This window comes from Leptospira johnsonii (genome assembly GCF_003112675.1).
In the GTDB taxonomy this organism is placed as follows: Bacteria; Spirochaetota; Leptospiria; order Leptospirales; family Leptospiraceae; genus Leptospira_B; species Leptospira_B johnsonii.
Map to the genome: position 1 here is coordinate 1 of NZ_BFAY01000008.1, position 57,671 is coordinate 57,671.

55 protein-coding genes (1 of these 55 running past the window's edge) are annotated in these 57,671 nt (G+C 41.2%); 17 read left to right on the forward strand and 38 right to left on the reverse strand.

Going from position 1 to position 57,671, the window contains the following annotated elements; translation table 11 throughout:
* The 7 genes from LPTSP_RS07520 to LPTSP_RS07550 all read right to left on the reverse strand — a co-directional run.
* The coding region (locus LPTSP_RS07520; RefSeq protein ID WP_108928209.1) for a HAMP domain-containing protein at positions 1 to 758 on the reverse strand (758 nt) is incomplete at its 3' end.
* 195 nt (positions 759 to 953) lie between these two features.
* The gene (locus LPTSP_RS07525) at positions 954 to 1,586 is read right to left on the reverse strand and encodes a response regulator (protein WP_108928210.1); all 633 of its coding nucleotides are present in this window, start codon (positions 1,584 to 1,586) and stop codon (positions 954 to 956) included.
* Positions 1,583 to 2,938, reverse strand: a complete 1,356-nt coding sequence (locus LPTSP_RS07530; protein ID WP_108928211.1) for a GAF domain-containing sensor histidine kinase — start codon at positions 2,936 to 2,938, stop codon at positions 1,583 to 1,585. The genes LPTSP_RS07525 and LPTSP_RS07530 overlap by 4 nt, the downstream gene beginning before the upstream one ends.
* A 122-nt stretch (positions 2,939 to 3,060) precedes the next feature.
* Complete coding sequence (locus LPTSP_RS07535; RefSeq protein WP_108928212.1) at positions 3,061 to 4,209, reverse strand: hypothetical protein; 1,149 nt, start codon at positions 4,207 to 4,209, stop codon at positions 3,061 to 3,063.
* A 90-nt stretch (positions 4,210 to 4,299) separates the two neighbouring features.
* The gene (locus tag LPTSP_RS07540; protein WP_108928213.1) at positions 4,300 to 4,692 is read right to left on the reverse strand and encodes an OsmC family protein; all 393 of its coding nucleotides are present in this window, start codon (positions 4,690 to 4,692) and stop codon (positions 4,300 to 4,302) included.
* A gap of 100 nt (positions 4,693 to 4,792) precedes the next feature.
* On the reverse strand, positions 4,793 to 6,052 hold the full coding sequence (locus LPTSP_RS07545) for an MFS transporter (protein WP_108928214.1): 1,260 nt from the start codon (positions 6,050 to 6,052) through the stop codon (positions 4,793 to 4,795).
* A gap of 15 nt (positions 6,053 to 6,067) precedes the next feature.
* Entirely contained in the window at positions 6,068 to 6,664 is a 597-nt protein-coding gene (locus LPTSP_RS07550) for an NADPH-dependent FMN reductase (RefSeq protein ID WP_108928215.1), read from the reverse strand.
* A gap of 183 nt (positions 6,665 to 6,847) precedes the next feature.
* On the opposite strand from LPTSP_RS07550, the gene soxR reads away from it, so the two are divergent.
* Positions 6,848 to 7,309, forward strand: a complete 462-nt coding sequence (gene soxR / locus LPTSP_RS07555) for a redox-sensitive transcriptional activator SoxR (protein WP_245915503.1) — start codon at positions 6,848 to 6,850, stop codon at positions 7,307 to 7,309.
* A 36-nt stretch (positions 7,310 to 7,345) separates the two neighbouring features.
* Here soxR and LPTSP_RS07560 read toward each other — a convergent pair whose 3' ends face one another.
* Both LPTSP_RS07560 and LPTSP_RS07565 read right to left on the reverse strand, forming a co-directional pair.
* Positions 7,346 to 8,533, reverse strand: coding sequence for a hypothetical protein (locus LPTSP_RS07560; protein WP_108928216.1), 1,188 nt, complete (start codon positions 8,531 to 8,533; stop codon positions 7,346 to 7,348).
* A 9-nt stretch (positions 8,534 to 8,542) separates the two neighbouring features.
* Positions 8,543 to 9,250 carry an OmpA family protein gene (locus LPTSP_RS07565; RefSeq protein ID WP_245915504.1) on the reverse strand — a complete coding sequence of 236 codons (708 nt, stop codon included), beginning with the start codon at positions 9,248 to 9,250 and terminating at the stop codon, positions 8,543 to 8,545.
* A 245-nt stretch (positions 9,251 to 9,495) separates the two neighbouring features.
* On the opposite strand from LPTSP_RS07565, the gene LPTSP_RS07570 reads away from it, so the two are divergent.
* The 4 genes from LPTSP_RS07570 to LPTSP_RS07585 all read left to right on the forward strand — a co-directional run bounded on the left by LPTSP_RS07570 (position 9,496) and on the right by LPTSP_RS07585 (position 14,784).
* Complete coding sequence (locus LPTSP_RS07570; protein WP_167396420.1) at positions 9,496 to 12,627, forward strand: DUF1554 domain-containing protein; 3,132 nt, start codon at positions 9,496 to 9,498, stop codon at positions 12,625 to 12,627.
* A 94-nt stretch (positions 12,628 to 12,721) separates the two neighbouring features.
* A complete protein-coding gene (locus tag LPTSP_RS07575) occupies positions 12,722 to 13,024 on the forward strand; it encodes an ArsR/SmtB family transcription factor (protein WP_108928218.1) in 303 nt (100 codons plus the stop codon).
* 135 nt (positions 13,025 to 13,159) lie between these two features.
* Entirely contained in the window at positions 13,160 to 13,909 is a 750-nt protein-coding gene (locus LPTSP_RS07580; protein WP_108928219.1) for an SDR family NAD(P)-dependent oxidoreductase, read from the forward strand.
* A 92-nt stretch (positions 13,910 to 14,001) separates the two neighbouring features.
* Positions 14,002 to 14,784 carry an enoyl-CoA hydratase/isomerase family protein gene (locus LPTSP_RS07585; protein ID WP_108928220.1) on the forward strand — a complete coding sequence of 261 codons (783 nt, stop codon included), beginning with the start codon at positions 14,002 to 14,004 and terminating at the stop codon, positions 14,782 to 14,784.
* Between the two features lie 13 nt (positions 14,785 to 14,797).
* Here the strand turns inward: LPTSP_RS07585 and LPTSP_RS07590 are convergent, their stop codons facing one another.
* Entirely contained in the window at positions 14,798 to 16,552 is a 1,755-nt protein-coding gene (locus tag LPTSP_RS07590) for an FG-GAP-like repeat-containing protein (protein WP_245915505.1), read from the reverse strand.
* Between the two features lie 487 nt (positions 16,553 to 17,039).
* On the opposite strand from LPTSP_RS07590, the gene LPTSP_RS07595 reads away from it, so the two are divergent.
* The 5 genes from LPTSP_RS07595 (at position 17,040) to LPTSP_RS07615 (ending at position 22,657) form a co-directional block, all read left to right on the forward strand.
* Entirely contained in the window at positions 17,040 to 18,707 is a 1,668-nt protein-coding gene (locus tag LPTSP_RS07595) for a hypothetical protein (protein WP_108928222.1), read from the forward strand.
* Between the two features lie 28 nt (positions 18,708 to 18,735).
* On the forward strand, positions 18,736 to 21,153 hold the full coding sequence (locus tag LPTSP_RS07600) for a hypothetical protein (protein ID WP_108928223.1): 2,418 nt from the start codon (positions 18,736 to 18,738) through the stop codon (positions 21,151 to 21,153).
* A gap of 81 nt (positions 21,154 to 21,234) precedes the next feature.
* The gene (locus tag LPTSP_RS07605; RefSeq protein ID WP_108928224.1) at positions 21,235 to 21,753 is read left to right on the forward strand and encodes a DUF1993 domain-containing protein; all 519 of its coding nucleotides are present in this window, start codon (positions 21,235 to 21,237) and stop codon (positions 21,751 to 21,753) included.
* Positions 21,754 to 21,918: 165 nt separating this feature from the next.
* Positions 21,919 to 22,182 (forward strand): ArsR/SmtB family transcription factor, encoded by a 264-nt coding sequence (locus LPTSP_RS07610; protein WP_245915506.1) that lies wholly within the window; start codon positions 21,919 to 21,921, stop codon positions 22,180 to 22,182.
* Positions 22,169 to 22,657, forward strand: coding sequence for an SRPBCC family protein (locus LPTSP_RS07615; protein WP_108928226.1), 489 nt, complete (start codon positions 22,169 to 22,171; stop codon positions 22,655 to 22,657). Before LPTSP_RS07610 ends, LPTSP_RS07615 begins: the two co-directional genes overlap by 14 nt.
* A 74-nt stretch (positions 22,658 to 22,731) precedes the next feature.
* Here the strand turns inward: LPTSP_RS07615 and LPTSP_RS07620 are convergent, their stop codons facing one another.
* From LPTSP_RS07620 to LPTSP_RS07640, 5 genes are read right to left on the reverse strand one after another with little or no spacing between them, the layout of a single operon-like run.
* The gene (locus LPTSP_RS07620; protein ID WP_108928227.1) at positions 22,732 to 23,199 is read right to left on the reverse strand and encodes a hypothetical protein; all 468 of its coding nucleotides are present in this window, start codon (positions 23,197 to 23,199) and stop codon (positions 22,732 to 22,734) included.
* 59 nt (positions 23,200 to 23,258) lie between these two features.
* Positions 23,259 to 25,037: a nitric oxide reductase activation protein NorD gene (locus LPTSP_RS07625; protein WP_108928228.1), complete on the reverse strand. Its 1,779-nt coding sequence runs from the start codon at positions 25,035 to 25,037 to the stop codon at positions 23,259 to 23,261.
* 1 nt (position 25,038) lies between these two features.
* The gene (locus LPTSP_RS07630; protein WP_108928229.1) at positions 25,039 to 25,863 is read right to left on the reverse strand and encodes a CbbQ/NirQ/NorQ/GpvN family protein; all 825 of its coding nucleotides are present in this window, start codon (positions 25,861 to 25,863) and stop codon (positions 25,039 to 25,041) included.
* The gene (locus LPTSP_RS07635; RefSeq protein WP_108928230.1) at positions 25,847 to 27,217 is read right to left on the reverse strand and encodes a cbb3-type cytochrome c oxidase subunit I; all 1,371 of its coding nucleotides are present in this window, start codon (positions 27,215 to 27,217) and stop codon (positions 25,847 to 25,849) included. The genes LPTSP_RS07630 and LPTSP_RS07635 overlap by 17 nt, the downstream gene beginning before the upstream one ends.
* 31 nt (positions 27,218 to 27,248) lie before the next feature.
* On the reverse strand, positions 27,249 to 27,935 hold the full coding sequence (locus tag LPTSP_RS07640) for a c-type cytochrome (RefSeq protein ID WP_108928231.1): 687 nt from the start codon (positions 27,933 to 27,935) through the stop codon (positions 27,249 to 27,251).
* A gap of 176 nt (positions 27,936 to 28,111) precedes the next feature.
* On the opposite strand from LPTSP_RS07640, the gene LPTSP_RS07645 reads away from it, so the two are divergent.
* The 3 genes from LPTSP_RS07645 (at position 28,112) to LPTSP_RS07655 (ending at position 30,583) form a co-directional block, all read left to right on the forward strand.
* Positions 28,112 to 28,798: a Crp/Fnr family transcriptional regulator gene (locus tag LPTSP_RS07645; protein WP_108928232.1), complete on the forward strand. Its 687-nt coding sequence runs from the start codon at positions 28,112 to 28,114 to the stop codon at positions 28,796 to 28,798.
* A 68-nt stretch (positions 28,799 to 28,866) separates the two neighbouring features.
* Entirely contained in the window at positions 28,867 to 29,331 is a 465-nt protein-coding gene (locus LPTSP_RS07650; protein ID WP_108928233.1) for a MarR family winged helix-turn-helix transcriptional regulator, read from the forward strand.
* A 70-nt stretch (positions 29,332 to 29,401) separates the two neighbouring features.
* Positions 29,402 to 30,583 carry a thiolase family protein gene (locus LPTSP_RS07655; protein WP_108928234.1) on the forward strand — a complete coding sequence of 394 codons (1,182 nt, stop codon included), beginning with the start codon at positions 29,402 to 29,404 and terminating at the stop codon, positions 30,581 to 30,583.
* A 111-nt stretch (positions 30,584 to 30,694) separates the two neighbouring features.
* Here LPTSP_RS07655 and LPTSP_RS07660 read toward each other — a convergent pair whose 3' ends face one another.
* Positions 30,695 to 31,600 (reverse strand): NHL repeat-containing protein, encoded by a 906-nt coding sequence (locus LPTSP_RS07660; protein ID WP_245915507.1) that lies wholly within the window; start codon positions 31,598 to 31,600, stop codon positions 30,695 to 30,697.
* Between the two features lie 28 nt (positions 31,601 to 31,628).
* Here LPTSP_RS07660 and LPTSP_RS19250 point away from each other — a divergent pair, with 28 nt between their 5' ends.
* Positions 31,629 to 31,892 (forward strand): hypothetical protein, encoded by a 264-nt coding sequence (locus tag LPTSP_RS19250; RefSeq protein ID WP_245915508.1) that lies wholly within the window; start codon positions 31,629 to 31,631, stop codon positions 31,890 to 31,892.
* A 97-nt stretch (positions 31,893 to 31,989) separates the two neighbouring features.
* Here LPTSP_RS19250 and LPTSP_RS07665 read toward each other — a convergent pair whose 3' ends face one another.
* The 5 genes from LPTSP_RS07665 to LPTSP_RS07685 all read right to left on the reverse strand — a co-directional run bounded on the left by LPTSP_RS07665 (position 31,990) and on the right by LPTSP_RS07685 (position 39,265).
* The gene (locus LPTSP_RS07665; protein WP_108928236.1) at positions 31,990 to 33,603 is read right to left on the reverse strand and encodes a glycerol-3-phosphate dehydrogenase/oxidase; all 1,614 of its coding nucleotides are present in this window, start codon (positions 33,601 to 33,603) and stop codon (positions 31,990 to 31,992) included.
* Positions 33,600 to 34,448, reverse strand: a complete 849-nt coding sequence (locus LPTSP_RS07670) for a phosphotransferase family protein (protein ID WP_108928237.1) — start codon at positions 34,446 to 34,448, stop codon at positions 33,600 to 33,602. The genes LPTSP_RS07665 and LPTSP_RS07670 overlap by 4 nt, the downstream gene beginning before the upstream one ends.
* A gap of 105 nt (positions 34,449 to 34,553) precedes the next feature.
* The gene (locus LPTSP_RS07675) at positions 34,554 to 34,904 is read right to left on the reverse strand and encodes a DUF3147 family protein (protein ID WP_108928238.1); all 351 of its coding nucleotides are present in this window, start codon (positions 34,902 to 34,904) and stop codon (positions 34,554 to 34,556) included.
* 69 nt (positions 34,905 to 34,973) lie between these two features.
* Positions 34,974 to 37,109, reverse strand: coding sequence for an ammonium transporter (gene amt / locus LPTSP_RS07680; RefSeq protein ID WP_108928239.1), 2,136 nt, complete (start codon positions 37,107 to 37,109; stop codon positions 34,974 to 34,976).
* Positions 37,110 to 37,264: 155 nt separating this feature from the next.
* Positions 37,265 to 39,265: a hypothetical protein gene (locus LPTSP_RS07685; protein WP_108928240.1), complete on the reverse strand. Its 2,001-nt coding sequence runs from the start codon at positions 39,263 to 39,265 to the stop codon at positions 37,265 to 37,267.
* A gap of 581 nt (positions 39,266 to 39,846) precedes the next feature.
* Between LPTSP_RS07685 and LPTSP_RS07690 the strand changes: the two genes are divergently transcribed.
* The 3 genes from LPTSP_RS07690 (at position 39,847) to LPTSP_RS07700 (ending at position 44,774) form a co-directional block, all read left to right on the forward strand.
* Positions 39,847 to 41,265, forward strand: a complete 1,419-nt coding sequence (locus LPTSP_RS07690; RefSeq protein WP_167396421.1) for a PAS domain S-box protein — start codon at positions 39,847 to 39,849, stop codon at positions 41,263 to 41,265.
* Positions 41,266 to 41,553: 288 nt separating this feature from the next.
* Positions 41,554 to 43,830: a glycosyltransferase family 4 protein gene (locus LPTSP_RS07695; protein ID WP_108928242.1), complete on the forward strand. Its 2,277-nt coding sequence runs from the start codon at positions 41,554 to 41,556 to the stop codon at positions 43,828 to 43,830.
* A gap of 5 nt (positions 43,831 to 43,835) precedes the next feature.
* Positions 43,836 to 44,774 (forward strand): glycoside hydrolase family 130 protein, encoded by a 939-nt coding sequence (locus tag LPTSP_RS07700; RefSeq protein ID WP_108928243.1) that lies wholly within the window; start codon positions 43,836 to 43,838, stop codon positions 44,772 to 44,774.
* 91 nt (positions 44,775 to 44,865) lie between these two features.
* Here LPTSP_RS07700 and LPTSP_RS07705 read toward each other — a convergent pair whose 3' ends face one another.
* The 17 genes from LPTSP_RS07705 to LPTSP_RS07790 form a co-directional block, all read right to left on the reverse strand.
* Entirely contained in the window at positions 44,866 to 45,264 is a 399-nt protein-coding gene (locus LPTSP_RS07705; protein WP_108928244.1) for a GFA family protein, read from the reverse strand.
* 8 nt (positions 45,265 to 45,272) lie between these two features.
* Positions 45,273 to 45,701 carry an SRPBCC family protein gene (locus tag LPTSP_RS07710; protein WP_108928245.1) on the reverse strand — a complete coding sequence of 143 codons (429 nt, stop codon included), beginning with the start codon at positions 45,699 to 45,701 and terminating at the stop codon, positions 45,273 to 45,275.
* The gene (locus LPTSP_RS07715; protein ID WP_108928246.1) at positions 45,701 to 46,030 is read right to left on the reverse strand and encodes an ArsR/SmtB family transcription factor; all 330 of its coding nucleotides are present in this window, start codon (positions 46,028 to 46,030) and stop codon (positions 45,701 to 45,703) included. The genes LPTSP_RS07710 and LPTSP_RS07715 overlap by 1 nt, the downstream gene beginning before the upstream one ends.
* A gap of 153 nt (positions 46,031 to 46,183) precedes the next feature.
* A complete protein-coding gene (locus LPTSP_RS07720; RefSeq protein ID WP_108928247.1) occupies positions 46,184 to 47,062 on the reverse strand; it encodes a phage tail protein in 879 nt (292 codons plus the stop codon).
* Between the two features lie 193 nt (positions 47,063 to 47,255).
* Positions 47,256 to 48,272 carry a hypothetical protein gene (locus LPTSP_RS07725; RefSeq protein ID WP_108928248.1) on the reverse strand — a complete coding sequence of 339 codons (1,017 nt, stop codon included), beginning with the start codon at positions 48,270 to 48,272 and terminating at the stop codon, positions 47,256 to 47,258.
* A complete protein-coding gene (locus tag LPTSP_RS07730; RefSeq protein ID WP_108928249.1) occupies positions 48,259 to 48,711 on the reverse strand; it encodes a hypothetical protein in 453 nt (150 codons plus the stop codon). The genes LPTSP_RS07725 and LPTSP_RS07730 overlap by 14 nt, the downstream gene beginning before the upstream one ends.
* Positions 48,712 to 48,755: 44 nt before the next feature.
* Positions 48,756 to 49,985: a beta propeller repeat protein gene (locus tag LPTSP_RS19040; RefSeq protein ID WP_135354749.1), complete on the reverse strand. Its 1,230-nt coding sequence runs from the start codon at positions 49,983 to 49,985 to the stop codon at positions 48,756 to 48,758.
* A gap of 41 nt (positions 49,986 to 50,026) precedes the next feature.
* Positions 50,027 to 51,232, reverse strand: a complete 1,206-nt coding sequence (locus tag LPTSP_RS07745) for a beta propeller repeat protein (protein ID WP_108928252.1) — start codon at positions 51,230 to 51,232, stop codon at positions 50,027 to 50,029.
* Positions 51,229 to 52,416 carry a hypothetical protein gene (locus LPTSP_RS07750; RefSeq protein ID WP_108928253.1) on the reverse strand — a complete coding sequence of 396 codons (1,188 nt, stop codon included), beginning with the start codon at positions 52,414 to 52,416 and terminating at the stop codon, positions 51,229 to 51,231. The genes LPTSP_RS07745 and LPTSP_RS07750 overlap by 4 nt, the downstream gene beginning before the upstream one ends.
* On the reverse strand, positions 52,416 to 53,363 hold the full coding sequence (locus LPTSP_RS07755) for a hypothetical protein (RefSeq protein WP_108928254.1): 948 nt from the start codon (positions 53,361 to 53,363) through the stop codon (positions 52,416 to 52,418). The genes LPTSP_RS07750 and LPTSP_RS07755 overlap by 1 nt, the downstream gene beginning before the upstream one ends.
* Entirely contained in the window at positions 53,360 to 54,625 is a 1,266-nt protein-coding gene (locus tag LPTSP_RS07760; RefSeq protein ID WP_108928255.1) for a baseplate J/gp47 family protein, read from the reverse strand. Before LPTSP_RS07760 ends, LPTSP_RS07755 begins: the two co-directional genes overlap by 4 nt.
* Positions 54,625 to 55,014 (reverse strand): contractile injection system sheath initiator, encoded by a 390-nt coding sequence (locus LPTSP_RS07765; RefSeq protein ID WP_108928256.1) that lies wholly within the window; start codon positions 55,012 to 55,014, stop codon positions 54,625 to 54,627. Before LPTSP_RS07765 ends, LPTSP_RS07760 begins: the two co-directional genes overlap by 1 nt.
* A gap of 18 nt (positions 55,015 to 55,032) precedes the next feature.
* Positions 55,033 to 55,701: a Gp138 family membrane-puncturing spike protein gene (locus tag LPTSP_RS07770; protein ID WP_167396422.1), complete on the reverse strand. Its 669-nt coding sequence runs from the start codon at positions 55,699 to 55,701 to the stop codon at positions 55,033 to 55,035.
* Positions 55,698 to 56,492 (reverse strand): phage protein, encoded by a 795-nt coding sequence (locus LPTSP_RS07775; protein WP_108928257.1) that lies wholly within the window; start codon positions 56,490 to 56,492, stop codon positions 55,698 to 55,700. Before LPTSP_RS07775 ends, LPTSP_RS07770 begins: the two co-directional genes overlap by 4 nt.
* On the reverse strand, positions 56,489 to 56,833 hold the full coding sequence (locus LPTSP_RS07780) for a phage baseplate plug family protein (protein WP_245915510.1): 345 nt from the start codon (positions 56,831 to 56,833) through the stop codon (positions 56,489 to 56,491). The genes LPTSP_RS07775 and LPTSP_RS07780 overlap by 4 nt, the downstream gene beginning before the upstream one ends.
* A 2-nt stretch (positions 56,834 to 56,835) precedes the next feature.
* Positions 56,836 to 57,402: a phage baseplate protein gene (locus LPTSP_RS07785; protein WP_108928258.1), complete on the reverse strand. Its 567-nt coding sequence runs from the start codon at positions 57,400 to 57,402 to the stop codon at positions 56,836 to 56,838.
* Position 57,403: 1 nt separating this feature from the next.
* Positions 57,404 to 57,671: the 3' portion of a phage tail tape measure protein gene (locus LPTSP_RS07790; protein ID WP_108928259.1), read on the reverse strand. 1,463 nt of this gene lie beyond the right edge of the window; the window shows 268 of its 1,731 coding nt (coding positions 1,464-1,731); its start codon lies beyond the right edge, outside the window; it ends in the stop codon at positions 57,404 to 57,406.

A 57,671-nucleotide genomic window follows, 5' to 3' on the forward strand; every position in this document is an offset into this window, starting at 1 on the left:
GAAGCGAATGAGTTCAACTGGTCCACCATTGTGTTGATGGTGTTTTTGAGTTCTAGGATCTCTCCCTTAACATCCACAGTGATTTTCTTGGATAAGTCCCCTGTTGCAACCGCCTTGGTGACTTCCGCGATATCTCTCACCTGACCGGTCAAGTTAGACGCCATCGAGTTCACACTATCCGTTAAGTCCTTCCAAGTTCCTGCAACTCCTCGAACATCCGCTTGTCCACCCAGTTTACCTTCCGTTCCTACCTCTTTTGCTACCCGAGTCACCTCGGAAGCGAATGAGTTCAACTGGTCCACCATGATGTTTACAATCTTGGCAGTTCTAAAAAATTCTCCTTTGAGCGGTCTTCCGTCTATTTCCAAAGACATGTTCTGAGAAAGGTCACCGCCCGCTACGGCACCGATCACTCTCATCACTTCCGTATTCGGTTGCACCAAATTTCCGATGAGTGAGTTAATGGAATTCATACAAGCGCCCCAAGAACCTGTAGAAGAAATACCGCTCACCCTTTGGGAAATTTTACCCTCTTGTCCAACTTCGTTACTGATCCTTTCGAACTCTTTGACCATCCTATCGTTCTGGTCCATGATATCGTTTAATAAGTCTGAAATTTTTCCCGCGATCCCCACTTGGTCCAGAGGCATTCGTTTAGAAAAGTCTCCTCGTTTGAATGCGGTGAGAACTTCCAATAAGTGTTTTGGATTTAAGGAATCTTTTCCTTGTTTGGGATCTAGTGTGGAGGCATTCTTCATGGTAGGACCTAAACCTATAATAAAAGGTTAATGAGCACAAAGGAGAATGATGACGCAAAAAGCATGGAATAACAACAAAAATTATTTCATAAATACATCGTAAGGATTAAGTTAAACGAAGAATTTTTCTGTCACAAGAAATGTGACAGAGGTCTGTAAATATTACAAAAACGAGTTATTCCCGATCTTGGAAATTTATTCCAGAAGCTTATGATCGTAAGCGTAACGAACAAGTTCTTGTGTGGATTTCAAACTCATCTTTTCAAAGATCCTAGCTCTATATGTATTTACTGTATTTACACTTAGCCCAAGGTCTTCCGAAATAGATCGAACGTTTTTGCCTTTTACTAGGAGCATCAGTATCTGAAACTCTCTTTCTGAAAGGGTTTCATGAGGAAGTCTATCAAAAGGTTTAGAAAGTTCTCTTACTAACATCTCGGTTGCTTCCGGACTGATATATCTTGCTCCATCTATCACCTTGCGTACAGCGGATATAAGTTCGTCTCCCGCACTTGCCTTCGTAATATAACCGGATGCACCTGCCTTTAGTGCTCGGACCGCAAATCTATCCTCCGGATACATACTCAGGATCAGGACCCTAGTATCAGGAGAAAGTTTATGAACATATTTTAATATATCCAAACCGCTCATCAAAGGCATATTGATGTCCAAGATCAGCACTTGCACGGATTGAGCTGCAAGGTAATCCAAGACCTGTTGTCCGTTTTCCGCCTCGTACACGATCTCTATATCTTCCTCTTCCGATAGGATCTTTCTTAAACCCTCTCGGATCAGTAAATGATCATCTGCAATCAATGTGGATATCATAGGAAATCCTCCTTATTTCGATTTGAGATTGGTATTTTCACGATCACACTTGTACCTTTCCCCGTTTCACCGGAGATGGAAACTTCTCCGCCTAAAACGACTGCTCTTTCTCTCATTCCGATCAGTCCGAGAGACTTGGATTGGTTCATCTTCTTAGGATCTATTCCGATCCCATCGTCTTGGATCTTTAAAATGAGAAATGGACCTTCTTCCAAACAGGAAACCTGGATGGAACTCGCCTTGGAATGCCTTGTTGCGTTAGTCAATGCTTCTTGGAAAATTCGGAATAATGCAATGGAGGCGTCTTTTTCTAAAGATAGAATTCCAGCAGGGATCCTGATCACGCAGAGAATTCCGGTCCTTTTTTCGAAATCTTTCGCATACCATTCTATCCCTTCCAATAGCCCCAAATCCTCTAAAATTAAGGGCCTGAGTTCTGTGGCAATCCTCTGTACAGATTCGATTCCAGAGTCGGCAACTTTGATCATGGATAGAAGTTCGGACACAACGGAATCGGAACCTTTAGATTTTTGAAAATTATTTTTTAATAATGTAAGATCTATTTTAAGAACGGTCAATAATTGTCCTAACTCGTCATGGATCTCTCTTGCGACCAAAAGCCTTTCCTCTTCTCGTACTTCTTGGAGTCTGGCGGACAATGCTCTTAATTGTTCTCCCGAGGTTTTAAGATGGTTTTCCGAGTCCCTTCTTTCGAACACCCTTCCTATCTGAGAACTGATATGAGAAACCGCTTCGAAAAAGGAAGGATCCGTGGATTTATTTCCGGAATAAAATTCCAAAACACCTACCAGATTTTCTTTTACTAAGATAGGAATACCGATCGCGGCTTCGATCCCGGCTTTGAAAGAAAGTTCTTTAATATCTCCTTTTAGAGAAGAAGGAAAATTCTCGAGTAAGATTGGCTTTCTGCCGTTTCTTACTCTTTCGGAAAGAATTGATTCTTCTTTTTTGGATCTGGTCCTTAATAAATTCCTGAATTCTTTTAAGAATTTTTCTTCGCGAGAGAAGGAGATGGAAGAATACTCAAGCTTTTCCGATTCTTCAGATACTAAACATACCAGACCTAATTTCCAATCGGTAATAGCACAGATACGGTCCAGAGAAAACTGAAGAACAGATTCCACATCGTTCGCCTCGTTTGCTGCAGTTGCGACCTGTTGTAGTAGATTTAGAACGGAGATCTTTTTTAGGAGTTCGTCTTTTGTATTTTTGTCTTCAGGATCGGATTTTTCTAGAGGGTATTGCTTGGAAAATCCTTCGGATTCCCGAGGAAAATTTTCAGAGACCGAACCGTAACTCGGCTCTTGGTCGATATTCGAAAAGCCTTGCACCCCGCGATTATCATATTAAAATTTTTATCTTTCAATCCGTTTTTTCACCTAACAGTAAAGAAAAAGAAAATAGTAATGTAATAGATCGAATAGTGCAGTGATATAAATAAGAGAGAATATTCCTATTTTTTAAAGAATAAATGGATATAAGAGGGCTTTACCTCTTTCCCCGAAAACTCTAAGCCGAAATCCTCTTTTCTTTCCCTAAGTTTTTGATACAAGGCTCCTCCGTTATATAATGCTTCTATTTCCAAAACAATTCCTTTATTCGGATCGCCACCTGAGGCTTCGCTTACCCGATTGACTCCTTGGATAGTACGTATAACCCCTTGCACATCTTTATCCAAGTAATCTTCATAACTCAGTCCTTCTATTTTGATCCGGATCAGATTTCCGGGTTTCCATTTATTAGAGATCTGATCCCTAATCTTAGGATAAGCTTTTTCCACAGACCTCTTGATGGAATTTTGGATGCCGGTGTTCGGATTGATATGCGGAGAAACTCCTGAAGAATTATCCGCAGCGATGATGCGGGCAGTATTTACATCAAAAATTTTGAATCTAAGAACCGATTGATAGGAATGTAATCCAGTATCTTCTATCCTTCCCAGGTCTGTGACCTCTGTTTGCCCCACAAGTAAGATCTGAGCCTCTGACTCGGAAGCTAAAGATAATATTTTGTCTTCGAAAGACTGTTCCGAAAAAGCCCCAGGGTCCTTCTTCCCTTCCTTAAAAAGAACACGATAGAATTGTTTTTTTTCTAAAAAGTCGAAATCAGAGAAGATCCTTACGATCTCATTCTCGGTGATCCCGACCTTCTCCTTTATATTTTGTTTTCCTAATATTCTTTCTTCTATGAATACTAAAAATTTTGGTTTTCCCAGATCCTTGTATCTTTCTCTTAAAGCGTCTTGGACCGCTTTTTGGTTCACTTTACCTTTGGCGTCTATTTCCAAAAGACCTGTCGCTAATTTGCGAGTGATACCAATTTTAGAATATTCTAATACAAACCCCTCTACGGAGGAATTTACTATACTGTCCTTTAATTTGCCACTAATGACTTGGCTCGATCCTTGTATTAATTCTCCCAGGCCATTCTCCAGAATTTTTCGTTTTGCGTTCAATTCCAACTCCTCTTCACTTTGCCCTCGAATGTTTTGCACATATACGAATTCGTCTTTTGGATCTTTTATAGAAGAAAGACAGGAAATCAAAAATGCAAAGGATAGAAATAAGAAGAACGGAATATTAATGGTGATATTGAATTTCATAAGATCGAAAGAGATATTCGAGGAGTTGGACCTATTTTTCCAGCCATCCGTTTCCTAAAGAACTCACGGAAGGCTTGGAAAAATCTTATTTTAGCCCAGTTTGGTTTCGATCTGGATAGGATTGGAAAGAGTTTTGTGAACAGGACAAGCGTTTGCGACTTGTAAAAGTCTCTCTCTTTCCTGCTCGCTCAAATTACCTTCCAGTTTTACGATCCTTTGGATCTCGGTATGATCCGTCCAGCGAGTCAGTTTTAGCTCTACCTTCACTTCTTTCAGGTCCATTTTTTTTCTTTGGGCATACATTCTAACTGTGATGTCAGTGCAGGCTCCCAAGGAAAGAAGAAGGTATTCATGAGGAGAAGGTCCCAGATCCCCTCCACCATCTTCTTTGGATTCGTCCGCGATCAACTCGTGGTTTTTACTACGAAGGATTGTTTTGTAATTTTCAGGAGTGCTGAGTACAGTAACTTCTATGTCGCTCATAAGGTTAGAAGGATAGGAGATCCGCTTTTAAATGCAATCTTAAATCGGACTTTGGGATTTTCAGAGAAGAAGAGTCAACCTTCTTCCCCGAAAATAGACCTTAGGCTTCTGAAGCGATCGCAGCTTCCGGTTCAGTTTTAACTGGAGCGGGCTGTTTAGATAAAACGTACTCATTCACCTTATACATGATCGCCACAGTGATCAAAATGGCCACAATCACAACATAACCCAAATTTGGATAACCTTGGATATATCCGCTTGGCGTTTGGACCACGATCACTCCTGCCGCATAAGAAGCAATCCCACCCGATAATTGTTGTAAAGAAGAACTGATCGCCATATAAGCGCCTCTATCTCTGAGTTCAGGCATAGCGGAATTTAGAGCGTTAGCCGAAATTACTCTACCCGTGATCACTACGAATAACGCAGAGTTAATCAGTATTACAAACCAAAGAGGAGTGATCCCCATTGCGGTATAGTAGAACAGAATCGCGCAGGCGATTAAGGAGGAAACAAGAAAGATTGCATACTTTCCGAATTTATCGGCAGCTCTACCGATCAAAGGCCCCACAGCCATACTTACTATCCCTGTTACGAAATATACTAAAGGAAGATCTTCTAAAGTAATTCCTAAATTATGAACACTGAATGCAGAACCGAAAGGCATAAGCATATATCCTCCCGTAGCCAAAAGCATTGTTGCAAAAAATCCGGGAAGGTAGTTCGGATTTCCAGCGGTTACTACCAAATGTTTGATCGCCTTATTCTCCGTTTTTTCGCTCAGGTGAGATACGATCGGCTCTAGTTTAAAAGCAGACGCAATTCCTACAAGACCACTAATGATAGCGATCATCCAGAAAGGTGATTTCCAACCCCAAATATTAGAGAAAAACACTCCGATAGGGAGACCGAATACTTGGCTCGCAGCAAATGCAGTCATCACAAGTCCCATCACTCTTCCTCTCACTTCCAAAGGAAATAGATCCGCAATGATAGCAAAGCTGATAGAAGCAATTACCCCTCCGAAAATTCCGGTTACTATTCTTGCAAATAGTAGAAATTCGTAATTGGGTGCGATCCCGCAAAGAGCAGTACCTAAAACGAAGCCGCTATAAAAGAATAGCAGCATCTTTTTCCGATCGAATTTGTCGGCAAAACCGGCAGCTAAGATCCCCGAGATCCCGGCGCTGAAAGCGTAAGCGGAAACCACCAGGCCGAATTGAGTTGTGGATATTTTCAGTTGATCCATAACCTGAACTCCTAAGGGAGATAAGATCATAAAATCGAGCACCACTGTGAATTGGATAAATGCCAATAAGGCTACTACAAAGATTTGGTATTTACTAAATGTAAATTTCATATTTATTCCTTAAGATCAGGACCTTAGAAGTGACTGTGGAAAATTCATTCTAGCTTGTTTCAAAACGTTTCCCCACCAATACAATTCATTCAATAATTTCTCAGCCGAAGATGTGTAACGGAATTCCTCAGTTGGTCTTCCGTTATGAAATCTGGCATGAGCCCAATGAAAGCTAACACAGTCTCGAATGGTGGTCATTCTTAATTCCGCAAATACATTGCGAAGTTGCTCCACCGCTCTTAAACCGCCGGAACTTCCTCCATAGGATACGAATCCAAGAGGCTTCGCATTCCATTCTTCACGAAGTGAGTCAATTGCCAACTTTAAATAAGCAGGATATCCGTGGTTATACTCCGGTGTAATTACTACAAAAACATCAGCTTCTGCTATTCTTTCCGAGAATAAGGAGAGGTCCGAGTCCATATTCTTTGACATGTCCCAAGGAAGAGAAAATTCGGAAAGATCGATTAAATCCGTCTCGAATCTGTAATCTTGTTTGGCGATCTCTTCGAACCAATTTGCAACTGTTTCTCCGAATCTGCCTTTCCTAGTACTACCTAATATAATTCCTAATCGGAGACTTGAGCCGGTACTGATCTTTTCTAATAACATTATAGAACACCCTTCTTCATTTCAGTACCGAATATTTTACAAGTTAAAGTGAACTTGAAGTAAAGAGCTTGGAGCAGTTTTTTTACGATTTTTCCGGAAAAAATCCTAAAATGTTTGTGCCTAGACTGTGGGTTAGATAATATCTATACCTAAAGTTCACTTTAAGTTTATATTTGGGAGAATATGGTGGATAAGGACGAATTTTTAAGCATCGGACAGGTATCCAAAAGAAGCGGGGTCGCCTCCTCTGCATTACGTTTTTATGAAGAAAGAGGACTGATCCGTTCCGTGAGAGCAGGTTCCGGTCATAGGCAATATCCCAGACATGTTTTAAGAAGGATCGCATTCATAGTATTCGCACAAAGAGTAGGACTCTCTTTGGACGAGATCGCCTCGGAGATCGCAAAACTTCCGGAAGATCATACTCCCAACGGACAGGACTGGTCCAAACTTTCCAAAACCTGGAGTTTACGTATAGAGGAGAAGATCGCTGAACTTCATAGATTAAAGAACGGGCTCTCTGTTTGTATTGGTTGCGGTTGTCTTTCCTTGCTTACTTGTAAACTAGCGAACCCGCAAGACAAATTGGGAAGATATGGAAGCGGTCCTTTACGTTGGATGGGAAAACCTAAAAAACAAAATTGAACTTCTTGGATCTGAGGAAGTGTAATATGGAACGGATCAATAGATCCCTTCTGAATCGTAAAAAAACGAAGCTCCGGGCATAATATAAACTTCAGTCAAGATCTGTTTGGAATGATGACTCATCTGTCCCAGATCTACATTCGGAAAACGTAATAGATAATCGTTGGTAGTAACCGTTCCAACAGTATCACCCACATACATCGAATAACTTCTGGTAATATCTTGGCGGATCATTCCGATATCTAGGCTAAACCTACAATATCTAAAAGAAGACTCGAACATAAAAATAGTCCCCTTATCCGCAACCTTCCCTCCATAAGCCGGAACGGAAATACTATAAGTCCCCAACCCATTTGAAATCGACTCTTGTAAGATCTGGGTCCCACCTACGGAAAAATCACCTTTCCGATCCAGATATTCCAAGCGAGAACGGATCTCCCACCATTCAGTAATTTTGAACTTCAGATAGATCCCAGGAAGAACCCCTTTCATGGAAAAATTGGATTCTACATTTCCTCCGACGGACCAGGTTGTCTTATCCGGAACTGGAGCACCAGGGCGAGAAGTAGAATAAGATCCATAAGAACTAGTATCCTGCTCCGTATATCTATGAAAATTTACGGACGGTCCAATCCTAAACCTGGAAGTAAAAGGATGAATATAAGAAAATCTTAAATGATCGTTTATACCATTAAATCTTAATAGTCGATTTCCTTCGAATGCGGAGGCCCAGTATAGATCAGTTCTAGGAGTGATAAAACTTGTGGAAGCAGGTTCCTCTTTACCATATTTCCCCAAGGAAGAATTTCTTGCGGACTGTATCTCGAAACGGTTTTTCCAGCCGTAACTGATATCCCAAGCCTGGGTTTGGACTCCCAAAGATCTTGCTTCCTTATATGGAAATGAAGGCGGAGAATCAGGATCTACTATATTTCGAAGTATCGAATCCTTGGACCAAGCAGGTCCTGTTTCATTCAATACTGCAGGAGAAAGATTGCCGATGCCTGCACCTAAACGGAACATCAATCTGTGCTCAAAAACCTTGCTGAATTTATCATTTGGATCGTTGAACCAGGAAGAAGTTTCCTTCGCTCCCTCTTCCTGTTTGATATCAGCTAATTGTTCTGTCCTCTCAGGCTCTTGGGAAAAATTCGGACTTATAAAGAATAAAAATAGGAAGAAGCTTAATAAAATCCTAAAATTCGAAATCATAAAGAATCTCATTCGATTTCCTTAGTATACGATCCGAACGGTTCCGACATATATTTCGGTTCTTCGATTCTTTTTTTCAGAGAAGAAGGTATCAACGATCTTACGCAAATCCGCGTATCCGTCCACTTCCTTAAATCTTTCCTCTGAAATCTCGTGCGATTGTTTGAGTTCTTGTTTTACTGACTGGGATCTTTCCTTACTCAATTTTAAATTTGAAGTGAAGGAGCCTGGAGTATCTGTATGTCCCCCGATCCTAACATTCGTTTCTGGATAAGCAACTAATGCATCGGCGATCTTAGCGATAAGATCCCTTGCCTTAGGAGTTAATGTGGATCTACCGGAAGGAAATGCAACGTCCCCGTCTATGATGATCAAAAGTTCTTTTAACTTTTTATCTTCTTCCACTCGTTTAAGTTCGACTCCCGGAGCCTTCAGACCTTCCTCCGTTTGTTCGAACGTGGTTCCTGAGAACTCGAACGCCTTTTTTAAGCCTCGATACATGATCTCCAAGTAATTAGGAGTTCCTAAATCGTCTAGAGAGCCTTCGCTTAATTTACCTAGCGCTTCCTCTTTAGAGGAAGCAGGGATCTCATCTTCCGGAACACATCCGCAGAATTTTTGGAATGATTTTGACTCGGCGATAGCATATCTTGTCCGAGCGCAATCTAAGAATAAAAAAGATACGATTAAGAAGAATAAAAAAGAAATACGAGAACTAAAAATCAACACTCGAGTACGGTTTGCGGAAGAAAGTTATGACCCTTTTGCTGGATAGATCTCCGACAAGATACTACTTTTTTATAATATTCGCGAAGTCTTATGTAAGTTTTTATATTTTATTAAAAACGAAATCGCTATTTACCACTTAAGGAATGGTCTAAAACTTTTTTACGAAATTTCTGAAAAAGATTAGAGTTAATAACTATTTGAGAATGCCTAGTCTTAATCGCAGAAACCCTACTGGACCGAGGTCGATGAAACGAATCCGCAAAAGGCATCCAATTTCCATCTTCATTCTTTTACTTTTGCTCCAATGTAAGGGTTCGACGAATTCTTTGGACTATATACTCTTCGGTGTGAGTGAAAAATATTCACAAAGCACAAATGGGGTCACAGTCTCTTCTCCCAATTATTCTTATGCGGTTCCCGAAAATCCCACAAATGGAACTTTAGATATAGAGATCCGACTGAACAAGATCCCGACTGCGGATGTGACTTTGCCTCTAAGCTTGAGTCATACAGAAAGAGCGACAATTTCTGTCCCTACAGTAACGTTTACTGCAGGTAACTGGGATTCTCCTCAAACGATAACGATCACAGGTATAGATAATTTGGCTGTGGAGGGAAATAAGGACATTTCTCTTTATGTGGGTAAGGCTACGAGTGAAGACAAATCCTATAATGGTCTCTACACTCCCTCCATCGGGATCACAGTGATCGATGACGATTCATATAATATTGTAGTTTCCCCCAAAAAGAATTTGATCACTACTGAAAAAGGAAACACAGCCAGTTTTACAGTGGTCTTGAGTAAGGCTCCTTCTTCCAATGTTGTAATTCCAACGATCCAAAGTTCCGATCTGTCAGAAGGAACCGTATCCCCTTCTTCTTTAACATTTACCAACGGGAATTTTAATACCCCTCAAATAGTAACGATCACCGGGGTGGATGATGTTCTCACTGACGGGAATATCCAATATAAGATCAATTTAGGAAATTCCACCAGCTCAGATACAAATTATAGCAATCTGATATTATCCTCCGTTTTCGTCACAAATATTGATTACGAAGAACCTGCCATAATAGTAACACCCACTACCTTGAATATAAATGAGGCAGGAACCGCTAAAACATTCACAGTAACTTTAACTGTAGAACCTCCAGGAAATGTAACCATCCCTGTTTCCAGCTCGAATCCGTCCAGAGCAACCGTAGATACTTCTCTACTCACATTTACTCCAGCGAATTATAATACTCCCCAGACAGTCACAGTTACTCCTGTAAATAATGAGATCGCTGATGGGAATGTGATCGTAAATATAGTTTTAGGAACTGCAACAGATTACGGAAATGAGAATCCTCCCGACGTAAAAATAAATATTACTGACGACGATAGCCCAGGGATCTCGGTTTCCACATTGAGCACAAATACGAACGAGGCAGGACAAAACGCATTTTTCACTGTAGTTCTCACAAGTGAACCTACATCTAACGTTACCGTTTCCTTTAACGAAAAGAAAGATTCAGTAAACTTAAGCAACCAAGAAGGCACGATCGATCAAACTCAAATCGTATTCACTCCTTCTAATTGGAATACTCCCCAGTCCGTGGTGGTAACCGGAATGGATGATGATGTGATGGATGGAAATGTGCAATACCAGATCCGAGTGAATAAAGCAACTAGCTCGGATACTAAATATAATAACAGGACTCCTAGTCCGAATTTTGTTACAGTTAACAATTTGGATGATGATACAGCTGGATTTGTGATCGTAGCGAACGGAAATACTACTCTTACGAGCAATTCTTCCGTTTCTATCAATGGATTTGCTACCGACGATTCCGCCAAATTGGATCCTCAAACTTATTCCAAATTTACGATTCGATTGAGGTCCCAGCCTCTTTCCAATGTTACTTTAAATCTTTCCAGTGGAAGCACGACTAACGACGGAGTTTTAAATACTTCTAGCTTAGTATTCACTCCTTCCAAAAATGTAACGGGTGGATGGAACCAGGATAGAGAAGTTACCGTAACCGGAAGTTCCAACGGAACTAACGAAGGAAATCACGATTATACGATTTCTACTTCCAGTACAACTACGGATGATAAATACGGAAGCACCACATTCGTTAAAAATCCTTCTTTCGTATATTATAGTTGTGATAATGATGTTTCCAACCTGATCTCTTCATGCAGAAGGTCAGGAGGTTTCTCCACGAGCGAAGGAGGAGGAACTGCAACAATTTATTTGATCACTCAATCTTCTCCAAGTTCCACTGTTACTGTTCCTGCTTCCAGTGACGATACTACGGAAGGAAATGTGACCTCTTCCGCAACGATCACTTCTGGAAACTGGAATACTATGATCTCTTCCGGAACGAATAAGATCGTTGCAACAGGTGTGGACGATGCACTTGTGGATGGGAATGTTCTATACAATATACTTTACGGCGCAGCCAGCGGTGGATTGACATATACTGCACCTTCTTCCCCTATCCGAAATATTGATGACGAGCAAGTATTGACATTTTCGAATATAAGCGGAGATACTAGTGAAGATGGCATGAGTGCAACCTTCAAGGTAAAATTAGGACTTTCCTCTCCTCCTACTGGGGATGTCACATTCACTCTTTCCTGTAAATCTGGAAGCACGGAATGCGCGAGCGTGAGTCCTACGAGTCTTACATTCACTTCTTCCGATTATAATGTGAATAAGACAATCACGATCACTGGCAAAAACGATAATAGAGTGGATGGCACCCAAAGTAGTTGTGTATCTTTCAGTCTTCTTACGAGTAGCGATGCAACTTTCGACCAATACCAACCTCCTGACTACTGTGGGGTCCAAAACCTGGACAACGATAAGCTGATCTGGAGCACTTCACTTACAAAAAGTGGAAACCTGAATTCCGGTATGACCGTTGCAGATGATAGTTGCAATGATGGTGCGGATCCAAACAAACCTACAGATATGGGAAGCGCTACGTACAAGGCATTGATCGTAGACGGTTCTACTAGGGTTGCGACTACAACAGGAACGAACGCAACCGGACAAACGAACTGGGTCCTGGACGCGAGCAGAGATTATTATCTCAAAAGTGGTAGTTTACCTTATTCTAATAAAGTATTCACTACGAATTCTTTCAAACTTTTCAGCTTTGGAAGTTTGACTACTGCGTTCAGTGGAAGCGGATCCGATTCTTTCTGGACCGGTTTGAATTCGAATTGGACCACTTCAAGTAACCATTGCAATATGTGGACAGACGATATTAGTTCCGGGATTACCGGGCAATACGGGATCGGAAACTCATTAGGATCCGGGTCCATCAGCTCAGGAAACGATAACTGTTCTGTTCCCAAAAAGTTTATCTGCGTCCAGCAATAAGAAGAAGGTTCTCTGTTTCCTGAAGCTTGAGAGCCATCGGAGATGCTCTTGAAAATGAAATTTTCTTTAGACAGAACCGTCTAAAGAATGAAATATGGAGAGAGTGCCAAATCCCAAGCCTGTCAAACTCACTGAAAAGGAATTTACTAAAATTTCTAGGGCCCTTGCTGAGCCTAGAAGATTTCAGCTTTTACAATGTATTGGCTCTAACAAAGAAGCTACCGCTTGCAGCACTCTGAACAAGTCCCAAGATATAAGCCCTGCTACTCTTTCTCACCATATTAAAGAATTAGAAAATGCCGGCCTGATAGAAACTTCTAAAGAAGGCAAATATGTAAGTATCACCTTGAGAAGGGATGTATTCAAGGCCTACCTAGACAAACTTTCCCAGATCTAGACAAAACCGACCGACGCTCATTCCAGTTTCGTTATTTTGATAATTATCAAAATATCAAAATATTTTCAAAAACAAACATTTCGATACTTGTCTAACTATAAAATTATTAAGATCCGAATATTCAGGAGTGATCTCATGAGTCAGTTAAAAGGAAAAGTCGCAGTGGTAACAGGAGCTTCCAAAGGAATTGGAGCAAGTATCGCTAAGACATTAGGTTCCGCAGGTGCATCAGTAGTGGTTAACTATTCTTCCAGCAAAGAAGGTGCAGATAAGGTTGTGGCGGAGATTGAAAAAAGCGGAGGAAAGGCAATCGCAGTCCAAGGAGACATGTCCAAGTCCTCGGACGTGAAACGTCTTTTTTCGGAAACGAAGAAAACATTCGGTTCTCTAAATATCCTAGTGAATAACGCAGGTGTATTCGAGTTTGCGCCATTGGAAGCCGTGACAGAAGATGAATTTCATAGACAGATGAATATAAATGTTCTGGGACCTATCCTCGCCACTCAGGAATCTCTCAACCATTTTGCGCCGGAAGGTGGATCTGTGATCAATATCAGCTCTATAGTGAGCGACAACCCTGTTCCTCATTCGGTTGTGTATGCTTCTACAAAAGGTGCATTGGATACTGTTTCCCAAGTATTGGCTTTAGAGCTTAGTTCCAAAAAGATCAGAGTGAATACGATCGCACCGGGTGGTGTTGAAACAGAAGGAGCTCATAGACTCGGAATGATAGGAAGTGATATGGAAAAAATGATCGTTTCCAAAACTCCTTTAGGAAGGTTAGGACAGCCTGAAGATATTGCAAAGGTTGCATTATTCCTAGCCTCCGAAGATTCATATTGGCTTACGGGAGAAAAGATCAGCGCATCCGGAGGTTATAGATAAAATTTTTCCTTCGCCGCAGGGCATGATTAGTTTGTGATTTAAACCATAAAATTCGAGTGGATCACTTATGTTGGAGTTCCTAATCATGCCCTATGAACTATTTACGGGAACCAATCCAATTAAAAAACGGCAGAGCCGAATGTATTAAAATACAAACTAACGATCAAAATTCTTTGACCAGGGAGAATATGATAGAACTGGAAAATATCCTGGCTGAGATCGATAAGGACGATAGTATCCGCGCGGTGCTTATAAGTTCCGACAACCCTAAATTTTTTTCAAACGGTATCGATGCGGAGAATATACTAAATACACCTAGGGAAAAACTGACCGCAGAAATGGGCCAGATCGTGATCCTATTCGGTAAACTTTTGAGTTTCGGAAAACCTTTGATTGCAGAGGTGACAGGTTACGCGATGGGTGGTGGTGCAGTTATCACTCTCTCTTGCGATTTCAAATTTATGTTAGAAGGAAAGGCAAGGATCGCTTTTACAGAAGTTTTGGTAGGACTTCCACTACCGATCAGTTTCATCGATAAACTGAAGATAACAGTTAAGTCTGAATATCTGAACGAAGTTTGTCTTTTAGGAACTGCTTATAAAGCGGAAGAAGCCAAAGAAATTTCTTTAATCAACGAAACTGCCGAAAATAAGGAAGATTTGCGTAAACTTGTTCTGAAAAAATTAGACGAGGTGATGGCAATCGCTCCAAGCGCTTATAGACGGACGAAGGCTGCGATCAATAAAGAGATCACCGATAAATTCGAATCGCAATTGGAATTCACTAAAAGTAGTTTTGAAGATCCTAAAGTAGTGGCAAATTTATTGGAAGCGATGAGTGCTTTAAAGGAAAAAAGAAGACCGAAACTTACCTAAATATTCGATTTTCTTAAATTTGGATCCTATAAGCTTCTAAATTTCCGAAGGTCCAAACTCCTAAAAATTTAGGATACAGGTCCTTCGGAATATTTACATCCACTAGATTACTTCCGAATTCACTTCCGGTAAATCCGGAGATGATTGAAGTCGCAGAATTTGCACTTGTCGCGGCATACCCGGAACCATTACCATGAAAAACATACACTCTTCCGGACAATGCAACCCCATCCGGATATACGTATGCTGCCGCCACTAAGTCTCCCAACCCGTCTCCATTTATATCGGAGATCATGACAGCATTTCCGAAAGCTTGGTTAGTAGATTGCCCAGAAATTAAATTTACAGAACCACTTGAGACCTGGTTGCCGTCGCTTAAATTTATATAAACTCTTCCCTGGCTAGTAGAATAACTTGGAGCGCCTGTAGCAAAATCATCATAACCATCTCCGTTAATATCTCCCAGCACTACCCCGAGTCCCACAGCACTTATAGAGAAAGCGTTGATTATAGTGTTTGCACTTGTAGCAGAAGAAACGGTTATCCCACTTGTAGTCCCAGTGCTATTGAATACATAACTTCTTCCAAAAAAGCTGCCGTATTGGGGAGCTCCTACTGCAAGATCCGCGTAACCATCTCCGTTCACATCTCCAGTAAACAAACGGATACCGAAATTACTTGTAGTCTCTCCAACTATAACAGTATTTGCTAATGTATAAGAACCTACCGTAACTCCCGCAGATCCACTGCTATGGAAAATCCAAACCCCTCCTGCAGAACCCGCATACGCGTTTCCACCCACAATCAGATCTGAAAATCCATCTCCGTTAATATCTCCGAGTCCTATCCCGCAGGCGAAATTACTTCCGCCCGGTCCTGAAATAGAAGTTGCCGCTGTTGAGGAAATCCCTCCAGCCCCAGTACTGTAATAGATAAATGCAAGTCCGGAAAATCCGGACACACGATAGGCACCATTTGCAAGATCATCGTATCCATCCCCATTCACATCGCCTAACGCAACTGCATATCCGAATTCGTTTGAACCCGTATAATTTAAGATCAGATTTGCGCCGGCTGCTGTGTTAGTAATAATACCGGAAGTGCTTCCGTGAAATATATATGTGATCCCTTGCAATCCTGAATAGTCGGAAGCTCCTATCACAAGATCTCCGTAACCATCTCCATTCACATCTCCCATCGCGGAAGCGTAACCCATTCTTCCTTGGCCTGTGATAGAATGATCCGCCATACTCGAATCAGTTGCGGAAATTCCGGAAGAACCTCCATTAAAAATATATGCTACTCCCATTCCGGAAGCATCTCCAGGAGCCATCACTACTGTGTCTGCGTAACCGTCTCCGTTCAGATCTCGATTATAACCCTTCCTTACATTCAGGCTGAGAACTGTGGAAATATTTGCGCTGGAGTCAACACTTCTGATATGGATAGAATGCAGAGAGCCATGTCTCCAAGTAAAGGAACCTACAGGCAGGGCGAAACTCCAACTAGTCGTTCCAGTCGCAGTACTATAAGTTCCTCCATCGATACTAATTTGCACTGAGGAAACCAAGGTATCATCGGAAGAAGTCCCAAATAAAAATCCTGTCTCCACGGTCGGCCTGCCAGAAGCGGGGAGATTTGTGATCGTGACTGTAGGAGCCGTTACATCTCCGGTAGGAGACGGAGTGGTGCTCGCATCTACGCAGGTATCCCCCGAGACTAAGCATGCAATCTGGGCCTCGAGCATCGCTTCGAAGGCGAGATTCATAGATTTGAGTGAGCAGGATTCTAAAAAGAAAAGAAGAAGGACTACTGTACCGTAAGGGATTCTCTTTTGAAAAAATAAAACGAACGAATTCAGGCCTTTCGCAAGGATTTTACGATGAAAAAAATTACGGAAATTCTCTCTAAGAAATTTTCGCATCCAAATATATTTACATTTAATCGAAGATCGTATTACAACTCATTTCTAAAAAATTGAAAAACAAACCGGAATTTTAGAAAATCCACCCTCCCCCGTTCGCGGGATATTTTCGAAATTTCTAATTTTCGTTTTCGTAAGTCATTAAAGATTAACCTCGTTCTTTTTTGGAATGCCTCGCTTGAATCTACTCATTCACCCGTTCCGTAATCAGTAGCGTTCATTCCTAGATCGTTACCAAACAGCCTTTTCCCCTCAAATTTAACCAAACAACTTGTCTGTTTTTTAGAAGCCGGCCCTAGAACAAACAGTAGTTACGCGAGGGAGTTGAGACATGAAAAAAATTCTGAAAGATGAAAAATTCCAGGACATTCTTCTTAAAGCAGCTCTCGTCATGACCATCCTAATACTAATTTTGGTATTATCCACAGGATGTAACAATGCAAAAGCGGTGAGTATAGATGCAAGTTCCTCTGCAATAGGTGCCATCGCGTTCGATGGAAACCTGGGAGTTTTTGGAAGTAATACTTCCGGACCTTCTCTTGTTAAAGTGAACGTTATCGGATATTTAAATAAATCCGGTAAAGAGATGAATCTCACTCTGACTAATACGGATACCTCCGAGACACAAGAGCTACAGATTTCGGATAACGGAACCTTCTCCTTTCCGGATACTTTGGATCCAGGCGCAAATTTTACAATTGCTCTTGGAACTTATACGGGAGGACAGAACTGCACTCTCACAGGAAATTCAGGCAAAGCTGGTTTAGTAGCCGCTTCTAAGGTCGACTGCGAAAGGAACTTGGCCGTTTTCGGGACCTGGTTTTCGGGCAGCACTCCGGTCATGAATCTTTTTCAGGTGAACCAAAAGACTTCTACGGTTGTAGGAACTCCTATGTTTTTTAGTACGAGTGCCGGAGTTCCAATGCTCGATCTAGTTTGGTCCGGAAGCAAATACCTGGCAGTTTGGACCGCGACAGGAGGCACGATCAAAGCTAGATTCCTGGATATAGAACACACCGCCATAGGTTCGGATATTACTGTGGCAGGTTTAGTTTCTACCGGGCCAGGTGCTAAGATCAGCACGTTATCTTCTGCCTATAATCCGGATCTGGACGAGTTCGTAGTAGTATTTGTAGAATTTGGAGGAAGCACATCCTTCTCAAATTTAGTAAGATATATCCGTATCCATTCCGATGGAACCTTGGTTGGAAGCCCAACAGACATTAAATCTATTTCCGGAGCGATAGGCACCACATTCGGATATTCGGATGTAATTTGGGATGGAAGTAAATATATAACCGCATTCGAAGACCATGACAATAATACGGACGATGTTCCTAATAATTACGTAACAGTATTCCGTTTTACGAATGGAGCAGCCTCGCAGATCAATCAATTGTTCTTATCTTCCGGAACCGGTTCCACTGGTGCAGTTCTTCCTGTAGGTTCTGCGGGCGCTGCTTATCCTAAATTCGTGAGAACTTCGTCTGATATATGGCTTTTTTATAATAGATCCAATTTGGATGTTTCTGGGAACTCAATCGATTCCAGCTTAATGGAATGGAGAAACTTAGCGGGAGCTCCTGCACAAGTCCGAAAAGACACGAACCCGAATGGTTGTCATCCGAGTGGAACCGGATTCCAAACCTACGTTCCTTCTCCAGGAAATATAGGCTCCAGAGTATTATTGGGCTACGATCTAAGATGCACACAAGGTAGTTCCTTATTCTTCGATGTATATCATGCTCCCTTGAATTCGACTAACGGTGGCCTGGGAGCCGTTACGAATTATTCCGGATCTATGCTTGGAATGAACTTTACTCTTGGAAGCTCCACTACCTGCAGAACTTCCAGGTGTTACACAAGTGCAGGTGCGTTAGGAGACGGAGTTTATATTTTCGATCCTAATTTTGATGGAAGCACTAATACGTTCTATTCGATCAAACTCTCTTCTCCAGGGAATTCTGTGGATTTTCCAGTCCAGACTTCCATTCAGTAACTTCAACCGGATCCTTGTTAAGATAAATATGAAATATTACTCTTACAGGGTCCTATTTTTTCTTCTCATATTTTTTGCGAATATTAGTTGTTATAAACCTCCGCAAGCATCCACACTTTTAGATCTTTTCAGTTTAAAAACGGATCTGGATGCATTCAATACTCCGATCAAAGTTTTTGTTCAAGTTTCCGGCTTAAGCTCCGGAACGCTTACAGTCTCCAACCATTTGGGAGAAACCTTGGCATTTCTTTCTAATGGGACTCAGGTATTTCCCACGCTGACCAAAATGGGAAACCAATATTCAGTTTCCATAATAGGTATTTCGGGAGCTTCTTCTCAGCAAGAATGTAAGATCAGTAATCCTGAAGGACCGATTCTATATCCGAAGACCGTAATTTTTATCAGTTGCGGAAAAGTATTTTACGATCTTTCCGTGAAAGTTATCGGTTTAGATCCATCGATTGCAGGGACTTCTCCGCTTGTTCTACAAAATATGTCGGACAAGATCACCTTTACAGCGGACGGAACGAAAACATTCGCTCATAAAGTAGGAGATTCTGCCAGTTATTCGATCAGTTTCATCTCTACTCCCACGGGACATTCTTGCTCCTTCGTTCCAAACGGCTCCGAAACTGGAACCATGTCTGGAGCTCCGCTCACTTTGCTCTTGGATTGTATTTCGGTTTTGGAAATTTTTCCTAAGTCTAAGATACTCACTCCGACCGGCAAAGTTTCGATCAAACTTTCTTTCCATGGAGTAGATCCGGGAAGTTGTAGTTTTAATCCGATTACTCTTCCAGGAAAAAATAATGTGGCCTCTCTTGGAAATCCGCCTAGTATCACTTATCCTTCCGGTCCGGATGATCATACGATCGTAATCCTTCCGAATCCACCGGACCTCTGGGGACCTCCGGGAAATTCTTTCTTTGAATTAATCGGCTGTACCGCAAAAAGTTTACCCATCCAAAATGGAAATCCGATCCATTATGATTTTATAACTTCTTCCAATATTCGTTTGGTAGATGAAAGTAATGGAATAGACGATCCAGGATGCGGAACTGGTTTTGGACCGAGCCAATTTTGTAAAAGTATCGAAAAAGGAGTCCAAGAATGTGACTTAAGCGGAACCATCTGTTCCGTTTTCGTTTCAGAAGGAAGTTATACTCCTTCTACCCAAATTTTCTTAAGCGGAAACACTTCCCTATTCGGCGGTTTTACTTCCGGTTTTCCGGATCTGGATTCTGATCCAAGTATTCATCCGACAAGGATTGTAGATGATACACCTTCCAGTTGTGGGACATCCTTCTCGAATTTCTGTAATGCGATCTTGATCTCTACCACTTCTTTAAATTTGCCTACAACAAATCTTACAGTAAGCGGATTCCAGATACAGATGAATCTAATTGGAGATTATTCTACTGGGATCCAAGTTTTAAATTCCAGGACCAATCTAGGACAGATCATCATTTCTAAAAATATGGTATTTGGCAGCGAAACGAATTCAAACGGAGTTGGGATCCGCACAGGATTACTGATCAACCAATCGGATCATGTGGTCGTGACTGAAAATTGGCTTAGAGGCGGCTCCGGAAGATCTCATTCTATCGGCGCAATGTTAGAAGGAGCCGGAACTATAGCCCAACCTATCATACTTTCCAGAAATATTTTGGACGGACTGGTTAGTATAGAACCGATAGGATTCAGCGCTGGACTTTGGATAGAAACAGGCAACTTCGAAGCGGTGATCGTTTCTGAAAATAAGATTAACTCTTATCAATATTTAAATCCTGGTTTGGTTTCCGAAAATTCGTATGGGATCATTCTTACCGATGCAGCAGATTCCAGTAATATTATAAACAACGATATTTATATTGGAAATTCCCAAAATACATCCTTAGGAAAATCCACCGGGATATTTTTACAGGCAGGATTCGGAATTCATAAAATTCTAAATAACCAAATTTTCTCTAGAGTATTGTCCGCTAATAGTGCAGGGATTATTGTTGCTTCTCCTCCGGATCCAGGCTCCATTATTCGAGGAAATAATTATTTCGTAAGCGTGCCTGTCGTTATAGGTTTGGATCAATATATTTTCTGCGGAAGCACCTTGAACCAAGAAGATTGTGCTCATCCGATCTCAGGACAATTTATAGGCGATTATTCCAATAGTTATGGACAAAATCCAAAATTTGCGGATACGATTGAGATCGAAAAGATTTGGAATTTCAATCTTCCTTTCGGAATTCCAACATCTGCAAATTCTCCTTGTTCTTCTCTTTATGGAGGAGTGGATCTAAATACAATTCCGCTTCCGATCACTTCCATTCCATTTATACAAACGGATTTTTACGGAAGTCCAAGAACGAATACTTTCAGTCTATTCACTCCTCCAGGAGCAGGATCCATTTCTATCGGTGCAATTGAATCGGATGCAAATTGTTTCTAAATACAGACCGAGGACCAATCACGAGATGATCTATGAGGATTTAAAGCTTGATACATCCAGATTACCACGTTCCATGGAAGTATGTCAGACATTTCGATTTACGAAATCACAGTAACACAAGTAATCAAAAATTTAGAACACTTAAAACGATTTATAGATAAGGGAAAAAGTTTTGCCGAATCCAAAAATATCGATATAGATGTTTTATTGAATGCAAGGCTCGCTCCAGACCAATACAATTTTATCCGCCAAATACAAACAGCTTGCGATACAGCGAAACTTGGAGCAGCACGTTTAACCGGAAAACATTTCCAATCACATGACGATAAGGAAAAAACTCTTTCCGACGTGATTGATCGTATCGATTCCGTTGTAGGAATTCTAAAAGAACTGAAACCGGAAGATTATAAAGAAGCTGCCGACAAAAAAATATCTCTGCCTCGTTGGGAAGGTAAATCCCTAACCGGAAAAGAATATGCTCTTCATCATATGATCCCGAACTTCTTCTTTCATATCGTAACCGCTTACGATATCCTCAGACATAATGGAGTGGAACTTGCTAAGAAGGATTATCTGGGTGATTTTCCTTTTAAATCCTAGACCAAACTTTTTTCTCCAAATTCCCACTTTTTTCAAACTTAGGTATTTACCTAAGTTTATTTGTATGCTATAGTTAGGCAAGTGCCTAAGTATAGTAACCATCTAGACAACTTGTTTCACGCTCTTGGGGATCCCACAAGAAGGTCCATTTTAGAGCGTTTGAGCATGGGGCCGGCAACAGTCGGAGAATTGGCGGAGCCGTTCAAAATGGCTCTTCCTTCTCTAATGCAGCATCTAGGAGTGTTGGAAGATTCTTCTCTGGTTCGTTCCGAAAAAGTGGGCCGGGTAAGGACTTATAAACTTACCCAGGAGACCATGCGAGTGGGAGAAGATTGGTTCGTTAGACAACGCACCCTATGGGAAAGAAGGCTAAACCAACTGGACAGTTACTTACTTGAAATGAAGGAGAAAGAAAATGGCAAAGACTAATTATTACCAACCGGACCCAAAAACAGATCTAGTTCTGGAAAGGATCGTAGACGTTCCAAGAGAACTTGTTTGGAAAGCATGGACCACTCCGGAACATATCCTGAAATGGTTTACCCCTGCCCCTTGGAAAACTATAGATTGTGAGATCGATCTTCGTCCAGGTGGGATCTTCCGCACGACTATGTTGTCTCCGGAAGGGCAAGAATTCCCGAACAGCGGTTGTTTCTTGGACATAGTTGAAAACGAGAAGCTTGTATTTACCGATATTTTTGAACCAGGGTTTAAACCTACTGCAAACGGCGGATTTTTTACCGCGATCCTTACATTAGAAAAACATGGTAATGGAACCAAGTATCATGTTCTTGCTCGCCATAAAGATGAAGAGAGCAGAAAGAAACATGAGGAAATGGGTTTCCATGAGGGTTGGAACGCAGCTCTAGACCAATTAGTAGAACTTATGAAAGCGGTTCACTAAACTTCCAAAAAATGCAGACGATCAACTAAAATGGGAAAATCATTCTTTCGATTTTAGTTGGTCTTTTGTATATTCTAAAATTCTATTTTATACGTTGCGTGGCATCTAACGCAATTTTGAGTAAGTTTGTCCAGTTCCCGGAGAATCACTTTCGTATTTTTCTTTTGCCTTAGATCTTCTGCGATCTTATCGAACTGGTCATGAGTACCGAATCCCAACTGTTTGAATTCGATGGGTAATTTCAAAAGGATTGTTCTTTCCTCATCTTCCAGCTTTTTCACCATAGCCATTCCGCTCGCAGAAGCCGCCAACTCCGCCTTCTGATAATCCTCTTCTGCCAATGCGGAAACGATTCCGTTAATGGAAGCAAGCAATCCTCTCATTTCCGTTAAGACCAAATTTCTCTCTTCCGGGTTTAAATGGATTGCCACTCTTCCGTCTATCGATTTAGACACATTACCCAAAAAGAAAAAGTAAAGAAAAACAGAAACAGATATCGCCCATAATAATATAGAGATGAGTCCTAAGGGTATTTTTTTCACAATTTACTCCATTTTAAGAATAGCAACGTTTTATAATATACATTATATATACTTTAAGTTCAACGAACCAGCTTGATAAAAAAATCGGTCAATGCTTCCGGCAATTCTTTCGGGTTTGGCAAGATCCTATAGGATTCCTTTCCGAGCATTGCGGGAAGATATTGTTTTGCACTTTTATCTATTGCAAGTGCAAAGACCCCCACATTCGATCTCTCACATTCAAGAACCGCTTTTTTCACGTCTTCTATTCCGTATTTTCCTTCGTAACGATCATAATCATTCGGTTTACCATCCGTTAAAAGAAGGATCCAACGTTTTTGGCTTTTTTCAGCTTGGATCAGAGAAAGAGAATGTCGGATCGCAGGTCCAATTCTAGTATATCCCTTAGCCTCCATAAGCCCTATTCTTTCTCTGGATCTTTCCCAAGGTTCATCAAAACTTTTTATATTAGAATAATCGCAATGATTCCTGGTATTGGAATAAAATGAATCAATCCTAAAACGATCTCCGAATTCTGAACAGATCTGCCCGAATAAGACCAAGGAGGCCTTTTCCACATCCAAGATCCTTTGGTTATCCACATACGAATCGGTAGATAAACTCATGTCCGCAAGCAGAAGAATGGAAACTTCTCTGAGCCTATTTCTGTCCGACAAATACACATTTTCAGTCGGAGTTTGTCCACAAGATAGATCTGAGAAATATTGCAAAGCAGCGTCCAGATCCAAATCCTCTCCATAAGATTGTCTTTTTAGAGAAGTTTTAAGATTAAAGAATCGATTCATCCTGGAACGAAGCGAATTTAAGGTGCTATAATTTTCTTCGAAGACTTTTTTCGTGAATCCTAAGTCTGCATCCGAAAATTTCTTAGGAAACACCTTACAATGATCTTTTCTATATTTCCTTTTTCTAAAGTCCCATTCATCGTACGAGATAGGATTTTCTTCCGAGCGATCATTCTCCACTTCTCCAGCAAATAATCCCGAGAAAAAATCTGTCCTAAAAATGGAATGTGTAGGTTCGTTGGAACGAACAGTATGCCTAAGATCCAGCTCTCGAATCGCATCTTCTTGTTCCGATAAAGTATCGGATCCGTCAAAGTCTCGCCAGTTTCCTTGGAATTCTTCTGCTGTTTCCACCTTTTCGAATTGGTGCATCAGGGTATAATCTTCTTGGGATTTCAGATCCGCTTGAATCGTCTCTATCCTTTCTCTAGGCTTCCCTTCCAACTCCGTTTGGATTTGGTCCTGTTCTGTTTTCTGAGAGAGTAATTCTTGAGAAGAGATCGGAGCTTCTAGCTTATTTAAAGAAGAAGACATCCAAATCCCATGCAATAAGGAAAGATCCTCTGGCAATTGTTTATTTTTTAATATACCTTTTTGGAATTCACTCTCTACTTTCTGTACGGATTCAATCAGCCATTTTGCATCCGGAAAATTTCTTTCTAAGCTCAAAAGCACCTTTGGATACGTTTCGGCCGCAGCTTTTAAGGATTCGCTCCTGCTTCTACTCTCATCCTTCTTCCAATGAAATCCCAATCTTCTTTGCTCTGAAATATAAAGTATTCTGAATATATAAAATTCAAAATTCGATAATGTCTCCGATCCATGAGAATAGGATTCCGGTAAAAAATAGATCTGATCTTGAAATCCTCCTTCTTTTTCAGCGGGCAAGATCTCTACATTCTCTCCGGTCAAAGATTTGGCCAAGACAGACAGTCTGGTTTTAACTTCGGAGAGTTTTACTATTTTACTTTTTAGGAATGGATCTTTTTCGGAAGTGAAAATTTCTCTGACAGTATTATAGGTTTTTTTAAATACGAATTCTTCCCAACCCATATCAGATCATCAAAGAGACAAGATCTTTTAAGGAACGGATCGTATCCGGATCATCACTTAATGGTTGCACTATGGCAACTTCGCAAGACAGACGAGAAGGTAATCCGGTAGAGATCAATTTTGCCGCATCAACGAGTAGCCTTGTGGAACAGGATTCCAATAATCCCAACTCGGTCAGATTTCGGATCTTCTCGGCGAGTTTTACTAACTTAGAAGAAATGGAAGAAGAAACTCCAGTCTCTTTACTCAATATCTCTATTTCCGTTTCTTTATCTGGATAATCGAATTGTATGGATATAAATCTTTGTCTTGTAGAAGGTTTTAATTCCTTCCAACCTCTTTGGTAACCAGGATTATAAGAAGCAACCAAAACAAACGAATCTGGTGCTTTTAAATTTTCATTCTTTCTATCTATATAGATTTCCCTCCTGTGGTCCGTTAAAGGATGGATAGATACGATCGTATCAGGCCTTGCCTCCGCTATTTCATCTATATATAATATTCCTCCCGACCGAACACTTCTCGTCAAAGGTCCATCCTGCCAGACTGTTTCGGAACCTTGGATCAAAAATCGTCCGAGTAGATCCACTGCAGAAGTTTCCTCATGACAAGATACACTTGTCATAGGTAGACTCAACTTAGAGGCCATAAATTCCACAAAGCGAGTTTTGCCACAACCAGTGGGGCCCTTGAGCAGGATAGGAAGTTTATTCTTATACGCGTGTTCGAATATCTCTATCTCCTGCCCGATCGGTCTATAATAAGGGACTTCCCCTTCTCCAGAATACATTCCATTTTTATGATCTGTTTTAGGATCTACGGGCAAGAGAAATATCTCCCGAAGCTTGTTCCGCACCCAGGGCCTCGTCTGTAGGTGTTCCAAAACGTATGAAGTTTATAATGAATGCAATAATCCCGGCAGTAAACACAAGTGCGGCCAAAACTAAACCTAAGAAGTGAACTTGGATCTCTTTTTGGACAGTCAAAAAGTCTAATCCGAGTTTTCTCTCCAAGTAAACCTGTGCGATACCCGCCACAGCAAATGCACCGGTCATTCCCAACATTCCTATATTAGAAGCCCAGAATGCAAAAAGTCCGGTAGGATTATTCCAAAGTTTTCTGCCAGTAAGTAAAGGCATTGCGTATGTCAAGATAGCAAAGACGATCATTGCATAAGCTCCCCAAAATGCGAGATGCCCATGCATAGCTGTGATCAAGGTCCCGTGAGTGTATAAGTTCACTTGAGGAAGAGTATGTGCAAATCCCAAAAACCCTGCTCCCACAAAAGACATGACTGCACTTCCGATCGTCCAAAAAAGAGCGATCGTATTCGGATGGTTCCTTCCACTTTTTCGATACATAGAGATCGCAAACATTGCCATCGCAAGGAATGCAAGTGGCTCTAACATCGAGAAGAATCCCCCTACCCATTTCCAATATTCAGGAACTCCAATATAGTAATAATGATGGCCTGTTCCTAAGATCCCGGATAAGAAAGTCAAACCGACGATCACGTACAGCCACTTTTCGATAACTTCACGGTCTACTCCCGTAAGCTTGATAAGAAGGAAGGAAAGTATCCCTCCCATGATCAATTCCCAAACTCCTTCTACCCAAAGATGGACTACCCACCAACGGAAATAAGAATCCACCGTTTGGCTGTTAAATTGGATCATTCCAGGAAGATACAAAAGTGCGGCGGAAAAAAGACCGAAATATAGGACCAGAGCTGTTGTAGTATATCTTTTCCCTTTCCAGACGGTCATTCCTATATTAAAAAGAAATAATAGAACGTTAACGACTACCAGATAATCTAATGGCCGTGGGATCTCTAAAAACTTTCTTCCTTCCCAAATATTAAAATGGAATCCTATGATGGACACCACTCCGACCAAGATGAGAGAGATTAATTGAATATAGGCAAGTTTTTCGGAATAGATCTCTCTATCAGATTCGTCTGGAATAATATAATGAGCAGCGCCCATAAAACCTGTCAGTAGCCAAACCACCAATAAATTCGTATGCGTAGCCCTTGCCGCATTGAATGGGATCCAATCATGGAGAACATCGAATCCCATTCTGGCAAATCCCATCACGAACCCATAAATTATTTGCAAGGACAATAAGAGCATGCAGGTGGCAAAAAACCAATACGCAATTTTTTGAGATTTATACTTCATAAAGAAACCGTTATATTCTAATCCTATTTGTTTATTTCAACTGAGAGAGATAAGAGGACAGATCCTTGATCTCACTATCCGTAAGCGGAAGTTTAGGCATTGCTGTGCCAGGCTTGACCTTTTGTGGATCCTTCAACCAATTTTGTAGATATGCCAGATCGTATTTTTTTCCGACTGAATCCAAAGCAGGACCAACATTCCCTCCGGAACCGGCAACGGAATGACAAGCGGTGCAGATCTGTTTGAACTTTTCTGGTTGAGTGACAGAAGCAGATTCAGAATTTACGATTTGGGTAGAAGTTTTATATTCCGGCTTAGGAGGAAAACCTTTTAGATCCAGCTCTCCATTCCATTTCAAGAATGCGATAATATCCGAGATCTGAGATTCCGAAAAATCATACTTTACCATTTTTCTTTCTCCAGGATACATCGCCTCTGGATCCTTTAAAAACACGCGGATCCATTCTGGACCTCTTCTTTCGTATACCTTTGTCAATTCGGGAGCGTAATACGCTCCTTCTCCCAAAATTGTATGACATCCCATACAATTATTTTTTTCCCAAAGTTCTTTACCTCGGATCACCTCTTCGCTCAAGGTTCGAGAAGAAGGAGAAGAGTAAACGTACTTTAAGGAATCATATGTAAGCATCAGAAAAACTGCGGAAAATAAAAAAGTCCCGACCAGGAAAAATAATTTCGCCTGAAATTTTGTAAGCATACCTTAATCCTTATCTCAAAAAAAACCGCGAGCTCGCAGTAAACAGTGATTTAGAAATCGGAGAGCATTCTGGGCGATATTTCAAAAAATTTCCTTGATATAGATCAAACATATTAAGAAAATTTTGAGAATCTTTGGCTTGAATTATTCAGAAAAGACAATATAAAACAGTCGTTATGACTAAAACTTTAAGCGTTCAAGCAAGTGATCATTGGGCCGAAATCCAAAGAGAATTCCCAAACGAAATCTCATCTATCGGTATCCGAAAAAAGATCTTAAAAGGCGAAGTAGTGTTTGGCGAAAGAGATCCTTACGATGGATTCTTCGAGATCATATCAGGTATCTTTAAAGTATATTCTTTATCTCCGGATGGAAAAGAAGCCATCCTAAAAGTATTTTATCCAGGAGAATTGATCGCTTCTCATCCGATCTTTCAACCGCAAGAGCCCTGTTTTTATCCTGCATTCTGTGAAGCGTTAAAAGACGGCGAATTGACCTACTATCCTAAAAGGGAATTCACTTCCTTCTTATTCGAAAACAATAAAGCACTCTATTTATTTTCAGCGGTCACTATCCAGCATCTCAACTATTTCAGAAAAAAACTGGTAGAGAATCTTCATCTCTCTGTTAAAGACAGGATCTTGAATTTTTTAAAAGAATGCGGAGCCATTCAGAAATTTATCACACTTCCAATCACTAAAAATCAATTGGCATCATTAATAGGCACCACTCCTGAATCGGTAAGTAGAGCATTCAGATCTCTCTTGGATGAATCCATTCTTGAAGAAAAAGATTCTTCTTATAAGATCATAAAGGAGAATGGACCAAAAGAAACTCACGAATTCCCTGCATTGAGGCAATAACCCTCGATCCAGTCGAATTTTTAAGCTTGACCCCTCGATAGTGCATACACACCATTTGGTTAGAAGATATGAAAAATAGCCCTTCCCCTTCCGAACTCAAAAAAATAGGACTATCTTGCCTAAATGTTAGCTTAAGAAGGACAGCAAGGTTGGTTACATCTTATTATGATTCCATACTCAGACCTTCCGGTCTTAGGATCACACAATTCAGCATCTTAGTCGGAATAGGATATGAAGACGAATGTAGCATCACTGATCTTTCTAGACTCACAGATATAGACAGAACTACCCTGCAAAGAAGTTTAGAGATCCTAAAGCGGGACGGTCTAATCCGGATCGAAAAAAAAGAGGCTGGGAATATTCGAAATCTTTCTCTCACTAAAAAGGGAGGATCTAAATTAGCGGAAGCAATCCTACTTTGGGAAGAAGCTCAGAACGAGATCACTAAATTATTGGGAAAACCTAAATTCCAAGAAACCCTAAAGATACTCTCTGAAGTCAGAAAAATCCCAGTATTGGAAGCTCAAAACTAAGTCTAAAAGAATATATAATAGAAAATATTTTTAGGCAATATAGTGTATATACAACATACTAGGAGGAAAAATGGTAGTCATAGTAGACGGGGCGAGGACCCCTTTTGGAAAATTCGGCGGAGGATTAAAAGATTATAGCTCCTCAGATTTGGCGGTGATCACCGCCAAAGAAACCATTCGCAAAACAGGCGTGGATCCTTCAAAAATTGAAGAAGCGATTTATGGAAATGTAATACAGGACAATAAAGACTCTGCTTACCTTGCCAGACATATTTCTCTCCGATCAGGTCTTTCCGAGCAATCGAGTGCACTTACCGTAAATAGACTTTGCGGTTCCGGACTAGAAAGTATCCTAATAGGAGCACGTAAAATTCTATCTAAAGAAAATACATTGGTCCTCTCAGGAGGAACCGAATCAATGAGTAACGCTCCTTTCGTATTAAAAGGCGCCAGATGGGGAAACAAGTATGGAGATACGATCGCAGAAGATAGATTAGCCCAAAGCCTTACAGATTGTTTTGCGGACCTGACCATGGGAATGACGGCGGAAAATATCGCTCAACATTTTAAAATTTCCAGACCGGAGCAGGATGAATGGGCCGGAATTTCACAAGTAAGAGCGGAGAAGGCCACAAAGAGCGGAACCTTCTCCTCCGAAATGATCCCAGTCCAAACCGGAGGAAAAAAACCAGTCGTAGTGGATAAGGACGAACAGATCCGAGGTGAAGAATGTGTAGTACAATTAAAAAATCTACCAACTGCATTTTTGAAAGAAGGAACTGTCACAGCAGGAAATGCTTCCGGGATCAATGACGGAGCATCCTCCGTTCTACTTGCTTCCGAAGATTGGGCAAAAGAGAACGGAACAAGACCTTTGGCATCCATATTAGGTTATTCGAATATAGGATGTGACCCTAAAATGATGGGTTTAGGTCCCGTATTTGCCATTCCGAAAGCGTTACAAAATGTAGGACTTAGTTTAAAGGATATAGATCTATTTGAGATCAACGAAGCCTACGCTTCTCAAACCCTAGCCGTGATCAAAGAATTGGGATTAGATCCCGAAAGAACAAATGTGAACGGAGGGGCAATCGCTATAGGACATCCTCTGGGTGCAAGTGGAACAAGAGTCACCCTGGCACTCGCCTATGAATTAAAACGTAGAAATCTAAAGTATGGAGTTGCCTCCCTTTGTATAGGAGGAGGACAAGGGATCGCAATCGTATTAGAAAATTATAATTTTAGAAGATAATTTTCGAACAGCGAAAGAGATATTAGCGAAAATACTGCGATGCACCGCTTGTGGTGCTTCGCAGATTGTAGCGAATAGCTCGGCCCGCGAAGCGGGTTCGCCCATAAAACTTTAAGGAAAAAAGAGGGCTCGCCTATTGAAAGAATCCGTTACCCATAGACCGCAAGGGGCAACTGCCACAGAAACAACACTTCCCGTATTTTCTGCAGTAACAGCAGAGTTAAAGACCGAAGTAAAATCAGGTTTACCTAATACTCTGTCTGCTCCTTGCCCAATGGTAAACGGAGGGGAAAAACGAACAGCCCTTCCGTTATTCGTATCGGCTACCCAAACTGCCCCATTTGGCTCGATGCTAATTCCATTCGGGCCCGTTAAGGCAAAGCGGCTTGTTCCTCCACTTGAGGCAGAAAAGTTGGGCTGCCCTAAAACCATGTTTGCTTGCATTCCATTTGTAAAAGGAGGGCTAAATCGAAGAACTCGATTATTTGCAAAATCTGAGACCCAGAGATTTCCCACTGAATCCGTTGCAACACCAGTAGGACTGGTAAACCTGGTATTCGACGCGGCTCCGCCTCCGGCGGCCGTAAAGTCATCTGCGCCGATTACCAGGTCAGCATCCTGGCTTGAAGTAAATGGCGGTGAAAAACCTAGAACCCGATTATTGAAATAATCCGCAACCCAAACTCTGTCGCCTGGGCCTACTGCAACCCCGTAGGGATTACTCAGGGTGTTTATAGTCCGGGAGGATACTCCAGTTCCAAGCATCATATCAGGCGAATCTCCAGAACTCATTCCAGGAGCATAATGCTGAACAGCATTCCCAGTTGAAGTAGTTCCGGAAACCACCCAGATCCCGCCGCTTAAATCCATGGCGATTTGTCTCGCCTCCATTGGGGAGGCAGTAAGTATAATGTCTGCGTTCGCATTAGTCTGTAAAGGTGATGGAAAATGCATGATCCTGGCATCGGAAGGACCGCCATAAGAATCAGTTATCCAAAGCCCCCCTTGAACGTCCATTGTGGCTCCGGAAATAGATCGGAATTGATTGGGGGCTGTTCCAAAAGAACTGCTATCCGTAAAATCCGATTGGCCTATAACGATGGTAGCCGCTTCTCCGTTCTTAAAAATACTACAGGAATTTCCGACCACTCCACCGCAGGTGGAGCTCGTATCGTTTAGAAGGAATTTTAAAAGTTGGGTGTTTAAAAAAGCATTACTTGAGGGATCACAAGGATTCTCGGTGGAAATAGCCCCGCAACTTATAAGAAAGGAAGCAAATGAAATATATAATAAATTTTTAATATTATGAAACAAGGAAGAAAGTCCGGACATTCGATAAGTAATTTAGACAAACTGCTTTCGATTGCAAAGCAATTTATTTACCAATCGGGCGAAATCCGAATCCCTCAAACGAGTAGTTTTCTTTTTAGCTTTTGGATCTCTTCCGATTTTCTTTCTACAGACCAGTTCCATTCTTTGCCTGCAATCTCTGCCACTTTGGAGAGTATCTCGTCAGAAGGAAGTCCAACAGTTCCAAGTCCAGTTCGCCTTAGGAAAATATCCTGCAGGTTCGTCGCCATTTCGAAACGAATTGCGTATAAAACTTGGGCTGCTAATTCTCCATCTTCGTCCAATACTTCCGATAACTGTGTAGAAGTATTTGCTAACTCTAAAATAGACACGTATTCCGTTCCATGGTGCCGAACCAGGTATTCTATTGTGTTTTCAGAAATATTAGGATAAGAAGTTTTAGCATTTTCTAAATAAGATCGTATATCGGAAATCTCGCATCCTTTTAGGAATTTCTTTTTAGAGACACTCGGTCCGATATTTCTAGAGAATTTCTTGTGTATGAGTTTGAATATTTTCTCTGCGAAATGTCGGCTAGTAGTATATTTTCCACCACCGGCACTGATCAGCCCTTCTATTCCCTCTTTAGAATGATCTTGTAATTCCGATTTTCTAGAAGCAGAATAAGTTCCCTTGTCTTCTGCTCCAGTTTCTGCAAGAGGTCTGAGTCCGCCGTAAGCAAACTCCACGTCCTTTAGTTCTAATTTTTCAGAAAGTAGACCGGAGGAATTGATATATTCCAAAAATTCTAAAATACTTTCCTGAGAAAGTTTCCAATCTTCCACAGGACCATAGTACGCTTTTTCTGTAGGGCCTATCATATTTTTCCCTCTCCAAGGAGCGAAACTGAAATGCCCTTTTTTTCCTACATGAAGCACCATGGTGTCGAAATATTTTTTGGTGATAAGATAGATCCCTTCGGATCTTGTTTTAGGGACCGGAACTTTTATCTTTTTGGTTCCGTTCAGAAAATCCTGGCTCCAAGGCCCAGAGGCGTTAACGGTCACGGAAGCTTTTAATTTTACGTTTTTATTATGAATGGTGTCTTTGACCAGGGCTCCGATAACTCTGTTGCCCTCGAAGATCAATTCTTCTGCTTTGGTATAATTAGAAATGGATGCGCCTTCTTGGACTGCCGATTTCAGAAAGGCTAAAGTCAATCTTTCCGGACTGGGCATGATACAATCATAAAAATAGATCGCCGAGTCCATACCACTCAAACCCCTGCTTTGGACCTCCTTTTTAGAAAGGTTTTTATGTGCAGGGATCCTTTTGGATTTGTCCCAGGTCCAGTTTCTATCAAAGGAAAGTAGATCGTATACGAATAGACCAATCCTTTCCAAGAGACCAGGATTCGGAAGGATCATCGGATAAGGATAGACTAGGTTGGGAGCGATATTGGATAAGATCCTTCTTTCTTTCAGAGCCTCTCTGACTAACGATAGATCAAAACGTTTTAAGTATCTTAATCCACCATGGATCAGTTTTCCTGTGGCAGATGACGTTGCCCCGCCGAAATCTTCTTTTTCGACCAAACAAACAGAAAGTCCCCTACTCGCCACCTCATAGGCCAAGGCAGAACCCGTGATCCCACCGCCTATGATCAATACATCAAAATAGGCCTCTTCGCCTACTTTTTCGATAAATCGTTCCAATTTTTGAGGACTCATTTACCTGCCTTAGAAGAAGTAGTTATCTCTCTAATCTCTTTTTGCAGGGCAGCCCTTTCACTTTCTATATTCCATAGTCCTAAACGAAAAATTAATATAGGAAGTCTCCATTTTTCTACTTCTCTCCAATCCATTCCGGAAACGGAAAGATATCTTTTCAGGTAACCCTTTAAGATGAACTTTCTAACTACAGTATAAAATAAAATTTTTAAGAACGGAGTTCCCGGCCAAAGTTCCGCATCTTGAAATAGAAAAACGGTCGAGGCTACGTCTGCAGCCGGATCCCCTTTTAAAGCAGTCATCCAATCTATGATTACAAATGAATCATTTGCGACGATCACGTTTTCTGGATGAAAATCCAGATGTAGAACGGAGGATCCTTCCGGCAAATCTTCTATTAATTCTTTTGCGATCTTCTTCTCGTCTTTACTTAAAAAAGAAAGAGGTTCTTTTGAAAGAGTTTTAACCGCTTCCGATCTGATATCCTTCAACTTCTTTGCTCGTTTACTATGCAAATCCAGATGAAGATCTGCAAGTATTCTAGAAAGACTGAAAAAAGTCAGAGGTTTTTTATCTGGAAGTTTGGTGAGAGAAATCCCATCCAGTCTATCAAAGATCAATCCTTGTCTATCCCCGACCTTGACCTTCTCATAACATTTCATAGAGGTGGCGCCTGTAGAAAAAGCGATTACAGAATTAGAATATTCGGTATCTATTTCAGAGGCAGGGATCTCTTTAAAAAATAATTTTAGGATCTTACTCGGTCCGTATTCCGAAATTTCGGCGGACCTACCTATTGCGAGTGAATTCCCAGGACTGGGTCGGTTTGATTTTTTAGGAGGCATGATTCTCTTCTCTATTTGTTTGGCAAAACTGATTCTATATTTGTATATTCATGAGCAAGAAGTAATTTCTTCCGTCGACCGGCTTCAAGTGCCCGGAACAGGCTCTTAAATAAGTTTGATACCGAATTTTTCAAGAACGTAATTAAAAGAAATAAAAAGCAAAACAGTTAAGAGCACACAAGAACCAAGTGCAAACCAAAAGCCAAATGTGGAATATAACTTAGGAAACACCAAGAACATCGGTAAGGTAGGGATCACAAACCAAAAAGTATAATATGCATGATTAGAGATCTTTTCCGGATCTGTCTTTTCGAACTGCAACCAGAGTAAAGTAAGAATGGTCACTAAAGGAAGAGAAGCGATTAAGGCTCCTAAACGATCGTTCCTTCGGGCGATTTCCGAAATTAAAACTACTAGTGCAGAAGTCACTGCGTATTTAACGATAAGAAATAACATAGGATCTCGAGAATTAGCAAAGTAGTAACGTATGGAATTTCCACAAGTTTATAAACAAAAAGAAAAATCCTATTTTTTAGTTTTCCTGCTAATCCCTAAGACGGAAATATCATCTTGTTTTGGAGATCCGGCCAAGAATTCATCTAATTTCTTTAATATTTGATCGATTCCTTCTCCCATAGGAATTCCTTTTAGATTTCCTACGATCTTTTCCACCCTCTCTTCTCCGAACTCTTCCTTATGAGAATTCCATTGTTCAAAAAGACCATCCGTAAAAAGTATTAGTTTAGAATCTTGAGTGAATTTCATTTCATTGGAAGTGTATTTAGTGTTTGGGATCACACCCATGATCCTTCCAGTTTTTTCTAAGGAATGGATCTCTTGGTCTTGGATCAAATACTGAGGCACATGTCCTGCGGAAGAATAACGTATCAAGTTCAGGTTTGTATCAATATCTACCACGATACAAGTAAAGAATTGATTCAAGTTTTTGAATGTATGCAAGAACTCATTGTTTAGATGAAACAAGATCTCTGTAACACTATAAATCCCACGCTTTAAGGATTCATAAATTGCTTTGATTGCCATGGTCAAAAGTGCGGCTTGCACCCCGTGCCCTGTAGCATCTGCAAGAAATACCCGAGTGAGTCCAGGACGAAGTTCCATGATATCGAAAAAATCTCCTCCGACTTCTGTGAGAGGAAGATATCTCACAGTAATTTCCAATTCTCCCGTGAGTTTATCTTCTTGAGAGATAATACCTGATTGGATCTTTCGAGCAGTAGATAGGTCACTTTGGAGTAAGCTTAGGTTATGTTCCAACTCTACAGCCAACGTTTCCTTTTCTTTAATATTTGTCCTGATCTTGTCTAATACCAAGTTATATCTTTCAGCGATCTGGCCCACTTCTGTGAACGGTTCTATCGAAAGATCCTGGCTTAGATCTCCAGTTTGTTTTTGGTATTCCATTTCCAAGAACAGATCTATCAACTCAGTAGTTGCCCTATGTTCTGTATAATTCAGACCTTGGTATTCGTTTTGAGGAGAAACTCTCAGGCTATAAAACCGGTGGATCACAAAAAGAAGCGGATAACTTACACCGAAAGAAAGGACAGCGCAGGAGACCACACCCAGTAATTGCACAAGGATCTGTGTAGTTCTGTCCAACCCCGTATCTAAAATAGAAAGATCTCCAAAAAATCCAACCGCCAAAGTACCCCAAATCCCCGACACAAGATGAACAGGAATAGCCCCAACAGCATCGTCCAGTTTAAGTTTGTCCAAAAGGACTCCCGCTTCGAACATTAAAATTCCTGCAATTAGTCCGATGAGAAGAGATTCCAGAGAATTGACTGCATTACAAGGAGCAGTGATTGCTACAAGTCCTGCCAAGGTGCCGTTTAAAGGAAGAGTAGCTTCTGCATATTTCAAACGGATCCAACCATAGATCAAACTGGAAGCCATTCCTCCGGAAGCAGCAAACATAGTATTTACGATGATCTTTGGTACTTCGGAGGTAAATGCAAGTGTGCTTCCCCCATTAAATCCAATCCAACCAAACCATAAGATCAAAGTTCCAAGCATCGCAAGCGGAAGATTATGCCCTGTGATCTTTCGGACAGATCCATCCTTACCGTATTTTCCCGTTCTGTTCCCGATCAAAATCATCGCAGAAAGTCCGACCCATCCGCCTACACTATGCACAGCAGTAGAACCCGCGAAGTCCATAAAGCCAAGATGAGAAAGCCAGCCCGTAAATTGATTCCAGTCTTGCAGATTCCTTCCCCAAACCCAATGACCAAAGATCGGATAGATCAAAGAAGAAATGATGGTAGTGACAATAATATAAGCACCGAATTTCATTCTTTCCGCAACGGCGCCGGAGACGATAGTTGCGGCAGTTCCGCAGAACATGAGTTGGAATAAAAAGAAAACGGAGATCTCCGGGCTTGTTTTTGAAAAATCAGAAAAGAACATATCCTTTCCGATCCAACCATAATAGGTTGTGCCGAACATGAGTCCGAATCCTATTGAGTAGAAAACGAGAGTTGCAATTCCGAAATCCGTAATATTCTTAATTGCTACATTGATCGAGTTCTTGGTTCGGGTCAGGCCGGATTCCAAACATAAAAATCCGGCCTGCATGAAAAATACCAATCCGGAAGAAAGAATGATCCAAAGAATATCGAAATTCGTTTTAGGCATCGAATTTCTTATTCCAGGAAATGATAAGCGAATTGGCAAGAATAGTTTGTTTTTCCGGGATGTTTACCCGAACAATAACTCCAAGTTATCCAAGGTGCTTTCCCAAGCCCGGAGATCAGATTTGGATCATAATTTCCGGACTCACCCAATGGGATTTATGCAGCTAGGTTCAATTGGATATATCTTGACAGGATCTCGCGAACTTTAGCATTCAATTTTGATCTGCCTGGAATCTGTTCGTAAAGGATCCAATTCGCGTAATCCACTGCAAACATATCTTTAATATTCTGTCTGGCCTTTGTCCACTGTTCCTTGATCTTCTTCTTTGCTTCAAAAGTTAAACTTGGACTATTAGGAAAATACTCCAGATACTCATTATACTGAGAAGTCATAGTGTCAGGAGGGGAATCTTTCCATTTTCTACCGCGAAACGATCTTTCAGTCTCCCAACGAAACTCCCCTAACGCTTTTGTTACCGCTAGATCAATGTTCTCTTTAAAAACAGTCGGGAAAAGAAGTCGGCTACGAGATATATTCCCTTCGGAAGTATCCTGCCATAAAACTCCCCTGTCTCCTCCATAAGGTAGTAAAATAAAATCGGCAAAATATTCCTTTCGCATCCAATTAACAATCTTCAGATTGGAAGAAGAATTTGCATTTACCTCTCTGCTAAAAAGTCCAGGGTCCATCTTCAGAATCTTTTCTACACTTGTAGAAATTTTATGAGGATGCAAAAGACTCCCAGCTGTATCTCCGTAAAATTGATCTTCAGACAAAATGGGATAAGCAAAATTCGGATTTAAAGAAATTCCCAGTATCCCCATATAAAGAAGGCTATCCAATTCCCAGTCCAACAGTTTCAGCAAGTATTCCTTATCGCGTAAATTTTTGACTTCCGCTCCTTGGTTCCAAAGCAGTTTGGACTTCTCTACCTGGTCGTATGTTTGGCCCATCTGGTTTTTAGATGGATTCCTTTTACCGCCTAATACGAGATTTAACCAGTCGGGAAATAGATGGATCAAAATTTTCGACTTAGATTCGGATGCAGTTGCAGAAGTCACCTTCAGTGCTGCAACTGAAGATTCCAAATCGATAATCCTTCTTTCCGAAACCAAAGTTTCATCCAGAAAGAAAAAATACATAAAAAGAAGAACCGGTTTTGGTATATTTTCCGTCTGGGATCTAAATTTCAAAAAACAAGCACGATACAACTGAATTAATATTTTATAATCTTCTTGCCTGTGTTTTCGGCGAATATATCCAGGGTGCTCCATAAAGGATTTCACCAAATTCCGGATTTGTCCAGCTACATCGGGTGCCACACTTGAATACTCTAGGATTGTAGTAAGGCTATCCTTATATTCTTTGTAAATCTCTCCTGGCTCAATAGGTTCCTGAACGACCTTTGTTTCAACGAACTTTTTTTCGCGAGGCGCCTCTATCCAATTAGTCGTTCTTATGTTGTCTTTCTCAGGAATATCCTTGATAAACAAATCGAAACCCATTTCATTATGAGAACGCAATGTAGCAGTCACCTTAAACCAAATATTATTCCAATTTTGAAAATACAGTTGAACGTTCGGATTTTTCTTAAGAGAAAGAAGATTATCTCCCCTCTTAGCATAGATCTTTCCTGAAATCCTTTTGCCCAATGATATATCGCTCGCCTCATCGACTTCCAACAGAATTGCCGAGTCTTCCTTGGTATTGATCTGTAAAATAGCTGGAATATATCCAGGTTGCGAGTTTTCAGAGAGGCTTACTGCCGTATCCGTCAGCTGCACCAGCAAAACGATCTTCCATGAAGGAATGTTTGTATGGTCACCTAAAAATTTCATGAATTCCACAATGAAATATTTCGCATACCAGGCAGGATCCTCAGAGATCTTGCGTAATTTAGTATAAGAAAGCTGGTATATAAATTCATGAAAAAGGATTATATCCTTACTTTGAAAGACTCTAAGATCCAATTTTGCCAAAATCCTTTCTCTATAAGCCTTGGTACGTTCATTCCTCTTCTTGGCCAACTTATGTAAGATATATGCGATTGCCAATACGGTAAATAATAGGATAGTACCGTTTACCGTAGAAGCCCAAGTGAACTCAGGCCATATGAGAATCTGCTCCGAATTGTGAATTTGACTTAATATGTTCATTCCTAAAGGATAGTCTCAAAAATCCTTCAGTCAAGCAGGTTTCCTAAAAAAATATTTATATGAAAGATAGTTGTTATTTTATTATTTTATTATATTTTAATATTTTAATCTAAACAAATAGATCAACTTCTATACCGAACAGTCCAAAGCCTCCATAGTTTTAACCCGAAAACGATCAAATAAGATACAAAAGGCCCCTTCCCCCCTTGGTCACCCCCCACCCATATTTCCAAAAACCTTCATTCCTCATATAACCCACAATCTCTCATAAATATGCAATAGAGATCGAAATAATTCGGTTTTTACGTTTCTGAATATCAATATTCAATCAATAAAAAAACGTTAGTTGTCACCAAGGAAGAGACCCCGCTTCCGTTAATGATTGATAAATTTTAAATAAACATCACAATATAGGAAGAAAATGAGTCTCACCTAACACAAGGACCTTCTTCCTTTTAGGATAAGTAGGAACGCTTGGGGTTAAAAAAATGAATTTTTATCAGATATCTCCATCCATTCGCGAAATCCCTCAAACAATCGTTAGGGTCCGAAAAATAACATTTGGAAAGAAAAATACAATCATGAACCAGCAAATACAAAAAACAATATTACTCGTAGAGGACGAACCTTTGATCGGTTTAAAAGAGTCCGCACAGCTACAAGAATACGGATATAAAGTAATCCATGCATTAAACGAGCAAGAAGCGATGAAATCGGTCGAAAACAAGAATCTCATAATTGATCTAATCCTAATGGATATCGATCTAGGGCAAGGGACGAATGGAACCGACGTCGCCAGAAATATACTAAAAAATCACGATATTCCCATCCTATTTCTTTCCAGCCATGTGGAACGCGAAATAGTAAGGATGACGGAAGATATTACTACTTACGGTTATATGGTAAAGAATTCGAGCATTGCTGCGCTGGATGCTTCCATTAAGATGGCTTTTAGATTATATGATGCGCATTCGGATCTAAAAAAGAAAAGTTTAGAAATCGAAACCAAAAGGAGAGAATTGGAGTTTTCTGAAAAAAGATACCGCAGATTATTCGAATCGGCAAAAGACGGAATCTTGATATTGGATGCGAAAACCGGATTGATTGTAGACGTAAATCCTTTCCTTATGCAAATGTTAGGTTATTCCAAAGAGGAATTACTTAGTAAAAAAATTTGGGAAATCAACGCCTTTAAAAATATAAATTATTCCAAACAACTATTCAAAGAACTCCAGGATAAGGAATATGTACGATATAGTGATCTTCCTTTAGAAACTTTCGAAGGAGAGATGCTACATGTGGAATTCGTGAGCAATGTTTACCTTGTAGATAACGACAAAGTGATCCAGTGCAATATACGAGATATAACGGAAAGAAATCTGCACGAAAAAATCCTAGAGAATGATATTGATAATAAAAAAGCGTTACTCCGAGAACTTCAACATAGGACAAAAAATAGTTTTAGTCTAATCACAAGCTTGATTAGCCTTCGATCCATAGCGGCCAGTTCCGCGGAACTGAAAAATACACTCGAAGAATTAAATTTAAGAGTACAATCCATCTCAGATCTATACTCTTTATTATATGAAACAGAATCAATAGACAGAGTACAACTTACGACTTATTGCAATAAGGTAATCGAATCTATCGACAAACTTTCCGATAAGATCGAGATCCACGAAAATATTGAAAGAACATACGTGAGCGCCAAATCTGCAGCCATTATCGGAATGATTCTTGTGGAGCTATTATCGAATGCAGTTAAATACGCATTTCCAAACGGCCGAAAAGGAATTATCAATATTGAACTTCACAAGATCGGAGATAATTTGCAACTGACAGTCGAAGACAACGGAATCGGTCTACCTGAAAATTTCGATATAGCCGTTACGAAAACCTTAGGTTTACACTTAGTCAGCCTAATGACTTCCCAATTGAACGGAAATATAGAGTTTCCCAAAGAAAGCGGCACAAAGATAGTGATCGATTTTCCTGTATAAGGAAAATCTTAACGATTTGTTTTGATCCGAAATAAGTTTTATGATCGACAGATCGTCTTTTAAGGCCATAATAAAGTAGCGAAAGAAGTCTCGTCACAACTACACATCTGCCGCGCAAGACAAGCGGCTTCGTTCTTAAACAAGCGTAAGCCGAGATACAACATTAAATATACTTAAAATATTAGTGCGCACCGACCTTCGTTAAAGCCGTATCTCCATATTCCTCTCCTTGACCCTTGTTTCTGAATTGGGTCGTTCTAAACCTTAAATTCCAGGAGGAAATTTCGTATGGAATACAGCCCGGAGCTGTCCACCCTGAATCGTATTGCCTTTATAGGTAATTATCTTCCTCGCCAGTGCGGAATCGCAACCTTTACAACAGATCTTTGCGAGGCCTTTTCAGAAACTTATTCCGAAATAGCTTGCATTGCGCTTCCAGTAAACGACACGGATTCGGGTTATCCTTACCCACCTATAGTGCGCTTCGAATTGACCGAAAAAGATATAGCATCCTATCACCGAGCCGCCGATTTCCTGAATGTCAACAATGTCGATATAGTCTGTTTACAATTCGAATACGGAATATTCGGAGGAAAATCCGGAAGCCATATTATTGCTTTATTAAGAGATCTGCATATGCCGATCGTCACAACCTTACATACAATTTTGCAAGAACCGGATCCCGACCAACGTAAAGTACTGGAACAAATTGCAGCTATATCTGATCGACTAGTCGTTATGAGTAAACGAGGAGCAGAACTCCTAACAGCCGTTTATGGAATCCAGAAAGATAAGATAGACCTAATTCCCCACGGAATTCCGGATGTGCCATTTGTTGATCCTAGTTTTAATAAAGATATGTTCGGAGTGGAAGGAAAAATAGTTCTGCTTAGCTTCGGATTATTATCTCCGAACAAGGGAATCGAGAATGTGATCTCCGCATTACCTTCTATCTTAAAAAAACATGAAAACGTCGTCTATATTATCCTAGGGGCTACTCATCCACACGTTATACGAAACGAAGGTGAAACGTATCGACTTTCCCTACAATGGTTGGCTCGCGAAAAAAAGGTAGAAGGTAACGTAATTTTTTACAATCGATTCGTCAGTCTAAAAGAATTGATCGAGTTTATTGGCGCTACAGACATTTATATAACGCCCTATTTAGATTCCGCCCAGATTGTTTCCGGCACACTTGCCTATACCGTAGGAGCAGGTAAGGCAGTGATCTCCACCCCGTACTCGTATGCGCAAGAAATGTTGGCAGAAGAAAGAGGTATGTTAGTTCCGTTCAAAGACCCAGAAGGATTAGCGGATCAAGTTATTCAACTTTTGGACAATGAAGCAGAACGACATGCGATGCGCAAACGCGCCTATATTTATGGAAGATCAATGATTTGGCCTAAGGTGGCCTCGCGTTATAAGGAAAGTTTCGAAAGAGCAAAAGCAGAACGAAGACATTTTTCTCCCCCCGGCTTTCCTATCAAACCCTTAGACAAACGTCCCGAAGAGTTACCTCTTTTAAAATTGGATCATTTGCGTCGTATGACAGACGATACAGGAATTTTCCAACACGCATTCTTCACCATCCCAAACTATGAAGAAGGGTATACCACGGATGACAATGCCCGCGCTTTATTAGTCAGTACTCTTATGCAGGAATTAGGTAACGGAAATTTTGAACTTACCTTCCGTTATTTGGCCTTTGTCTGGTATTCTTATAATCGAAAAACGGGAAGATTTAGGAATTTTATGGACTACCAACGCAATTGGTCGGAACCAAGCGGATCCGATGACAGTCATGGCCGCGCTCTTAACGCGCTTGGAACGGTTCTCGGAAGAGCAGGCGATTCAAAACTTCCAAGTATTGCTGGCAGATTATTCGAACAGGCTCTTCCTGCAATTCTTAACACTTCCAGCCCGAGAGCATGGGCATTCGCTCTATTAGGAATTCATGAATATCTCCAACGTTTTGCAGGAGATAGAATGGCAAGCCGAGTAGAGGAAGAATTGTCCGAAAGACTTATGGTTCTGTATAAAAAAAATAATTCTACAGATTGGCATTGGTTCGAGGGAAGCCTTAGTTATTGTAATGCGGTAATACCACACGCAATTTTATTATCAGGAAAATCTCTACGGAACAAAGAGATGATCCAAGTCGGATTAGGATCTTTGGAATGGTTAGCCGATTTACAGAGATCTAAAACAGAAGGCGGTTACTTTGTTCCGATCGGTTCCAACGGCTTTTTTCAAAAAGGAGGATCTCAATCCCGCTTCGACCAACAACCTGTAGAAGCGCAAGCCATGGTTTCCGCCTGCTTGGCGGCCTATCGAATCACTCAAGATCTGAATTGGAGAAAAGAGGCTCGTTCAGCCTTTGAATGGTTTTTAGGACGGAATGATCTGAATACTCCAGTATATGATCCAACCACCGGAGGATGTAGAGACGGACTTCATCCAGACCGTGTAAATGAAAACCAAGGTGCAGAATCTACTCTCGCGTTTCTGCAATCTTTAGTCGAACTTCGTCTGACAGAAAACGTGTTTATCCATGAGGAATTATAATTTAAATGCTTAAATCTTATCCTGAACTATTTCAGCGTTATCAAAAAAATCCGATCCTAACCGCTTCCGACTGGCCTTATCCAGTTCACAGTGTATTCAATCCAGGTGCAACCTTACTCCAAGACGGGAGCACATTATTATTATGCAGAGCGGAGGATAGAACCGGACAATCTCATTTATGTACGGCCCGTTCCAAAAACGGAATCGACGATTGGAAGATCGACTCTAAACCTACGTTGGTTGCGGATCCGGAAAATCATCCTGAAGAACTTTGGGGAATAGAAGATCCACGCATAACGTATATTCCCGAATTACGTAAATATGCGATCGCTTATACTGTTTATTCCAAAGAAGGTCCGGGAGTAGCCCTTGCATTTACCGAAGACTTCCAAAAATTCGAACGTTATGGAATGGTCATGCAACCGGAAGATAAAGATGCCGCTTTACTTCCTCGCAAAATAGGAGGCTTTTGGGCATTAGTACATCGCCCTATGGGTCTACATGGAGCCCATATGTGGATTTCCTATTCTTCCGATCTAATTCGCTGGGGTGATCATAAACTGATGTTGGAAGCAAGATTAGGAGGATGGTGGGATGCAAATAAGATCGGACTTTCTCCTCCTCCGATAGAAACTTCTCAAGGCTGGCTAGTTATCTATCACGGAGTACGTCATAACGCCTCCGGCCCGATATATCGTTTAGGACTCGCTTTATTCGATTTGAATACTCCCGAACTTTGTCTAAAACGAAGTAGAGAATGGATTTTCGGTCCGGAAGAACCGTACGAATTATCCGGAGATGTGAACAAAGTAGTCTTTCCTTGCGGAAGCACCTTATCTAACGACGGGGATACGATCCATCTTTATTACGGAGCGGCAGATACTAGCATTGCCCTAGCTACGGGAAGCTTAAAAGTTTTATTGGAATGGTTAAATAGACAATAAAACTTTAATATAAGCATCTAATTTCTTATTCCATGAAATGATAAGCGAATTGGCAAGAAGCATTTATTTCAATTCCATAATATACTAGTTTTTAAAGATGTGAGATAAACTCAGGCTCCCTATCCCAGCGATCATGTAACCCATCTAAGTAACTTACTGGTACTGAGGCCCATTCCTTAGGGTCTAAATTATCCAATGCACCAAGATTGATTGCGATAAACTTTCCTCCCGCCTCCGGAATGTCTCCCCCTCCGCCGATTCCTACTCCGCAATGTTTACAGAACATTCCGTCTATCCGAGTAGAATAAACACTTACCTCGCTCTCACCTTCCAGATATTTGAAGTTTTCAGGTAGAGCTGAAGCACCCCAAAACCTTGCTTTTACACAACTTGTGCAGTTGCACTTAAACGTACCTTGGGTTAGGTCAATCCAAACTTCGAAACGAACCTTCTTACAACGGCAACTTCCTAAGTATTTTTTTAAAGCCATACGAATCCTTACTTAAATTGAAGCTCGAGGTTTTGCAAAGTACTGATCCAACCCTCTCGATGTCCTTTCATAGAACTTTCGTTAGAAAGCTTTTCATGCGTAAGAAGTATCTCTGTTCCTCCGTCTTTATCTTCGAAGATTACGGTTACCAAAGTTTCCTCTCTTTCCGGTCCTTCCCATCCATGCGTGAACACCAACTTTTCATTAATTATAATTTCTTTATATTCACCGCAGGCGATATACTCCTCTTCATCCCGGAGCATTATGGTTCTGTATTTTCCGCCCACTCTAAAATCCATTTTAATCTCACCGATAGTCAATTCCTTTGGACATCCCCATTTTTTCATCAATTCGGGACGAATCCAGGCTTCAAAGACCCTTGTTCGATTCGCTTTAATAAACTGAGAAATCTCTAATTTGTAATCGGTCGCTTTCATTATTCTTCTCCTTCCAACAAGTTTTTGAGAGAATCCAATTGTTCTTTCCAGAATCTTCTATAATAGCCAATCCATTTGTCGGCGCTCATCATAGCCTTACCATTCAGACTCAAATATGAAAAAGATCCTTCCTTTCTGCGATGAACAAGCTTAGCCCTTTCCAAAACCTTAATATGTTTGGAAGCGGCAGCAAGAGACATTTCGAAAGGTTCGGCGATTTCAGTAATCACTCGTTCTTTTTTAGATAAACTTCTGAGCATCGACCTTCTAGTAGGATCGGAAAGCGCCTGAAATATAAGATCCAGATCGTAAGATTTAGATTCAACCATATGGTTAAATGTATATCAGAAGGAGAATGTAGAGTCAACCATTTGGTTGAATGTTTTTGGAAAAAATTCTATAGACCGGAGTAGATATTCTAATCAGATATTTGGAAGCTTAAAATATTCGGAATGGAAAGATCTACTTCGGTCTTAATTCTCTTAAATTACACGCACCACATATTGTACAGCTGTAGAAGCAGGAGAAGTCTCAGTTCCGATCCTAGGGGCCCCGCTCGGTCCGTCCGAAATCGGATCTAATACGTAAATTACATTTTGCCCAATTTGAGAAGTTCCGGCGCCTGAGTACCCATCCGGGTGGATCAAATCGGCGGATATTCCGGTGACCGAGTGCCTATGGCTTTGGAATCTATCCTGGATCTCTTGCCCAATCCCGCCTCCATCATAATTTCCTCCGGCAGCTTTCGCTCTGCTGAAATGTTGTCCTGCACCTCTGGCAAAAATCCCTCTTCGGTCCGGAACATTGTATGTAGTAGAACCGTCCCCAAATCCGTATTGGATATGGGTAAGCAGAACTCCGGTTTGGGTTGCAGTTAGATCAATCGCAGCTCCTCCTTTAGTCAAAGAGATCTGAAAATCGTTGGCAGTCGGATTTATCACAAAGTAAGGAACATTTGACGTGATCCCACCTCCGGTGAATGAGAACTTCACCAATTGCCCCGCGCTAAGTCCATGAGAAGTGGATTGGATACGATCCGTTCCCGGAACAATGCTGATTACCGTCCGATGAACAAGGTTCCAGAGAGAAGAATATGCCGTCCTCGAAATTGCTTGGCCGTTCGCGACCATAAAAAGCGAGGGAATATTAGGGAAATCGAATTCAATGATCGCACCTAAAGGTATATTCGTCTGCGAAAGCAGAATGTTCAAAGAATCAATTTGCGATTGTAAATTCTCCACTTGAGATTGTAAGGAAAGATCGTTCGCATAGAGTGAAGTATATTCCTGGTCGAAGAGTAGGCCGTCGTTCGGCGTACTCCTACTCCAGGTTACCTTCTTATTTGTGTTTGGGATTGGCATGTAAATGTCTCCTAAATGGTATATAATCCATATCAGGAATTTACATATTCGAGTCACCTAAGGTTAAAAAATTAGGAATATCAATCACTGAGATTGCAAAAAATATATTCAGTAAATCTAATATATTGAAATATAATAAACTAAATAATTTTAGACATCAAATTTGATAGTATCTCGTATTAGAAATGATCCATCAGCCTTTGATTTGGATCCCGCCAGGATTTCCTAAATTACTCCCAGTCGCTGTCTGACCATTACCTCCGTATTGTCCGGATGTAGTAGAACCACCCGCTCCGCCTGCACCTCCAACACCTCGATTTCCTACGATTCCGGAAATATTTGTGCCAGGAGTAACTTGGAAATTTGGAATATTCAAATATTCTCCTGAACCTCCCAAGCCACCTCCGGCCCCAGGAGGAGAAGAATTTCTTCCTGCACCACCGACAGGAACGAATGTATTTCTCCTCCCCCAATTTGGTTGCTCAGGCCAGGAGCCTTCTGCATTCAAACCACCGCTACCGCCGGATTGGGCAGATCCACTCTCATTGCCACCCGCGCCTCCAATCCCACCAGGGAAGGCAGTACTATTCATACCAGAAGTTCCAGGTTGTCCAGGCAACACAGGTGGTAGAACTGGCCGATAGCTTGCACCTCCGCCGCCCCCTCCACCGCCACTTCCGCCTGAGGCAGTATTAGATCCGAAAATTGTATCTTCTCCTTTAACACCGCCATTACCTCCAGCTCCTCCGGTGCCGCTAAAGAAGTCGTTAGCGCCACCGCCTCCGCCTCCGCCGGGACCACCGGCTCCACCAACTATATTACAGTTTAATACATATATGTCTTGAGGAACCAAGAAGTTAAAAACACCGATAGAAGATTTCGAAAATAAGACTGTTTCATTTTCTGTGAAAGGTTTGATTATCGAAGGCAAAGAAGTTTCCGAATCTTGTAAGGCAACTGCAATAAAGTAATATGTTTGTCCTTCAATAGGAGTATCAAATAATACGTGTCGCTGTCCATCTCCGGAGATCTCTTGAACTTCATCATAGTCCAGTAAAGATACAGGAGAACCGACCTTCATAAAAACTTTATATCCGGTCGCAATACTAGAGAATACCTTAGCGGTTGCTACTCTCCAGCCGCCATTCACCACATCTAAAGCAGGAGTAACGGAAACCGCTCCCGCAAAAAGTGCTCTATGTAGTAACATAATTCTGAGAATAACTTCCGTAATATTTGGATCCGGAATAATAGAAAATCATTAGATCTGCCTTATTCGCACCGGAACTCAAGATCGGTGCAACACCCCCTGGCCATACAACGGAAGAAGGCCAAGTCACCGCTCTTCCACCAGTCGGATCCTGTATCAAGAAAATAGAATATACTTTACCTGATTTTGGTCCGGAAAAGGTCAAAGTGCAATTCGAAGAATCTAAAACCAATCTATGAGCATATCCTAAAGAAAAATTGATCGTTTTAGAGGCTCCAGAGTTCCCATTATCAAATTCCGGCGCATTGATCTCATCAATTTCACTCTGCAAAGTATTATCGTTGGTATACAAACGGCCGAACTCGGAACCCAGAAGATTTCCATCATTTGGAGTAAACCGATCGAAAGTGGTTTCCGGTGTATTAAATGGTGTTGGCATATAATAAATTTCCTATCTTCAAAAAATAACTTTATTCTAATATATCAGGAAGTGTGTCCTTTTCCTAAACCTGTCCGAGTCGTCATGACTCGATTTCCTGTTCCGGTGTTGGCAACCGCGACAAACGTGCCCAACTCAGGAGACCAACAAACGGAAGTCCAACTGTTATCTGCGGCGCTTGTGCGAACTGTCCAATGAATTCCATCCGAGGAAGACATGACCCGGTTTCCAGTTCCCGAACTAGCAACGGCGATAAAAAGTTTTAGCAATGGAGACCAACAGATGGAGGTCCAGGCATTATCAGCTGCGCTTGTGCGGGGCGTCCAAGTAATCGCATCAGGGGATGTTATGACTCGAGTTCCAGTTCCAATATTTGCCACAGATACAAAAATGCCAAGTTCCGGGGACCAACAAACTGAACTCCAAACTAGATCGGTATTGCTTATTAATCTTTGAAGCCATGAAATCCCATCAGTGGAAGTCATCGAATGGTCAATTGCTCCGGTCCCGCCAACTGCCACAAAAATACCTAACTCAGGAGACCAACAGACTGAAGTATAGTTCAGACTAGTAAGTGTAACTGTTCGGATAGTCCAACTTGTTCCATTTGCTGATGTCATTATTTTGTTTGCGTTTGATCCACTGTTACCAACCGCGACAAATAAGCTTAACTGTGGAGACCAACATACGGATGTCCAAGCAACAGTAAATGTTATCGCTCGACTCGTCCAGGCAACTCCATCTGGAGAGGTCATTACTCGGTTCGTTCCTGCATTCGCTACCGCTACAAAAAGATTTAATTGTGGAGACCAGCATACTGATGTCCAAGTATTATCTGGAATACTTGTTCGATTTGTCCAGGTAACTCCATCCGGAGACGTCATTACACGATTTCCAGTACCAGCGCCGCTTGCCACTGCAACAAAAAGATTCAATTGTGGGGACCAACAGATCGAGGTCCAATTATTGTCTACAGGGTTAGTACGTGTTACCCAAAAATCAGCGAACCATGCTGCCATATTCTTAAGAAACGTTGGCACCAAAGATTGGATCAAAGAATCAACCGCTCTTTGTGAAGGAGCAAGATTTATTTCCAAAGGAGCATTCCAATTCGGAGCATCTGTCACGTACGTTTGAGGATTGAGTGCCGTTAACTGATCCTGCAAAGCGCGGTCATTCGCATACAAGCGGGCATATTCTATTCCGAAAAGAAACCCATCACTTGGAGTGAATCTATTAAAAATAGTATTTGGAGAAATCTGAGGTATTGCCATGATAGTTTATAATTTCCTAATGTATTATTATCTTAGAATATTTATCCTAAATATCCGGCATCTAGACCAGAACCGGAAGTCATGACACGCATACTGCCTCCCGATGCAACCGCAGCAAAAAAACCTAATTCAGGTACCCAGCAAACACACTCCCATCCACTATCTGAAGGAACCGATCTTATAGTCCAATTCGTTCCATCAGGAGAAGTCATGACACGATTGCCTGTCCCAGTTTTTGCTACCGCAACGAACAGATACAATTCCGGAGACCAGCAAATGGAAGTCCATAGATTATCTGCTGCACTCAATCTGGCAGTCCAATTCGTTCCATCAGGAGAAGTCATGACACGATTGCCTGTTCCATTAAAAGACACTGCTACAAACAAATTTAACTGAGGAGACCAACAAATGGAGCGCCAGTTATTTGCAGGAGTGCCGGTACGACTAGTCCAGTTAATGCCGTCAGGCGAGGTAATTACTCCGTTTGCTCCACCATCACCTACTGCTACAAATAGACTCAACTGAGGAGACCAACAAGTGCCAACCCATAGACTTGTGGGACTCACTCGAGAGGTCCAGTTAATGCCGTCAGGAGAAGTCATTATTGAATTTGTTCCACTTCCACCCACAGCAACAAATAGACTCAACTGAGGAGACCAGCAAATGGAAGTCCACGCATTACTTGGACTAACTCGAGAAGTCCAGGTAATTCCATCAGGAGAGGTCATTACTCGATTGGTTCCACTATTGCTCACAGCTACGAATAAACCCAGTTGAGAGGACCAGCAAACTGAAGGCCAAACGTTATCTCCTGATATCGGTCGAGCAGTCCAATTAATTCCATCAGGAGAGGTCATTACTTGATTACTAGAATTAGTCACTCCGACTGCGACAAACAAGTGCAATTCAGGAGACCAACACACTGAAGTCCAAACATCGGCTGCCGGAGTAACTCTTAACGTCCAAAAATCTGCAAACCAACCTGAAAACCTTTTCAAGGGAAAAAGACTTTTTGCTCTTAAAGCCAACGCCTTTGCAGAAGGAGCAATCGAAGTAGAAGGAGAAGACCAATTAGGTGCATTAGAAAGTTGTGATTGAGGATCAAACTGGGTTTCTAAAAAATTAACCTGGTTTTGCAGCTCATTATCGTTTGCATATAGTCTAGAAAACTCCGTTCCGAATAGTAGACCATCATCTGGGGAAGTTCGAGTAAATATTGTATTAGGATTATTATTTGGGATCGTCATCTTCCGATCCCGTTTCGAGTTGTCATAACTCGGTTTCCTGTACCAGTAGAACCTACTACAGTAAAAATTCCCAATTGAGGAGACCAACTAACAGATCTCCACGCAAGAACAGGGCTAGATCTTAATGTCCAATTGATCCCATCCGGAGAAGTCATCACAACGTAGGAAGCCGCCTCAGAAACACTTACGAATAATCCTAATTCGGAAGACCAACAAACAGAAGACCAGGAGTTGTTTATAGCATTTGGACGAACCGTCCAAGTGATCCCATCAGACGATGTCATCACTGCATTATCATTAAATGCGGAAACTACTACAAAAATTCCCAATTCCGGAGACCAACAGATAGAACGTGGAGATGCGTCAGGACAAACTCCTTGTACCCAATTAAGCCCATCAAAGGAGATCATAGTAATGTTTGCGGACGATGCTGAGGGAAGAGCTACAAAAAGGCCCAATTGAGGAGACCAACAAACTACTCGCCAATCCCCATTCACAACATTTGAACCCAAATTCCAATTAACCCCGTCAGTAGAAAACATGGCACGACCTTGCATTCCTACTGCCACAAAAATACCGAGCTCAAGAGACCAACAGACAGAATACCATGAAAAGGAACCGATAGGAGTAGTACGAATAGTCCAAGTGATCCCATCAGAACTAGTCATTACTTGATTAGAAGTTCCCGAACTTGCAACCGCGACGAATATTCCTAGCCCGGAAGACCAACAGATTGATTGCCAATTATTGTCTGCCGGAGTGGAGCGTATTGTCCACGTAACACCATCCGGACTGGTCATAGCTCGGTTTCCCGCGCCTGATATGCCAACTGCAGCAAAAATTCCTAATTCGGGAGACCAACAAACAGACATCCAAGAATTATCTGCTGCGCTACTTCTATTCACCCAATTATCTAACATCCATCCTGAAAACGTGTTCAAAACTCGCTTCACTTTTAAGTAGGCTGCTTTCACAGAAGGAGCTAAGTTCGTAGGTGGATTGGACCAATTAGGAGTATTAGAAATAAATGAAGTAGGTGATAGTTCATTCTGCAAATCAGTTACTTGAGCTTGCAGAGCGTTATCGTTTGCATACAATCGTTCAAATTCAGAGCCGAATAAAAGGCCATCGTTATGCGTGTTTCGATTGAAATTCGTATTCGGAGATGGATTTGGAAGAGTCATTAAAGTGGAACCTCCCTCAATTTGAAATCGTAGATTAAAGTAGAGTTCTTTGGCTTGTTTGGAAAAGTATCCTTAAAGATCGGAGTATCGTCGGATAGGAACACTATCTCATTGATATTCTCTCCGTTTTCTTCGGTAAAACCTATATTGATCGTATATTCTCTCGTGCCATCTGGCAATTGGTGAATACGCACAGGTTTACGAACTAATTCGTGTTCAAGTTGTCCGGAAGAAGGAGGAGGAATTACATTTCCTCCACTCCCGATAGCTGCCTCGTCGATGATATAATTTGCTTGCGGGGTCCAATACGTTAAGCCGTCGAAAAGACCTGTTCCGTCCAAAGTTTTCGTTCTTTTCGTTCTGGCACCTTCTCTTGAATCTAAAAAGACAAATCGTATTTTAGTCTTTGCATAAACACCTGCAGGTCGGATCAAATCCACCGCTTTTGCAAGTAATGTAGGTACCTTAAGATAATCTACTTCTCCTTCTATTTCGATTACGAAGGATGCAGGACGTTTTTCATCCGGATCAAGTGGATCGTTTCCATCCAGCACTCCTTGATCGTCTAAAAATAACTCTGAATCTAAGTAAAATTCTTTAGGAATAAATACTGCTCCGGTTTCGAGACCGGCAACGTTCTTCCCTATTTCAATAATTTCAGGAAGAGTTCCTTTCGCCAAACGTTTGCTAATTGCGATCAGTATGAATAAACGATAGATATCGTCATCGTATCCAGGTTCTCTAGTTTCATTTACCAAAGAGCCTAGTTGATCCAAATTTACTCCGGACGCTAAATATATGTGTTCCAGGTCCTTGATAGCCTGTAATTGGATTTCTATTTCATCGAATTCTGCAGAGACAATTTTCCAAAGCTTTCCTAACCAAGAATTTTCATCTCGGTTCAAAATGGATTCTGGAAATTTCTTGAGTAATTCTATTGCGCTCATGGTGTATAGTAAACGGTAATATTGGATGTGAAGGTCTGTGCGTATTCGGAAGGACCGATCGCCAATTTGGATACCCAAGTCGGATCTGGAGGGATGGTCCCGAAAGTATTGAAAGATAAATAAACTATTACGTCATCGATCCCTTTGATCCCATCAAAGTTTGCGACGATCTGCCACGCCATCACATCAGCTCCGAGATCAAGCCCAGGATACTCAATAGATTGACCGCCAATCGTATCGACCCCACCTACAAGTTGAATGGCTCTAGTGCGAACGATATCCGCGTTAGTTGCAACCCATTCCGAGTTTTTAGTTATCTTAACGGCAATATAAACATTTTTAGAACTTGGAACAGCCCAATTCATCGTATGAGCTTGTCCATTTGCATCCGTTACCGATTTCGTTCTTTTATTCGGTCCTTCAACAGCAAAGGTTTCTATTCCGGCTGGTTTAGAATTAAAAATGGCTTCCGCTATACTCTGTCTATAGAGATCTTCAGGATCTCCTCCGGAAATCAGCGGTGGAGTTCCAACCACCACGATCTCTATCGAATGTGGCGGCCTTCCTTCATCTATAGTACTCTTTACATTTTCATAAACAAAAACGGAAGAAACACCGCTAACGCCCAAGATAGTTTCTCGAATAGCAGGTAAAGAAGATCCGCCGGATGCTCCTCGATCTTTGTATCTTTGCCTTAATTCTGCATCGGATTCTATAGGTCCTCCACCTGTGGAAGGAGCAGGATTTGTAATAGAATTGATGCCAGGCAGTTGAGTTACGATTTCCGTAATGGTTCCGGCGGCGACTACGGTTTTTCCGCCTGTCTCTATGCTACGGAAAGAAAAATCTGTTCCCGCGGCATTGGTAATCAGTCCCGGCTCAATCACTTCGAACTGAATTCCGGTAGGAGTTTGTACAATAAAACCGGATGAAACTTCTGCGCTTAAATCTCCAAGAACTTTCAAAGTAACAGTAGATTTCCTTGCCGGGATCCTGGAAAGTCCTCCTTGAGCAACGATCCGATCTAACTGAACTCCTTCGGCTTGGTTTATAAATTTTGAATAATATGTTTCTTCTAACCCTTGCCAGACTTCGTCAAATTCTCTTGCTACGTTCTGAAGAATAATCCCTAACTCTCCGTAAGGAGAGAGATCAATCTCCGGTCCAAAGTTCTCTTCCAACTTGGCTCTATCTTCCAAGGATTGGAGAATATCTGCATATGATTTGCGAATAAATCCCTGAGGAGTAACTCCAAAAGCCATTACACTTCTCCTGAGACCGAATTCGAAAGAGTTCCGAATTTACTTTCGACTTTGAATTGGATCGTAACTTTCCTCGCTTTAGGATCAAAATCAGCATCTAAGGAAAGAATATTAGTCACTGCCGGCTCTTTTAAAATTGCTTGTCTGATCTCGGCAAGAAACCCGGGACGAAAGAATATTTTATGGTCTACTAAATTAAGCCAATCAACTCCTTCATTCGGGGCCAGATACCATTCTCCTAAAAACATTTTAAGCCGATTTCCTAGAATCTGACGAAGAGCGTCAATTCCTTCGAGCATAACTAGCCGTCCTCGATTCGGGGCTAAATCATTCGCCCCTTGGCTTTTAGTGTAAACTAAATCGTTGTTCTCAATCTTTAATGTTTTCATAATATAATAATAAATTCCTTATGATAAGTTTCCGGTCGAAGGGCCACCGGTTTGGGCGGCCGCAGTTCCCGCCGGAGCCAAATGTGTGTGGCCATTAAATTTAGATTTAATTTCTCCGATCGAAACTCCTCCGTCTGCTGAAGTTGAATTACCTGTTTCAACAATCACATCGCCGGATATTTTTCCGTTAGATTCCATATCTCCGGTTACTTCAATTCCATCAGATCCGATTGATAGTTCGGTTGAGCCAACCTTCAAAGTCAATTTTCCATCTTCGAACTTGATCATATTCTGTGGCTCGGTCCATCCTTGCTGGGCAATACGACCGATCAAACAGGCATTCTCTAATCCAAAAATTTTAGAGTCCGGTCTGACTTCCTGTTTCCTTCCGCTCCCTGCTAAACTATTAGAAATATCGAATGTAGAAAAGCCGACCCAAACTAAATCGCCTCTTTGATAGAAAGGTTTAATATAACATTCTTGTCCTATTTGCACATATTGTACTGGAATTCCAGGGATCACAGGGAAATTGGAAACTTCGTCCAATTCATTCTTCTCTCTTACTAAAGGGAGTACATCCGCTCTCATTGTGTCCGCATCGAAAGATTCCACTTGGCAAACCATACCAAGCTGCATTCCTCTTCCTTTTTTATCCGTATATCTATCCAGTAATTCTGCGAAACTCATGCTGGTATCACCTCGAACTCACAATTAGCGTCGCCAAAGGTTGAAAAATTTTTCGTACCTTTTACGATCTTCGCCGTCAGATTCACGTCCTTAGATTCAATCTTAACGATCATACCGACACAAAGAGAATAAAGAAACAAAGTCTTGATCTTATATCCCTTTGCGGTTTTTTCAGGCTTTTCCAAAAGGCCGGAGAATGAATTTAGTAATGTAACCTGTTTCTTTTTTGAATTTTTAGGTTGGAGAGTTAATAAACCGTTACGAAAATAAAATTCCGATTTTGTATCAGCAGCGATCTTGCGAATGGAATCGCTAAACCCACGAACCGTAATTGAATCGTACGTCTTATTCTCCCCTAACTCGATCTCTCCCGGATCTATGCCTATACTTTTACAGGCATCCTTAATCACGGAAATGGCAGAGGATTTCTTATAACTCTTATTAACGATTGCAGTACTCCACTTAGTAGTAGAGTCTGAGATCTTAACCTCTAAAACTCTTTCTACTCCGTTCTGGGAAACTGAATAATTGATCGCTTCTCCCAACACTACAGTGCCTGAATCTTCTTTATATCCGGCACTTACCGTCACTTTTGGGAATATTTTTCCGGATCCTTTTTTCTTAGCTTCGAATACACGTATCGTTTCCGGAGAAGGATTATATAATTTTAAAGTAGCCGATTGCAGATTCCCAATTTTCTGTTCCTGAGTGAACTCTATAGAAAATGGAGGATAAGAGAATTCTCTTCCTCCGATATTCACTTTTGCGACTCGATTAAAAAGAGTGCTCATTCTTCCACAGACCTTCCAAGGATCAAAAGGATATCATTCCCAAACATTTTCTGATTTACGATCTGGCCTTGGAGCACACGATTCTGCTCGATCTCCTGTGGATTCAATGGAATGATCAAGCGGCTAATGCCTAAATTTTCGATCTGCGCATCGATAAGCTCTCTCGCATAACAAATCTTAGTCGTAAATAGGATATTCGCATCCGAATCCAAGATCGTACATGTATAAAAATCAAATCTTTCATTATACAAGAAACGGAAAGAATAAGTCTCCCCTATTGTAAAATCCTTCTCAATGGGGATTTCACTCGAAGAAATAGGCAAATATTCTAGATCGATCATACTTATAATCCACTGCAGATACTTTTGCTTGCACCTGCATTTCCAGAAACTTGTTTTGTAGCCGTGGCAGCAGCACCTGTTTTTGGGACCGGAGATTTCAGGGTGACTTCTACTTTTCTTGGTTCGGCTATTACTATTTTTTTCAACCTTAGGCTTAACTTACGTCCGTCGCCTAGGTCGACTGCTTGCTCTTCTGAAACTGATTCAATGATTAGACTTTCTATTATTTCGTCGTAGGAATAAAAGGCGATAATTACCTTCTTGTCCATCCAATCGTATAGAAGCGATAATCGTTCCTTAACTTTTTTGTTTATAAACGATAATGGATCTAATGGATCCCAGTCGGAATCGGAAATGATTGCTGTTAAGGAAATTCCGATCGGCTCGTCGGTAACATGATCGGTTATATCCGATCCTTTTTCTACCGCATGGCTTGTGGCATTAGCGCTACGATCCTTGGAAATAGAAATAGTTGAATCAAATATAAGATCGGTTCCATCACCCTTCAGATATGTTTGGGTTCTTTCCCCGTAAAATAAACTCTTGGCTCTTTGAACAATTGCAGGCATATTAGGTAATCGCTAATCCCAATTTTGCTGGTAAAATATCTTCGGACAGTTCATCCAAAGCACGCATAACGGCTTCTTTTATTTCTGTCCCTGCCTCATTAGAGCCGGAGACATTAACTGTTAGAGTTCCGACAACACTTTGAACTACAACGGAGCCCCCTCCCGCTCCATTCGGCATAATTTTCCCGGAACTTCCAGGTGTGAATAGTTCCGGTCCTCTCTCTCCAACTAGGTAAGATTTTCCTGCGGAAACAACTCCACCCGAAGCT

Coding starts and splice junctions, on each gene's coding strand:
- LPTSP_RS07525 (WP_108928210.1), bottom strand. CDS start 1,586: ATGATATCCACATTGATTGCAGATGATCATTTACTGATCCGAGAGGGT.
- LPTSP_RS07535 (WP_108928212.1), bottom strand. CDS start 4,209: ATGAAATTCAATATCACCATTAATATTCCGTTCTTCTTATTTCTATCC.
- LPTSP_RS07540 (WP_108928213.1), bottom strand. CDS start 4,692: ATGAGCGACATAGAAGTTACTGTACTCAGCACTCCTGAAAATTACAAA.
- LPTSP_RS07545 (WP_108928214.1), bottom strand. CDS start 6,052: ATGAAATTTACATTTAGTAAATACCAAATCTTTGTAGTAGCCTTATTG.
- LPTSP_RS07550 (WP_108928215.1), bottom strand. CDS start 6,664: ATGTTATTAGAAAAGATCAGTACCGGCTCAAGTCTCCGATTAGGAATT.
- soxR (WP_245915503.1), top strand. CDS start 6,848: ATGGTGGATAAGGACGAATTTTTAAGCATCGGACAGGTATCCAAAAGA.
- LPTSP_RS07560 (WP_108928216.1), bottom strand. CDS start 8,533: ATGAGATTCTTTATGATTTCGAATTTTAGGATTTTATTAAGCTTCTTC.
- LPTSP_RS07570 (WP_167396420.1), top strand. CDS start 9,496: ATGAAACGAATCCGCAAAAGGCATCCAATTTCCATCTTCATTCTTTTA.
- LPTSP_RS07575 (WP_108928218.1), top strand. CDS start 12,722: ATGGAGAGAGTGCCAAATCCCAAGCCTGTCAAACTCACTGAAAAGGAA.
- LPTSP_RS07580 (WP_108928219.1), top strand. CDS start 13,160: ATGAGTCAGTTAAAAGGAAAAGTCGCAGTGGTAACAGGAGCTTCCAAA.
- LPTSP_RS07585 (WP_108928220.1), top strand. CDS start 14,002: ATGAACTATTTACGGGAACCAATCCAATTAAAAAACGGCAGAGCCGAA.
- LPTSP_RS07590 (WP_245915505.1), bottom strand. CDS start 16,552: ATGAATCTCGCCTTCGAAGCGATGCTCGAGGCCCAGATTGCATGCTTA.
- LPTSP_RS07595 (WP_108928222.1), top strand. CDS start 17,040: ATGAAAAAAATTCTGAAAGATGAAAAATTCCAGGACATTCTTCTTAAA.
- LPTSP_RS07600 (WP_108928223.1), top strand. CDS start 18,736: ATGAAATATTACTCTTACAGGGTCCTATTTTTTCTTCTCATATTTTTT.
- LPTSP_RS07605 (WP_108928224.1), top strand. CDS start 21,235: ATGTCAGACATTTCGATTTACGAAATCACAGTAACACAAGTAATCAAA.
- LPTSP_RS07610 (WP_245915506.1), top strand. CDS start 21,919: ATGGGGCCGGCAACAGTCGGAGAATTGGCGGAGCCGTTCAAAATGGCT.
- LPTSP_RS07615 (WP_108928226.1), top strand. CDS start 22,169: ATGGCAAAGACTAATTATTACCAACCGGACCCAAAAACAGATCTAGTT.
- LPTSP_RS07625 (WP_108928228.1), bottom strand. CDS start 25,037: ATGGGTTGGGAAGAATTCGTATTTAAAAAAACCTATAATACTGTCAGA.
- LPTSP_RS07635 (WP_108928230.1), bottom strand. CDS start 27,217: ATGAAGTATAAATCTCAAAAAATTGCGTATTGGTTTTTTGCCACCTGC.
- LPTSP_RS07640 (WP_108928231.1), bottom strand. CDS start 27,935: ATGCTTACAAAATTTCAGGCGAAATTATTTTTCCTGGTCGGGACTTTT.
- LPTSP_RS07645 (WP_108928232.1), top strand. CDS start 28,112: ATGACTAAAACTTTAAGCGTTCAAGCAAGTGATCATTGGGCCGAAATC.
- LPTSP_RS07650 (WP_108928233.1), top strand. CDS start 28,867: ATGAAAAATAGCCCTTCCCCTTCCGAACTCAAAAAAATAGGACTATCT.
- LPTSP_RS07655 (WP_108928234.1), top strand. CDS start 29,402: ATGGTAGTCATAGTAGACGGGGCGAGGACCCCTTTTGGAAAATTCGGC.
- LPTSP_RS07660 (WP_245915507.1), bottom strand. CDS start 31,600: ATGGACGTTCAAGGGGGGCTTTGGATAACTGATTCTTATGGCGGTCCT.
- LPTSP_RS07665 (WP_108928236.1), bottom strand. CDS start 33,603: ATGAGTCCTCAAAAATTGGAACGATTTATCGAAAAAGTAGGCGAAGAG.
- LPTSP_RS07670 (WP_108928237.1), bottom strand. CDS start 34,448: ATGCCTCCTAAAAAATCAAACCGACCCAGTCCTGGGAATTCACTCGCA.
- LPTSP_RS07675 (WP_108928238.1), bottom strand. CDS start 34,904: ATGTTATTTCTTATCGTTAAATACGCAGTGACTTCTGCACTAGTAGTT.
- amt (WP_108928239.1), bottom strand. CDS start 37,109: ATGCCTAAAACGAATTTCGATATTCTTTGGATCATTCTTTCTTCCGGA.
- LPTSP_RS07685 (WP_108928240.1), bottom strand. CDS start 39,265: ATGAACATATTAAGTCAAATTCACAATTCGGAGCAGATTCTCATATGG.
- LPTSP_RS07690 (WP_167396421.1), top strand. CDS start 39,847: ATGAACCAGCAAATACAAAAAACAATATTACTCGTAGAGGACGAACCT.
- LPTSP_RS07695 (WP_108928242.1), top strand. CDS start 41,554: ATGGAATACAGCCCGGAGCTGTCCACCCTGAATCGTATTGCCTTTATA.
- LPTSP_RS07700 (WP_108928243.1), top strand. CDS start 43,836: ATGCTTAAATCTTATCCTGAACTATTTCAGCGTTATCAAAAAAATCCG.
- LPTSP_RS07705 (WP_108928244.1), bottom strand. CDS start 45,264: ATGGCTTTAAAAAAATACTTAGGAAGTTGCCGTTGTAAGAAGGTTCGT.
- LPTSP_RS07710 (WP_108928245.1), bottom strand. CDS start 45,701: ATGAAAGCGACCGATTACAAATTAGAGATTTCTCAGTTTATTAAAGCG.
- LPTSP_RS07715 (WP_108928246.1), bottom strand. CDS start 46,030: ATGGTTGAATCTAAATCTTACGATCTGGATCTTATATTTCAGGCGCTT.
- LPTSP_RS07720 (WP_108928247.1), bottom strand. CDS start 47,062: ATGCCAATCCCAAACACAAATAAGAAGGTAACCTGGAGTAGGAGTACG.
- LPTSP_RS07725 (WP_108928248.1), bottom strand. CDS start 48,272: ATGTTACTACATAGAGCACTTTTTGCGGGAGCGGTTTCCGTTACTCCT.
- LPTSP_RS07730 (WP_108928249.1), bottom strand. CDS start 48,711: ATGCCAACACCATTTAATACACCGGAAACCACTTTCGATCGGTTTACT.
- LPTSP_RS19040 (WP_135354749.1), bottom strand. CDS start 49,985: ATGGCAATACCTCAGATTTCTCCAAATACTATTTTTAATAGATTCACT.
- LPTSP_RS07745 (WP_108928252.1), bottom strand. CDS start 51,232: ATGACGATCCCAAATAATAATCCTAATACAATATTTACTCGAACTTCC.
- LPTSP_RS07750 (WP_108928253.1), bottom strand. CDS start 52,416: ATGACTCTTCCAAATCCATCTCCGAATACGAATTTCAATCGAAACACG.
- LPTSP_RS07755 (WP_108928254.1), bottom strand. CDS start 53,363: ATGAGCGCAATAGAATTACTCAAGAAATTTCCAGAATCCATTTTGAAC.
- LPTSP_RS07760 (WP_108928255.1), bottom strand. CDS start 54,625: ATGGCTTTTGGAGTTACTCCTCAGGGATTTATTCGCAAATCATATGCA.
- LPTSP_RS07765 (WP_108928256.1), bottom strand. CDS start 55,014: ATGAAAACATTAAAGATTGAGAACAACGATTTAGTTTACACTAAAAGC.
- LPTSP_RS07770 (WP_167396422.1), bottom strand. CDS start 55,701: ATGAGTTTCGCAGAATTACTGGATAGATATACGGATAAAAAAGGAAGA.
- LPTSP_RS07775 (WP_108928257.1), bottom strand. CDS start 56,492: ATGAGCACTCTTTTTAATCGAGTCGCAAAAGTGAATATCGGAGGAAGA.
- LPTSP_RS07780 (WP_245915510.1), bottom strand. CDS start 56,833: ATGATCGATCTAGAATATTTGCCTATTTCTTCGAGTGAAATCCCCATT.
- LPTSP_RS07785 (WP_108928258.1), bottom strand. CDS start 57,402: ATGCCTGCAATTGTTCAAAGAGCCAAGAGTTTATTTTACGGGGAAAGA.